54 protein-coding genes and 1 riboswitch (1 of these 55 running past the window's edge) are annotated in these 57,671 nt (G+C 39.5%); of the genes, 51 read left to right on the top strand and 3 right to left on the bottom strand.

Going from position 1 to position 57,671, the window contains the following annotated elements; translation table 11 throughout:
- Nucleotides 1-113, top strand: partial view of a methyl-accepting chemotaxis protein gene (locus PaeCFBP13512_RS10655; RefSeq protein ID WP_137222982.1) — the 3' end only. It extends 1,627 nt beyond the left edge of the window; 113 of the gene's 1,740 nt are visible here — the last part of the coding sequence; the start codon falls outside the window, past its left edge; it ends in the stop codon at nt 111-113.
- A gap of 93 nt (nt 114-206) precedes the next feature.
- Nucleotides 207-1,307 (top strand): redox-regulated ATPase YchF, encoded by a 1,101-nt coding sequence (gene ychF / locus PaeCFBP13512_RS10650; RefSeq protein ID WP_069328703.1) that lies wholly within the window; start codon nt 207-209, stop codon nt 1,305-1,307.
- 118 nt (nt 1,308-1,425) lie between these two features.
- On the opposite strand, the gene PaeCFBP13512_RS10645 is transcribed toward ychF, so the two are convergent.
- From PaeCFBP13512_RS10645 to PaeCFBP13512_RS10635, 3 genes are all read right to left on the bottom strand, one after another.
- Nucleotides 1,426-1,638, bottom strand: a complete 213-nt coding sequence (locus PaeCFBP13512_RS10645; protein ID WP_137222980.1) for a hypothetical protein — start codon at nt 1,636-1,638, stop codon at nt 1,426-1,428.
- Nucleotides 1,639-1,664: 26 nt separating this feature from the next.
- Nucleotides 1,665-2,387 (bottom strand): hypothetical protein, encoded by a 723-nt coding sequence (locus tag PaeCFBP13512_RS10640; RefSeq protein WP_137222978.1) that lies wholly within the window; start codon nt 2,385-2,387, stop codon nt 1,665-1,667.
- 188 nt (nt 2,388-2,575) lie between these two features.
- Nucleotides 2,576-3,562 carry an aldo/keto reductase gene (locus PaeCFBP13512_RS10635; protein WP_137222976.1) on the bottom strand — a complete coding sequence of 329 codons (987 nt, stop codon included), beginning with the start codon at nt 3,560-3,562 and terminating at the stop codon, nt 2,576-2,578.
- A 412-nt stretch (nt 3,563-3,974) separates the two neighbouring features.
- On the opposite strand from PaeCFBP13512_RS10635, the gene prfA reads away from it, so the two are divergent.
- The 49 genes from prfA to csrA all read left to right on the top strand — a co-directional run bounded on the left by prfA (nt 3,975) and on the right by csrA (nt 57,575).
- Nucleotides 3,975-5,042 carry a peptide chain release factor 1 gene (gene prfA / locus PaeCFBP13512_RS10630; protein ID WP_069328687.1) on the top strand — a complete coding sequence of 356 codons (1,068 nt, stop codon included), beginning with the start codon at nt 3,975-3,977 and terminating at the stop codon, nt 5,040-5,042.
- A gap of 31 nt (nt 5,043-5,073) precedes the next feature.
- Nucleotides 5,074-5,949, top strand: coding sequence for a peptide chain release factor N(5)-glutamine methyltransferase (gene prmC, locus PaeCFBP13512_RS10625; protein ID WP_069328694.1), 876 nt, complete (start codon nt 5,074-5,076; stop codon nt 5,947-5,949).
- Between the two features lie 25 nt (nt 5,950-5,974).
- Complete coding sequence (locus tag PaeCFBP13512_RS10620) at nt 5,975-7,156, top strand: FtsW/RodA/SpoVE family cell cycle protein (protein WP_069328686.1); 1,182 nt, start codon at nt 5,975-5,977, stop codon at nt 7,154-7,156.
- A 32-nt stretch (nt 7,157-7,188) separates the two neighbouring features.
- A complete protein-coding gene (locus PaeCFBP13512_RS10615; protein WP_241669347.1) occupies nt 7,189-8,289 on the top strand; it encodes an L-threonylcarbamoyladenylate synthase in 1,101 nt (366 codons plus the stop codon).
- A gap of 104 nt (nt 8,290-8,393) precedes the next feature.
- Entirely contained in the window at nt 8,394-8,981 is a 588-nt protein-coding gene (locus tag PaeCFBP13512_RS10610) for a low molecular weight protein arginine phosphatase (protein WP_069328684.1), read from the top strand.
- 68 nt (nt 8,982-9,049) lie between these two features.
- Nucleotides 9,050-9,133, top strand: a riboswitch (ZMP/ZTP riboswitch).
- Nucleotides 9,134-9,316: 183 nt separating this feature from the next.
- On the top strand, nt 9,317-9,892 hold the full coding sequence (locus PaeCFBP13512_RS10605) for a TIGR01440 family protein (RefSeq protein ID WP_137222972.1): 576 nt from the start codon (nt 9,317-9,319) through the stop codon (nt 9,890-9,892).
- Nucleotides 9,893-9,970: 78 nt separating this feature from the next.
- Nucleotides 9,971-11,221, top strand: a complete 1,251-nt coding sequence (gene glyA / locus PaeCFBP13512_RS10600) for a serine hydroxymethyltransferase (protein ID WP_069328682.1) — start codon at nt 9,971-9,973, stop codon at nt 11,219-11,221.
- A 480-nt stretch (nt 11,222-11,701) separates the two neighbouring features.
- Nucleotides 11,702-12,331, top strand: a complete 630-nt coding sequence (gene upp, locus PaeCFBP13512_RS10595) for a uracil phosphoribosyltransferase (protein ID WP_069328681.1) — start codon at nt 11,702-11,704, stop codon at nt 12,329-12,331.
- 20 nt (nt 12,332-12,351) lie between these two features.
- Entirely contained in the window at nt 12,352-13,524 is a 1,173-nt protein-coding gene (wecB, locus tag PaeCFBP13512_RS10590) for a non-hydrolyzing UDP-N-acetylglucosamine 2-epimerase (protein WP_069328680.1), read from the top strand.
- 167 nt (nt 13,525-13,691) lie between these two features.
- Nucleotides 13,692-13,937, top strand: coding sequence for an AtpZ/AtpI family protein (locus PaeCFBP13512_RS10585; protein WP_137222970.1), 246 nt, complete (start codon nt 13,692-13,694; stop codon nt 13,935-13,937).
- Nucleotides 13,930-14,343, top strand: a complete 414-nt coding sequence (locus tag PaeCFBP13512_RS10580) for an ATP synthase subunit I (protein ID WP_069328678.1) — start codon at nt 13,930-13,932, stop codon at nt 14,341-14,343. The genes PaeCFBP13512_RS10585 and PaeCFBP13512_RS10580 overlap by 8 nt, the downstream gene beginning before the upstream one ends.
- Entirely contained in the window at nt 14,336-15,130 is a 795-nt protein-coding gene (gene atpB / locus PaeCFBP13512_RS10575; protein WP_069328677.1) for a F0F1 ATP synthase subunit A, read from the top strand. The genes PaeCFBP13512_RS10580 and atpB overlap by 8 nt, the downstream gene beginning before the upstream one ends.
- Before the next feature lie 145 nt (nt 15,131-15,275).
- Complete coding sequence (atpE, locus tag PaeCFBP13512_RS10570; protein ID WP_069328676.1) at nt 15,276-15,500, top strand: F0F1 ATP synthase subunit C; 225 nt, start codon at nt 15,276-15,278, stop codon at nt 15,498-15,500.
- Between the two features lie 107 nt (nt 15,501-15,607).
- Nucleotides 15,608-16,093: a F0F1 ATP synthase subunit B gene (gene atpF, locus PaeCFBP13512_RS10565; protein ID WP_069328675.1), complete on the top strand. Its 486-nt coding sequence runs from the start codon at nt 15,608-15,610 to the stop codon at nt 16,091-16,093.
- Nucleotides 16,090-16,638, top strand: a complete 549-nt coding sequence (locus PaeCFBP13512_RS10560) for a F0F1 ATP synthase subunit delta (RefSeq protein ID WP_069328674.1) — start codon at nt 16,090-16,092, stop codon at nt 16,636-16,638. Before atpF ends, PaeCFBP13512_RS10560 begins: the two co-directional genes overlap by 4 nt.
- A gap of 15 nt (nt 16,639-16,653) precedes the next feature.
- Complete coding sequence (gene atpA, locus PaeCFBP13512_RS10555) at nt 16,654-18,168, top strand: F0F1 ATP synthase subunit alpha (protein WP_069328673.1); 1,515 nt, start codon at nt 16,654-16,656, stop codon at nt 18,166-18,168.
- 135 nt (nt 18,169-18,303) lie between these two features.
- A complete protein-coding gene (atpG, locus tag PaeCFBP13512_RS10550) occupies nt 18,304-19,173 on the top strand; it encodes an ATP synthase F1 subunit gamma (protein WP_069328672.1) in 870 nt (289 codons plus the stop codon).
- A 94-nt stretch (nt 19,174-19,267) separates the two neighbouring features.
- A complete protein-coding gene (gene atpD / locus PaeCFBP13512_RS10545) occupies nt 19,268-20,668 on the top strand; it encodes a F0F1 ATP synthase subunit beta (RefSeq protein ID WP_069328671.1) in 1,401 nt (466 codons plus the stop codon).
- Nucleotides 20,669-20,702: 34 nt separating this feature from the next.
- A complete protein-coding gene (locus tag PaeCFBP13512_RS10540) occupies nt 20,703-21,119 on the top strand; it encodes a F0F1 ATP synthase subunit epsilon (protein ID WP_069328670.1) in 417 nt (138 codons plus the stop codon).
- Between the two features lie 377 nt (nt 21,120-21,496).
- Nucleotides 21,497-21,745 carry a DUF1146 family protein gene (locus tag PaeCFBP13512_RS10535; RefSeq protein WP_069328669.1) on the top strand — a complete coding sequence of 83 codons (249 nt, stop codon included), beginning with the start codon at nt 21,497-21,499 and terminating at the stop codon, nt 21,743-21,745.
- A 247-nt stretch (nt 21,746-21,992) separates the two neighbouring features.
- Nucleotides 21,993-23,363 (top strand): UDP-N-acetylglucosamine 1-carboxyvinyltransferase, encoded by a 1,371-nt coding sequence (gene murA / locus PaeCFBP13512_RS10530; protein WP_137222968.1) that lies wholly within the window; start codon nt 21,993-21,995, stop codon nt 23,361-23,363.
- Nucleotides 23,364-23,735: 372 nt separating this feature from the next.
- Nucleotides 23,736-24,734, top strand: coding sequence for a rod shape-determining protein MreB (gene mreB, locus PaeCFBP13512_RS10525; RefSeq protein WP_069328667.1), 999 nt, complete (start codon nt 23,736-23,738; stop codon nt 24,732-24,734).
- A 99-nt stretch (nt 24,735-24,833) separates the two neighbouring features.
- Complete coding sequence (locus tag PaeCFBP13512_RS10520; protein WP_069328666.1) at nt 24,834-25,715, top strand: flagellar hook-basal body protein; 882 nt, start codon at nt 24,834-24,836, stop codon at nt 25,713-25,715.
- A 36-nt stretch (nt 25,716-25,751) separates the two neighbouring features.
- Complete coding sequence (locus tag PaeCFBP13512_RS10515; RefSeq protein ID WP_137222966.1) at nt 25,752-26,576, top strand: flagellar hook-basal body protein; 825 nt, start codon at nt 25,752-25,754, stop codon at nt 26,574-26,576.
- Nucleotides 26,569-26,868: a DNA-directed RNA polymerase subunit beta gene (locus PaeCFBP13512_RS23485; protein WP_083243576.1), complete on the top strand. Its 300-nt coding sequence runs from the start codon at nt 26,569-26,571 to the stop codon at nt 26,866-26,868. Before PaeCFBP13512_RS10515 ends, PaeCFBP13512_RS23485 begins: the two co-directional genes overlap by 8 nt.
- Before the next feature lie 219 nt (nt 26,869-27,087).
- Complete coding sequence (fabZ, locus tag PaeCFBP13512_RS10505; protein ID WP_069328692.1) at nt 27,088-27,525, top strand: 3-hydroxyacyl-ACP dehydratase FabZ; 438 nt, start codon at nt 27,088-27,090, stop codon at nt 27,523-27,525.
- Between the two features lie 61 nt (nt 27,526-27,586).
- The gene (locus PaeCFBP13512_RS10500) at nt 27,587-29,302 is read left to right on the top strand and encodes a phospho-sugar mutase (RefSeq protein ID WP_137223245.1); all 1,716 of its coding nucleotides are present in this window, start codon (nt 27,587-27,589) and stop codon (nt 29,300-29,302) included.
- A gap of 195 nt (nt 29,303-29,497) precedes the next feature.
- Nucleotides 29,498-31,525, top strand: coding sequence for a DUF5693 family protein (locus tag PaeCFBP13512_RS10495; RefSeq protein ID WP_137222964.1), 2,028 nt, complete (start codon nt 29,498-29,500; stop codon nt 31,523-31,525).
- Nucleotides 31,498-32,649: a polysaccharide pyruvyl transferase CsaB gene (gene csaB, locus PaeCFBP13512_RS10490; RefSeq protein ID WP_137223243.1), complete on the top strand. Its 1,152-nt coding sequence runs from the start codon at nt 31,498-31,500 to the stop codon at nt 32,647-32,649. Before PaeCFBP13512_RS10495 ends, csaB begins: the two co-directional genes overlap by 28 nt.
- A 6-nt stretch (nt 32,650-32,655) precedes the next feature.
- Nucleotides 32,656-33,414, top strand: coding sequence for a WecB/TagA/CpsF family glycosyltransferase (locus PaeCFBP13512_RS10485; protein WP_069328662.1), 759 nt, complete (start codon nt 32,656-32,658; stop codon nt 33,412-33,414).
- A 113-nt stretch (nt 33,415-33,527) separates the two neighbouring features.
- Nucleotides 33,528-34,655: an MraY family glycosyltransferase gene (locus PaeCFBP13512_RS10480; protein WP_069328661.1), complete on the top strand. Its 1,128-nt coding sequence runs from the start codon at nt 33,528-33,530 to the stop codon at nt 34,653-34,655.
- Between the two features lie 233 nt (nt 34,656-34,888).
- Entirely contained in the window at nt 34,889-38,932 is a 4,044-nt protein-coding gene (locus PaeCFBP13512_RS10475) for an S-layer homology domain-containing protein (protein ID WP_161594251.1), read from the top strand.
- A gap of 585 nt (nt 38,933-39,517) precedes the next feature.
- Nucleotides 39,518-41,818: a copper amine oxidase N-terminal domain-containing protein gene (locus PaeCFBP13512_RS10470; protein ID WP_342671978.1), complete on the top strand. Its 2,301-nt coding sequence runs from the start codon at nt 39,518-39,520 to the stop codon at nt 41,816-41,818.
- Nucleotides 41,819-41,937: 119 nt separating this feature from the next.
- Nucleotides 41,938-42,510 (top strand): hypothetical protein, encoded by a 573-nt coding sequence (locus PaeCFBP13512_RS10465; protein ID WP_137222959.1) that lies wholly within the window; start codon nt 41,938-41,940, stop codon nt 42,508-42,510.
- 337 nt (nt 42,511-42,847) lie between these two features.
- The gene (gene metK, locus PaeCFBP13512_RS10460; RefSeq protein WP_069328657.1) at nt 42,848-44,050 is read left to right on the top strand and encodes a methionine adenosyltransferase; all 1,203 of its coding nucleotides are present in this window, start codon (nt 42,848-42,850) and stop codon (nt 44,048-44,050) included.
- Between the two features lie 164 nt (nt 44,051-44,214).
- Nucleotides 44,215-44,406 (top strand): hypothetical protein, encoded by a 192-nt coding sequence (locus tag PaeCFBP13512_RS10455; RefSeq protein ID WP_137222957.1) that lies wholly within the window; start codon nt 44,215-44,217, stop codon nt 44,404-44,406.
- A gap of 3 nt (nt 44,407-44,409) precedes the next feature.
- Complete coding sequence (locus tag PaeCFBP13512_RS10450; protein WP_137222955.1) at nt 44,410-47,091, top strand: stalk domain-containing protein; 2,682 nt, start codon at nt 44,410-44,412, stop codon at nt 47,089-47,091.
- Between the two features lie 61 nt (nt 47,092-47,152).
- Nucleotides 47,153-48,304 carry a sensor histidine kinase gene (locus tag PaeCFBP13512_RS10445; protein WP_069328655.1) on the top strand — a complete coding sequence of 384 codons (1,152 nt, stop codon included), beginning with the start codon at nt 47,153-47,155 and terminating at the stop codon, nt 48,302-48,304.
- Between the two features lie 13 nt (nt 48,305-48,317).
- Entirely contained in the window at nt 48,318-49,043 is a 726-nt protein-coding gene (locus PaeCFBP13512_RS10440) for a response regulator (protein WP_069328654.1), read from the top strand.
- Nucleotides 49,044-49,143: 100 nt separating this feature from the next.
- Entirely contained in the window at nt 49,144-51,171 is a 2,028-nt protein-coding gene (locus tag PaeCFBP13512_RS10435; RefSeq protein ID WP_137222953.1) for a DEAD/DEAH box helicase, read from the top strand.
- A 17-nt stretch (nt 51,172-51,188) separates the two neighbouring features.
- Entirely contained in the window at nt 51,189-51,965 is a 777-nt protein-coding gene (locus tag PaeCFBP13512_RS10430; RefSeq protein ID WP_137222951.1) for a ComF family protein, read from the top strand.
- Between the two features lie 182 nt (nt 51,966-52,147).
- Nucleotides 52,148-52,561: a TIGR03826 family flagellar region protein gene (locus PaeCFBP13512_RS10425; RefSeq protein WP_069328652.1), complete on the top strand. Its 414-nt coding sequence runs from the start codon at nt 52,148-52,150 to the stop codon at nt 52,559-52,561.
- A gap of 306 nt (nt 52,562-52,867) precedes the next feature.
- A complete protein-coding gene (gene flgM, locus PaeCFBP13512_RS10420) occupies nt 52,868-53,155 on the top strand; it encodes a flagellar biosynthesis anti-sigma factor FlgM (protein ID WP_069328651.1) in 288 nt (95 codons plus the stop codon).
- A 3-nt stretch (nt 53,156-53,158) separates the two neighbouring features.
- On the top strand, nt 53,159-53,662 hold the full coding sequence (locus PaeCFBP13512_RS10415; RefSeq protein WP_137222949.1) for a flagellar protein FlgN: 504 nt from the start codon (nt 53,159-53,161) through the stop codon (nt 53,660-53,662).
- Between the two features lie 18 nt (nt 53,663-53,680).
- Entirely contained in the window at nt 53,681-55,240 is a 1,560-nt protein-coding gene (gene flgK / locus PaeCFBP13512_RS10410) for a flagellar hook-associated protein FlgK (protein WP_137222947.1), read from the top strand.
- Nucleotides 55,241-55,264: 24 nt separating this feature from the next.
- On the top strand, nt 55,265-56,188 hold the full coding sequence (gene flgL, locus PaeCFBP13512_RS10405) for a flagellar hook-associated protein FlgL (RefSeq protein WP_137222945.1): 924 nt from the start codon (nt 55,265-55,267) through the stop codon (nt 56,186-56,188).
- Between the two features lie 34 nt (nt 56,189-56,222).
- Complete coding sequence (locus tag PaeCFBP13512_RS10400; RefSeq protein ID WP_137222943.1) at nt 56,223-56,804, top strand: DUF6470 family protein; 582 nt, start codon at nt 56,223-56,225, stop codon at nt 56,802-56,804.
- Nucleotides 56,805-56,896: 92 nt separating this feature from the next.
- Nucleotides 56,897-57,331, top strand: coding sequence for a flagellar assembly protein FliW (locus tag PaeCFBP13512_RS10395; protein ID WP_137222941.1), 435 nt, complete (start codon nt 56,897-56,899; stop codon nt 57,329-57,331).
- Between the two features lies 1 nt (nt 57,332).
- Nucleotides 57,333-57,575 (top strand): carbon storage regulator CsrA, encoded by a 243-nt coding sequence (gene csrA, locus PaeCFBP13512_RS10390; RefSeq protein ID WP_137222939.1) that lies wholly within the window; start codon nt 57,333-57,335, stop codon nt 57,573-57,575.
- The last annotated feature ends 96 nt before the right edge of the window (nt 57,576-57,671 follow it).

Below are 57,671 nucleotides of genomic sequence, written 5' to 3'. Positions count from 1 at the left end.
CGGCTAGTGCGCAAGAACAAGAACAGTCGGTTACTGAATTATCGACCATCTCTCAAAATCTAACGACACTGTCGAGCCAACTTCAAACTTTGACGAATAAATTTATCGTATAGTTGTTTGCCACACCGAGGGTTCTCATATATAATGAGTGTGGAAATTCATGTTCGTTTATTTATAAATTCAGATCAATAGGAGTTGTCATATAAATGGCTTTGAAAGCAGGTATTGTCGGATTGCCGAACGTTGGTAAATCTACTCTTTTTAATGCAATTACACAAGCAGGTGCAGAATCTGCGAACTATCCGTTTTGTACAATTGATCCTAACGTAGGGATCGTAGAAGTTCCAGACGAGCGTTTAGACAAATTAACAGAATTGGTTGTACCTAAGAAAACGGTACCTACTGCTTTTGAATTTGTAGATATCGCAGGTTTGGTACGTGGAGCAAGTAAAGGCGAAGGCTTGGGTAACAAATTCTTAGCGCATATCCGTGAAGTGGATGCGATTGTACACGTAGTTCGTTGTTTTGAAGATGAGAATATTACGCATGTTGATGGCAAAATCGATCCAATCAGTGATATCCAGACGATTAATCTGGAATTAATTTTGGCTGATTTGGATAGTGTAGAGAAACGCATCGAGCGTTCACGCAAAAATGTTAAAGGCGGTAACAAACAAACCGCTCAAGAAGTCGAAGTATTAGAGCGTATCAAAGAATCGTTGTACAACGATATGCCTGCTCGTAGTATTGAGCTAAGCGAAGATGAGCGTCTACTTGTTCGTGATCTTCATTTGCTAACGATGAAGCCTGTATTGTATGCGGCTAATGTGAGTGAAGATGGCGTAACTGAAGCAGATACTAATCCTTTTGTATTAAAAGTAAAAGAATTTGCTGAAGCTGAAAATGCGGTTGTTGTGCCGATCAGTGCAAAAGTAGAAGCAGATATCTCTGAACTTGAAGATGAAGACAAAGCGATGTTCTTAGAAGAACTGGGTCTAGCAGAATCTGGTCTAAACCGTCTAATCAAAGCAGCTTACCAGTTGCTAGGTCTGTACACTTACTTTACAGCAGGTGTACAAGAAGTACGTGCTTGGACAATACGCAAAGGAACCAAAGCTCCTGGAGCAGCTGGCGTCATTCATACAGACTTTGAACGCGGATTTATTCGTGCAGAAGTCGTAGGATATGAAGATCTTGTGAATGCAGGTTCGATGAATGGTGCTAAAGAACGCGGACAATTGCGTTTGGAAGGTAAAGAATATTTGGTTAAAGATGGCGATGTTATGCATTTCCGCTTTAACGTGTAAGATTGATTTTTGAATTAAGACAATACTATATACGAATATCAGCATTTGAAGTTGATAATACAGAAAGAGTCCCGTTTTCCATTAAGGAAAGCGAGACTCTTTTTTGTTGCTTTTTAATTTATCGTAGAAAAGGCAGATAGGGCTCTGGATAAGAGGACAGATCCCCATGAAATTCATATTCCACAAAAGCAGGATGATCTCGATGCGGAATTCCATTAAACGTAGATTCTTTCCATGTCTCAGCATCTAGTGCATAGACCAAAGAGCCGAAAAAAGGCTGTAAGATACTACTTATACGATTTTTAGTATAATAGTTTAATTGACGATTCATTCCATAGCCAATAACAAATATAGAACCTAATATAACATTTTTTTATAATAACCACTATCAATTATCGCTAGTTTAGTGATTTCTTGTAACGGAATCGCTGTATAGAAAAAAGGAGTATTTAATCGTTGTACGCCTACAATCAACTCACAAGATGTGATGGCATAAAAGTAACCTTCCTGATTTCGATTCTCTTCTGTGAACAGTTGTAAAGTATCAGTAACATGTTCATTTACCGAAAATATATCGAAGTCACTTTCAATATCCAAAATTGATTCTTCTGGCAAAAATAGATGTTGTGCTCTCAAAGCTTCAATCAATTTACTCTTTTTTAATCGAATACGACTACTTTTTTTATCTTTAAATAATTGCAGAATCAAAATAATGATAGGAGTTGCGATCCAAAATGAGAAATCATTAAATCCAACTAGCAAAAACGAGATGAAAATCAGTCCAATCAAAATCTGAAACAAGGTCATTTTAAAGTTAATTTGCTTAGGTGTTCGGCGATAGTAACTAAATTTCTTTCCTTTTCGATAAGGGTTAGCGACAACCGTATGTAAATAGCTATCTCTAATCTGTACTACACCCCCAATTAACATCAATATAATAGGGATAAATTCTAATACTGAATATGATTCTGTATCTAGACTTGCCAGCACAAACAAGGCAAATACAATCATAATCATAATAAACCATTCTAGGGCATACTCTTTGATTCGACTCCAAAATAACTTCCTATACAAATCCACAATAATCCTCCTATCAAAGCTTAGTATGTATTCCACTTTGTATTATCGGTCAGTATAGGTTCAATCTAAAGGTAGCACTCAGCAAAAGTAAAAGAGTATAAAAAAAGAAGCACCTATTCTATAAGAATAAGCACTTCTCCAATACATATATGAGCTGCTTTGATAGACAAAGACTTTATTATAAAATCTTAACGATTTAACATTTTCATACTTTCAGGCGCATAACGCTCACCGACAGCAGAACCTTTAGGAGCGGCTTCATCAATCGTTTTTAATTCAGCATCGGTTAACTTCACTTGCGTTGCACCGATATTCTCAAGCAAATATTTGACACGTTTGGTTCCAGGAATCGGAGCGATATCTTCGCCTTGAGCCAGTAACCATGCTAATGCTAGTTGAGAAGGTGAACAATCTTTCGTTTTGGCAATTTCTTGAATACGTTGCACCAAATCCAGATTCTTCTGGAAATTCTCTCCTTGAAAACGTGGAGAATAACGACGGTAATCATCTTCTGCCAAATCTTCAAATGACGTAATCTGACCTGTCAAAAATCCACGTCCTAGAGGGCTATAAGGAACGAATCCGATTCCAAGCTCACGACAAGTGGGCAAAATCTCATCTTCTACATCACGACTCCATAGTGAATATTCCGTCTGCAAAGCAGAGATCGGATGAGTTTGATGTGCACGACGAATCGTTTCAGAGGATGCTTCAGATAGTCCAAGATAACGAACTTTACCAGCCTGTACAAGATCACTCATCGCCCCAACTGTTTCTTCGATCGGAACATCTGGATCGACACGATGCTGATAATAGAGATCGATCGTATCAAGACCAAGACGTTTAAGACTGTTATCGCAAGCTTCTTTCACATATTCAGGACGACCGCTAATCCCTACATAAGAACCATCTTCATTGCGGACATTACCGAACTTGGTGGCTAGAATCACTTGATCACGATTTTGCTGCATAAAAGGCCCGATTAATTTCTCATTCGCCCCTATGCCATACATATCTGCTGTATCAAAAAAGGTAACTCCATTATCCAATGCGACTTGTAAGGTGTGTAGTGCTTCTTTTTCATCGATCTCACCGTAAAATTCGGACATACCCATACAACCTAGACCCAGTGTCGAGACTTGTAACCCTTGTGAACCTAATTTCCGTTGATCCATGAATACAACTCCTCATCATCCAATAGAGTAGCTCCACCTATCGCTAGATACAGATAAAAGTGTGCTCTTTAATACATAACCCTTTGTACCCTGTGTTTGCTTCAATACAGATCAGAATAACCAGCTAAGCAAAGGTAAACTGTGTATGTTCTGACATATTACTTTCTTTATTATAGTCTTATTGATCTTACGTATTCAAATAAGCATCGTTACTCTAAAAAAAAGTACGCTACCACCGTAATTAAGGATATGAAATGGTTACTTCTTGTGCTATAATTAAGAGTCGTAACCACTAATATTTCCCAATATTATGTGTAGATCGATATGGAATGATGATGTTTGTTTTGATGATAGACTATGTAAAGTTAAACTGCGCATGCAGCAGATTGAATAAAAGAAGAGGTGGATTTCCGTGTTAGATCGTTTACAAGCATTAGCGGACCGCTATGATAAATTGAGCGAGTTATTGTGTGACCCTGACGTAGCAAGTGATTCCAAACGTTTAAGAGATTTATCCAAAGAGCAATCTGATCTACAACCTATGTATGAAGCGTATATCGAATACCGCAAAGTCACTGAAGAATTAGATGCTGCTAAAGTGATGCAAGGCGAGAAGTTAGATGATGAAATGCGTGAAATGGTCAAAATGGAGATCGATGAACTTTCCACTCGTAAAGACGAGTTAGAAGCTCAGATCCATATTTTATTGTTACCTAAAGATCCTAACGATGATAAAAATGTAATCGTTGAGATTCGCGGAGCAGCAGGTGGAGATGAAGCGGCTTTATTTGCAGCTGACCTTTACCGTATGTACACTCGTTATGCAGATACACAAGGCTGGCGTGTTGAAATGATGGATGCAAGTACCAGTGATCTAGGTGGATTTAAAGAAGTAACATTCTTGATCAATGGACGTGGAGCATACAGTAAGCTGAAATTCGAAAGTGGAGCACACCGTGTGCAACGTATTCCTACGACTGAATCAGGCGGACGTATTCATACTTCTACCTCTACAGTAGCTGTTATGCCCGAAGCAGAAGAGTTAGAAATCGAGATTCACGATCGTGATATCCGTGTGGATACATTCTGTTCAAGTGGAGCAGGCGGACAGTCTGTTAATACGACCAAATCTGCCGTACGTGTAACTCATATGCCTACAGGAATTATGGCGACTTGTCAGGATGGTAAGTCTCAGAACTCGAATAAAGATAAAGCATTACAAGTACTTCGTGCACGTATCTCCGACATGATGCGTCAAGAAGAAGAAGCCAAATATGCAGGCGAACGTAAAAGTAAAGTAGGTACAGGTGACCGTAGTGAACGTATCCGTACGTACAACTTTCCACAAAGCCGTGTAACTGATCACCGTATTGGTCTAACCATGCACCGTTTGGATCAAATCATGAATGGTGAGATCGAAGATATCGTATCTGCATTGACGTTAGCAGAACAAGCAGATTTGATGGAAAAAGAGGCATAATCTATTGGTACAACAGACAGAACAATTTACGATGAAGCCAGAACAAAGTATACGGGAAGCCTATGTTGAGGCTTCTTCTTTTTTAAGTGCTCATCAAGTGATGGAGCCTGAATCGAATAGTCGTCTTTTGCTCGAATGGGTGCTTGGAGTAGAAGGTTCTGCTTTTTATATGGCGATGTTTGAACCGTTTCCTTATGATAAACAGCAATTATGGCAAGAAGTTATTATGCGCAAAGTAGCAGGGGAACCTGCGCAATACATTATAGGTGAACAAGAATTCTATGGTGAGCGATTTATCGTCACTCCTGCGGTGCTGATTCCTCGCCCTGAGACAGAATTGTTGGTCGAAGCGGTAGTGAAGATCGGTCAACAACGGATGGTTGAACAAGCCGATCAATCGCCTTTTGTCTGTGCAGATATCGGAACAGGTAGCGGAGCGATAGCGTTAACGATTGCACGCATGTGTCCAACATGGCAAGTGTGGGCAAGTGATATTTCACCGGATGCGCTATCCGTCGCCAAGCAAAATAGTATCCAGCAGAACACACCAATTCACTGGCATGAAGGTAATTTGTTAGAACCTTTTGCCGGGCAGAATATTGATATTTTAGTATCCAATCCTCCTTATATTCCAGATGAAGATATTCTGGCATTACAGCCTGAAGTTAAAGATTATGAGCCGATGACTGCACTTGCAGGAGGACCGGATGGGTTAGGTCCTTATCGCATTATGATGGCCCAATTAACGTTACTACCTGCATTGCCCAAAGTGATCGGTTTTGAGCTTGGGATTGGACAAGCACAGGATGTAGCGGATATGGTTAGAAGTGTAGGTTATGAACGTATTGAGATTATCGCTGACCTTGCAGGTATCCAGCGGCACGTCATAGGTATAAAAGAAAGTTAAGGTTGAACCGGAAAAGGGGGCAGACATGATCGCCAAGCTTAAAAGAATAGATTGGAATTTATTTACCATTCTGCTAGTTATGATGGGAGTCAGTATAGCTGTTATTTACAGCGCTACTCATAGTACGCCCAAGTTTGCCAATTCGACAGAACGAATGATCATTTACTATATTGCAGGATTTGTTGTATTTTTCGTGATGTCGATGGTCAACTACCGGATCTGGCTCAAGTATTCTCTTTATATTTATGGCGCAGGGTTAGTGTTGTTATTACTCGTTATGGTTATTGGACAAACGCTGAATAATGCACAAGGTTGGCTTAGTATTGGTGGACTCAGTCTACAGCCTGCCGAGTTATTCAAAATGGTATTAATTTTATTTCTAGCAACATTACTTTCACGTAAAGAACAATTAAAACTCTTATTCTGGCGTGATGTGACTCCGCTGATTGCGATTACGTTTATTCCATTTGCTTTAGTTATGGCTCAAAATGATTTGGGTAACGCTTTGAGTTATCTGATTATTATGATGGCATTACTATGGATCGGTAATATTAAATATACGCAAGCGATTTTATTTACATCCTTAGCTATTGTGATGGTTATTGTCGGTATTCGCAGTTATGTTGCTTATCACGATAATATCAAAACTTATCTCGCAGATATCAAGCGTGATCACTGGATGGAACGGTTAGATCCATGGTTAATGCCTGATCAAGCTACAGAGAAAGCGATCTATCATACACGTAATGCGAAGCTTGCTATAGCCTCCGGTGGACTGAGTGGTGAAGGGTATATGAAAGGAACATCGGTTCAATCGGATCGTGTTCCATTAACCTACTCAGATTCTATTTTTGTTGTAGTGGCCGAAGAGTTTGGATTTATAGGCGCAGCTATTTTATTACTGCTCTATTTCACCTTAATTCATCGCTTAATTCTAGTGTCGTTAGAATGCCGGGAGCGAGCAGGACCTTACATTATTATAGGAATAGTTGCGATGTTGTTATATCAGATTTTTGAAAATATCGGTATGTTTATCGGCATTATGCCATTAACAGGGATTACGTTACCATTTATCAGCTTTGGCGGTACATCATTGGTAATGAATATGGCATGTATGGGACTCGTAATGAGTATACGAATTCATAATCAAGAAGATAACGATGAAGTTTCTGTGAATGTCACTCAACGTTATGCATTGAATAAATAAAGCCAAGGTCATCAGCAAGGAGGCATGACATGATGAACAACCAGACAGAGAATCACAGCGAACAGCCTCAAGCAGATTCTCTGTTCACTTGTTGGGATGTGCGTCATTCAGAGCATATAGAACAACAATTAAGCGAAGCCGGTCAGATTTTGGCAAATGGCGGTATTGTCGCTTTTCCCACAGAAACAGTATATGGACTTGGAGCAGATGCCCGCAATACACATGCGGTAGCATCTGTTTTTACTGCCAAAGGAAGACCTTCAGATAATCCATTAATTGTGCATATTTCAGATCGTGATCAGTTGAGCAGTTTGGTTTCTGAGGTTAGCGATTTAGAACAGATGTTAATCAATCATTTCTGGCCAGGACCGCTTACACTAGTGATGCCTGTACGTCCTGATACCGTATCTCCTCTGGTAACAGCTGGACTACAGACAGTAGCGATACGTATGCCCGATCATCCGGTAGCGTTAGCTTTGATTAGTGCTTCTGGATGTCCGCTAGCGGCTCCTAGCGCCAACCGTTCAGGTCGACCGAGTCCAACAACAGCTGCACATGTGATTGAAGATTTATCTGCTGTGATCGATGGAGTGGTCGATGGAGGAAGTGCAGGGATTGGTGTTGAATCAACAGTCATTCAGGTACAAGACAATAATACGATTATGATTCTTCGCCCGGGTGGTATTACGGAAGAGCAATTATCTTCTTTTGCTCCTGTCACTTGTGATCCTGCTCTGAATGATGCGGCTACAGCATTGGTTCCACGTTCACCGGGTATGAAATACACGCATTATGCACCCCAAGGATCAATGACAATTGTGATGGGATCGCAAGATAACGTCGTTAATCAATATATAGAACAACAGATTAGACAAGCTCAAGCACGTGGTGAGAAAACAGGTGTATTGGTTTTTGATGAAAATCCATTGCATCTAGCAGATACACTGGGTTTATCGCTAGGCAGTCGTGATCATCTTGAAGAAGCGGCGAACCGATTGTATGCGGCTTTGCGTACATTTGATCGTGAAGGTATTACTTTTATTATGTCGCAAGGCTGTGAGCAACAAGGTGTAGGTGTAGCTGTAATGAACCGTTTATCCAAAGCTGCGGGTGGTCAGATTATTCATTTGTAAAAATAGTGATTACATGCGCTAAATTTGGTATAATGATTGATACGGAAAGATTATATTTCCGGTCACCCAAGTCTCACATTATAATGATACGGGAGGTACAGAGAATGCATCACATATTGTTCGTATGTACCGGTAACACCTGTCGAAGTCCTATGGCGGAAGGTTTTATGCGTAAGCTTGCGAGCGAGCGCGGTGTCGATGTGGAGGTTCGTTCAGCCGGTGTAGCTGCTGTAGATGGAATGTCTGTATCCCGTCATGCCGAAGCGGTTCTCAAAGATCATAATATACATGAACAATTATTATCTTCCTCTTTGACTGGAGCAACTATTCATTGGGCAGATCTCATACTCACATTAACAGGGAGTCACAAGCAACATGTGATTCGTAATTTTCCAGAGTCGGCAGGCAAAGTGTACACGTTGAAGGAATATGCAGAAAATGATCACAAAGTGCTACGCGATCTCAAAGAGTTGGATAGCTTATACGCAACGATCGAAATGAATCGTTCTTTAGGCGAAGAAGTACATCCGACTGATCGTCAGCGGTTGATCGAAATTCAACAGCGTATTCCAAGCTTCGATATTGTAGATCCTTTTGGCGGTAGTCGGGATGATTATGAAGTCGCCGCAGCTGATATTCGTCTTGCATTAGAAAAGTTAATCGACAAGATTCAAGCCTATCGTACGCAATAAGCTAGAGGTTAATTTTAGAATAGATATTGATTTTACGAAAAACATGTCTTATGATGTAACTCATAAGAGAGATCCGATGTAACTGGCGACGAGAGTGGAGATGAACCACGATGGAGCATCGGAACATACGGCCGGTCGCCTGGGCAAAAGAGCAGACGTGCGATATTTTTCGCGCACGTTGTGCTCTTTTTTTGTTCTTTACATGTTGTAACTCCTTCTCTCATCTTGTTGTCGCCGTTAGCCCTATGCTTGCGCTATAATAAAAAACGAGTGCATTGCACACGTACCTTTTGCAGATAGTGAATGAGCTAAGAAAGCACAAGGAGGATTGAACGATGAGTGATCAGGAAAAAATACAACAAATTCGTTTAGATGCCGCAGCTATTGTACGCGAGTTAGCAGAAGAAGCTAAGCTAGATCGCCATAAGCTACTGGTGATCGGTGGAAGCACCAGTGAAATCGCAGGCAAACATATCGGAACAGCCGGAACGTTAGATGTTGCTGAAGCATTGGTGGAAGGGATTCGAGAAGTACAAGCTGAATACGGATTCCGGTTAGCTTTTCAATGTTGTGAGCATTTGAATCGAGCATTGGTGATGGAACGAGATACACTGGATCACTACAATTATAATGAAGTCGCCGCAGTACCGATTCCCAAAGCAGGCGGATCGATGGCAACCTATGCATATCAGACATTTGTTCATCCTTGTTTGGCAGAACAGATTGAAGCACATGCAGGTATCGATTTTGGAGAGACCTTGATCGGTATGCATTTGAAAAGAATAGCGGTCCCTTATCGACCTGCAATTCGTTTTGTAGGCGAAGCTAGAGTCAACGCAGCGCGTACACGTCCACCTTTGATTGGTGGCGAAAGAGCCGTCTACACACCGATGGTTCATGCAGATCGATAAGCTTAAATAGTTGATCTCTAAATTTAAAATAAGCAATCCAAAACAGGTATTCAACCGATCTCTAGGAGGAATTAAACAATGATGGAGCAATTACGAAAGAACGATCCGGCAGTACTAGAAGCAATGGGACTTGAACTTAAGCGTCAACGTGACAACATCGAATTAATCGCTTCTGAAAATATTGTAAGTGAAGCGGTTATCGAAGCTTTGGGTTCGGTATTAACGAACAAATATGCAGAAGGCTATCCAGGCAAACGCTACTATGGCGGTTGTGAACATGTAGATGTGGTTGAAGATATCGCTCGTGATCGTGCGAAGCAATTGTTTGGTGCAGAACATGTCAATGTACAGCCTCACTCAGGTGCACAAGCGAATATGGCGGTTTATCTTGCAGCGCTCAAACCAGGTGATACTGTTCTAGGGATGAACCTTGCTCATGGTGGACATTTAACACATGGTAGCCCTGTAAATGCTTCTGGGTTGTTGTATAACTTTGTGGCTTACGGTGTACAAGAAGATACATTCCTTATCGATTATGATGAAGTTCGCAAAGCAGCGTTCAAACATCGTCCTCGTATGATCGTAGCTGGTGCTAGTGCATATCCGCGTACGATTGATTTTGAAAAATTAGCTTCGATTGCAAATGATGTAGGTGCTTTATTTATGGTGGATATGGCGCATATCGCAGGATTGGTAGCAGCTGGAGAACATCCAAGTCCTGTACCTCATGCGCATTTTGTTACAACAACAACACACAAAACACTTCGTGGACCTCGCGGCGGTATGATTATGTGTACTAAAGCATGGGCACAAGCGATTGATAAAGCAGTATTCCCGGGTTCACAAGGTGGTCCATTGATGCATGTTATTGCTTCCAAAGCAGTTTCTTTCGGTGAAGCATTACAACCTTCTTTCAAAACTTATGCTCAAAATGTAGTCAAAAATGCAAAAGTGCTTGCTCAAACATTAGTAGACGAAGGATTGACCATCGTTTCAGGGGGTACAGACAATCACTTGATGCTTGTGGATACACGTAGCGTGAATATCACAGGTAAAGAAGCAGAGCATGTTCTGGATTCTGTAGGCATCACAACGAACAAAAATGCGATTCCTTTTGATCCAACAAGCCCGTTTATTACAAGTGGTATCCGTCTAGGAACACCAGCAGCGACTTCTCGTGGTATGGATGAAGCAGCAATGGTGAAGATCGGTCAAATTATTGCGATGACGCTTAAAGCACCTAAAGATGAAGCTGTTCTTGCCCAAGCAAGTGCGCAAGTTGCTGAATTAACAAGCCAATACCCTTTATATCAACAAATGAATTATTAATTTCAAAACCAAATAAAGAGCTCCTTAACACCGTTAACTTCTAGATAACCGGCAGAAATTCTTATTTCTGTCGGTTTTTAATTATTTTTTTTAAAAAAATTTGAAAGATTTACTGCCATTTAAGCCATTTACCATTATAATAGAAAAGACTGGGTGGAAATGCTGTAGAATTTGTTTTTATCTGGTAATTGTAAGCGTTATATTGATAGACTCAATATAGAAAATGGATTTTGCTATGCTAAAAATCATGTTTGATAAGAGCTATATTTACGCTCATCAAAGTATGAAGTATTAAAAAGAAATAATTCGACAGGATATCGGATGAAATTGCCCACAGGGAATGATATAATAGACGAGGTTTATGGGGTAAGAACGTATTCCCCTAATCCTTTTGCTTTGTGGAATGGCCACAAAACCTGATGTGATAGCAAATAGGATGTAGCTAATGTTTATTATTGAAAAGTACCGGAGGGAAAAACCATGGCAAAATTAGTAATATGCGATCATCCTTTAATTCAACACAAATTAACATTTATTCGTGATGTACAGACTAACACGAAAGATTTCCGCGAGCTTGTTGACGAAGTCGCAACATTAATGGCTTACGAAATCACACGTGATATTCCACTTGAATCAATTCCGGTAGAAACACCTGTAATCAAAACAGAAGGTAAAGTCATTTCTGGACGTATGTTAGGTCTGATTCCTATTTTGCGCGCAGGATTGGGTATGTTAGATGGCGTTCTTAAATTGTTGCCAGCAGCTAAAGTAGGACATGTGGGATTGTTCCGTGATCCAGAAACATTCCAACCGGTTGAATATTATGTGAAGCTTCCGACAGATGTACAAGAACGCGAATTGATCGTTATTGATCCAATGTTAGCAACAGGCGGTTCTGCTATTGCTGCGATCGATGTTCTTAAAAAGCGTGGATGTACTCAGATCAAAATGATGAATCTTATCGCTGCTCCTGAAGGGGTCAAAGCTGTTCAAGACGCTCACCCGGATGTAGATATTTATGTTGCTGCATTGGATGAGAAGTTGGATGAGCATGGATATATCGTACCTGGACTCGGCGATGCCGGAGACCGCTTGTACGGAACCAAGTAAAGCGAGGTAATCCCAGACTTATGAAAAAAATTAAAGTAATGACTATTTTCGGTGTACGTCCTGAAGCAATCAAAATGGCTCCATTGATTTTGGAATTGCAAAAACATCCTGAACATATTGAGTCAATCGTTTGCGTCACTGCGCAACATCGTCAAATGTTGGATCAGGTTCTTGAAGTTTTTAATATCACTCCAGACTATGATCTTGATGTAATGAAAGATCGTCAGACGCTAAACGAAATTTCGATGCGTGTACTTAGTGGCTTAGAGCCAGTATTGCAAGAAGTGAAGCCTGATATTGTTCTGGTTCATGGAGATACGTTGACTACGTTTCTTGCGAGCTATGCTTCATTTATGCAGCAGATTAATGTGGGTCATGTGGAAGCAGGACTACGTACGTGGAACAAGCTTTCACCTTATCCTGAAGAAATGAATCGCCAATTGACAGGTGTACTTGCAGATTTACACTTTGCACCAACAAGTTGGTCGGCAGGCAATTTGCTAAAAGAAAATAAATTGCCGTCAAGCGTGTATATCACAGGCAACACGGTTACAGATGTGTTTCAATATACTGTACAGCCTGATTATCACCATCCTGTTTTGGAATGGGCAGAAGGTAAACGTCTGATCTTGATGACTGCACATCGCCGTGAATCACAAGGCGAACCACATCGTAATATTTTCCGCGCGGTCAAGCGTATTGCTGACGAATTTGAAGATATTGCTATTGTGTATCCAGTGCATCCAAGTCCAGCTGTCAAAGAACCTGCTCATGAAATATTAGGCAACCATCCGCGCATTCAGTTGATCGATCCTCTGGATGTTGTCGATTTGCATAATTTTTATCCGCATACGCATCTGATCTTAACCGATTCAGGTGGTCTTCAAGAAGAAGCACCTTCATTTGGTGTTCCTGTGCTGGTGCTACGTGATACCACAGAGCGTCCAGAGGGAATAGAAGCAGGTACACTTGAAATGGTAGGTACAGATGAAGAGAAGATCTATGAGCGTGCACATGCACTGCTGAGCGATCCTGAACTGTATGCTTCGATGAGTGAAGCTTCTAATCCTTATGGTGATGGTCAGGCATCGCCACGGATTGTCAATGCTATTTTGCACCATTATGGTATTTTAGAGGATCGTCCTGAAGAGTTTCACACAACGTTCAAAAAAGGTCCCACAGTCGTATTGTGAAAAATGATTCCACAGTATACAGTGGTACTGTAGGGTTAGTGTGATGAAACGCTTCATATCAACGATGTTCTGTGAAAGTCTTGCGTTAATGCGCTAAAGGAAGATGGTTTGACAAAGGCTTAGCCGATTCAGTACAATGAACTGGGATTCCGAGGGTGGAGTGTAGAATGGCAGATGAACCCAAATCAAGCAATTCAAGTTCAAGCCCGTGGAAAGCGGTTGGACTTGTGAGTGTGATTGGAATAGATTTAGCTGTATGTACACTCGCCGGATTCTGGTTCGGTTCCTGGCTGGATAAAGTATGGAATAGTTCAGGAATAGGAACCGGACTCGGAGTACTTGCAGGTATGATTCTAGGTATTTTCGGTATTGTTCTTATCATTAAGAAAATAGTGGGGGAAACGAATGAATGAAATACCAAGTTACATTTATTGGCTGACCCGGACTACCTTTGTTTTTCTAGCTCTTTGCTTTGTAGCGGTTGCATTCCTGCCTCAATCTCGTCCGATCGCTTTTGGGATGATCATTGGTTCGGCAGTCAGTTATATCAACACCAAATATTTAGCTAAAAAAGTAAGTATGATGACTGAAGCAGCAGCAACAGGTAGAAGAGGACCGAAGGGTCTAGGGTTTGCACAACGTGCAGCAATTTCGATCGGAGCGGTAGTACTTGCTATTGAGTTCCCGCATTTGTTTGAAATTCATGCCCTAGCTGGCAGTTTGGTGTTCGCACCATTCGCGCTAATTGTTATCGGTTATTTCCTTTCTCGCCATGAGCGTGATAACTCCGATAATGAAAGGGGTGAGAAAAATGCATGAATCACCGATGATAAACGTCGGGGGCATCGATTTTGATTTATCTATCATTATTGCGTTGATTGTTAGTTGTGCTGTAGTGTTTATTCTAGTGAAACTAGCAACGCGTAATCTATCGGTAGAAAATCCAGGCAAGCTGCAAAACTTTATGGAATGGGTCGTAGAATTCGTTCAAGGACTGATTTCCAGTACAATGGACTACAAAAAAGGAAAGCCTTTTCTTTCTCTCGGTTTGACTTTGATTATGTTCATCTTTGTTAGCAATATGCTTGGGCTTCCATTTGGTTTAGTGTTCGATTATACAAGCGTAGAAAAAGCTACAGCTTTTGGTCAACCATTAACATCTGTAGTGGACGGACTGGCAAAAGGAAGTCATGGTGTGGAAGTCGCTTGGTGGAAATCACCTACAGCTGATGCTGGAGCAGCGATGGGTCTGGCACTAATCGTATTCATTCTTGTCCATTACCTAGGTATGGTCAGAAATACGAAGTCATACTTCAAACACTATTTCAAACCGTTCTTTTTCTTTTTCCCTATCAACTTGATCGAACAATTCTCCAAACTGTTGACACACGGTATGCGGCTATTCGGTAATATTTTTGCCGGCGAAGTTCTTATTGCGGTATTACTTAAAATGTCAGGCGTATGGTACGGAGCAATCGCTTCGGTTGTAGGTCTTATTGTATGGCAAGGATTCAGTATATTTGTTGGCTCTATCCAAGCCTTTGTCTTCACGATCCTGGCTATGGTATACATATCACAGTCACTAGAGACGGAAGAAGATCACTAAAATACTATCGGCACGTTTCGGCAACTTTTGAATAGTTGGTATCATCAGTCACTGTGTAAGGGTTCAAAGTTCGGAAGTAGGATAACCTTCATACCGGGCTCAATATAAATTTACTATCTCACATATCTTTAAGGAGGATTTTTAAATGGGAGCATTAGCATTTCTAGCAGCTGCTATCGCAGTAGGTTTGGGCGCATTGGGCGCAGGTATTGGTAACGGTCTAATCGTAAGTAAAACGGTTGAAGGTATCGCTCGTCAACCAGAAGCAAAAGCAACATTGCAAACAGTTATGTTTATCGGTGTAGGTTTGGTAGAAGCATTGCCAATCATCGGTGTAGTATTGGCGTTCATTTTCTACGCAGCAGCGTAAATCAAGCACACACATTGGCGGGGAAGGCCACAGCCATCCGCGCCTTCTTTTTAGCGTGCAGGGTACCTGAGAATTATTTAGATGTTTTGAGGAAGGAGTGAGCTGATTTGCATTTTGTATGGAGCAGTCTTGTAGTTACAATTATTGCTTTCTTGATTTTATATTGGTTATTAAGTCGTTATGCATTCGGTCCATTGTTCTCTGTCATGGAGAAAAGACGTGAGCTGGTTAAACAGCAAATGGATGAAGCTGCATTAACACGCAGTCAAGCAGCTCAATATGTCGAAGACCAAAAAGCTGCACTTCAACAAGCACGTAAGGACGCTCAAGATATTATTGAGCAATCCCGTCAGACAAGTAATCGTCAAGCTGAACAATTAATTACTCAAGCTAAAGAGGAAACGACGCGTCTTAAAGAAGAAGCGGCTCGTGAAATCGAAAGCGAGAAAAATAAAGCTGTTGCTGCACTTCGCAGTGAAATCGGCGCCGTCTCTGTACAGATCGCTTCTAAAGTACTGGAAAGAGAAGTGGATGCCAAAGCCCAAGATCAGTTGGTTGACAACTATCTGAAAGAAGTAGGGATTAGACAATGAGCCGGGATACAGTAGTATCTACGCGTTATGCCAAAGCCCTTTTCGAAGCTGCATCTGAAAATGGCGCTGTAGAAGAGACGGAACAAGAACTAAAAGCAATTGTTGAAGCTTTTGCACAAGATGCAGATCTTCGCAATTTTATAGCAACACCAAATGTATCTTTTGAAGATAAACGTCGTGTGATCGAAACTGCTTTTGCAGGCAAAGTATCACAACCGTTAATTCATACCATTACATTGTTGATCGAACGTGGAAGATATGGAATATTTGGCGAGTTGTTAAATAGTTACACTGAGATCGTAAGTAGAACTCTTAAAGTAGTCGATGCTTTTGTATATACACCTTATCCTTTAGATGAGCGTGAGCAAGCAGAAGTCATTGCTAGATTCGGACAACTATCAGGCAAACGAATTCGTGTGCAAAATATTGTAGACAAAACTCTTCTTGGCGGACTTAAAGTCGTCATCGGAGACATGCTGTACGATGGAAGTCTTTCAGGCAAGCTTAACCGTCTGGAAAAGTCTTTTCAAAGACAAGCACAGTAGATAGGGGGGACTGACTTGAGTATCAGACCTGAAGAAATCAGTACATTGATTAAAAGTCAAATCGAGCAATACAAAAACGATATTGAAGTCGTAGAAGTCGGAACGGTTATCCAAGTAAGTGATGGTATTGCCCGTGTATACGGTTTGCAAAATGCAATGTCAGGCGAACTTCTTGAGTTCTCTAACGGCGTAATGGGTATGGCTTTGAACTTGGAATCCAATAATGTCGGTGTTGTTATTCTTGGGGAATATTCACAAATTCGTGAAGGTGACCAAGTAAAACGCACAGGACGCATTATGCAAGTTCCTGTAGGGGAAGCTCTTCTAGGTCGCGTAGTCGATCCTTTGGGTCAACCTGTTGATGGTAAAGGACCTATTGCAGCAACAGAATTCCGTCCTGTTGAAGGCGGAGCACCTGGTGTTATTGATCGTAAATCGGTTCATGAACCTATGCAAACAGGGATCAAAGCTATCGATGCAATGGTTCCAATCGGTCGTGGACAACGTGAGTTGATCATCGGTGACCGTCAAACAGGTAAAACAGCGATTGCTATCGATGCAATCATTAACCAAAAAGGTCAAAACGTAAAATGTATTTATGTAGCGATTGGTCAAAAACAATCCACAGTTGCTCAAGTTGTAGAAACACTTCGTCGTCATGGCGCTTTGGAATACACCATCATCGTAACTGCTGCGGCTTCTGATCCTTCACCACTACTATACATCGCTCCATATGCAGGTTGTGCAATGGGTGAATACTTTATGTATAAAGGCGAACATGCATTGATTATTTATGATGATTTGTCCAAACAAGCGGCAGCTTATCGTGAATTATCCCTATTGCTTCGTCGTCCACCAGGTCGTGAAGCATTCCCAGGTGACGTGTTCTATCTTCACTCCCGTTTGCTAGAGCGTGCGGCTAAGCTTAGTGATGCAAAAGGTGGCGGTTCTTTAACAGCATTGCCATTTATTGAAACACAAGCATCTGACGTATCTGCTTATATTCCTACAAACGTAATCTCGATTACAGATGGACAGATTTTCTTGGAAGCTGACTTGTTCTATTCTGGTCAACGTCCAGCGATTAACGTTGGTATCTCAGTATCCCGTGTTGGTGGTTCCGCTCAGATTAAAGCGATGAAAAAGGTTGCAGGTACACTGCGTCTAGATCTAGCTCAATATCGTGAGCTTCAAGCGTTCTCTCAGTTCGGATCAGATCTTGATAAATCAACAATGTCCCGTCTAAACCGTGGTGCACGTATGATGGAAATTCTAAAACAAGGTGTTAACCAACCGTTGTTAGTAGAACAACAAGTGGTAAGCTTATACACTGCCGTTAAAGGTCATTTGGATGATATTCCGGTTGCTGATGTACGTCGCTTTGAGTCCGAGTTCCTTGCTTACATGGCAAGTAGCCAAGATGCGATTTTGCAATCGATTCGTGATACTAAAGATTTAACAGCTGATAATGAAAAAGCGTTGGTTGATGCAATCAATACCTTCAAAAAAGGTTTTGCTACCTCCAACTAAGTTCATTTGATCTAAAATAGATGTTCTGTAATGAAGTTGCTACAGCTCCGATAGCCAATCTGTCGGACTGTGGTCAACCATGATTCAGGAAACAACTTTGAACTTGTTTTCAGAGGGTTAAGGTGGTGAAATCATATGGCTAAAGGTATGCGCGAGATCAAACGTCAGATTAAAAGCGTAGAAAATACAAGACAAATCACTAAAGCAATGGAAATGGTTGCGGCTTCCAAACTTCGTAAAGCTCAAGAGAAGGCACAAGCAGCACGTCCATATTCCGATAAATTGCGTGAAGTGGTTGCGAGTATTGCTTCTGGAACAAGAGGTGTATATCATCCGATGTTGGAGAAGCGTCCAGTCAAACGGATCGCTTATCTCGTAGTGACTTCCGACCGTGGACTTGCGGGTGGTTATAATGCCAACATGCTCAAACATGTTAGTAATAAGATCAAGGAAAATCATACATCGACAGATCAGTACGAATTGTTCATCATTGGACGTAAAGGACGCGATTACTTCCGTCGTCGTAATCTTCCGATTACAGATGCTGTGACAGAATTGACAGACTTTCCGACCTATGCCGATATCAAATCCATAGCATACGATGCTGTTAAAGGATACGAAGAAGGCAGATACGATGAGCTTTACTTATGTTATAACCAGTTTATTAATGCACTAACACAAGTTCCGAACTCCACTCGTTTGTTACCAATGGAATCGGTAGAAGTGGCGCAAGAAGATAAACTTAAAGCAAGCTACGAATACGAACCTTCTGCAGAAGGCGTATTGGAAGTTCTTTTGCCAAAATATGCACAGACACTGATCTATAACGCTTTGCTCGAAGGTAAAGCAAGTGAGCAGGGTGCTAGAATGACAGCCATGGGTAGCGCAACGAAGAATGCATCTCAAATGATCAAAGATCTAAGACTTGTTTATAACCGTGCCCGTCAGGCATCGATTACACAAGAGATCACAGAGATTGTCGCTGGAGCGAATGCACAAGGCTAATAGAGCTTAACAATATCAATTATGTACAAGCAATTGCATAGCAGTGCTTGATGACATCGCTGCATACAGCAAGTCAGTAGGAGGGAAAACGATAATGAACAAAGGTCGCGTTGTAAGTGTAATGGGACCGGTTGTAGACGTGGAATTCGAACGTGGTCAACTTCCGGAAATCCTACACGCGCTCAAGGTCGAAACTACGCTAGATAATGGTAACAAAATCGACTTGACGCTTGAAGTATCGAATCATTTGGGCGATAATCTTGTCCGTTGTATCGCAATGTCTTCCACAGATGGTTTAGTACGTGGACTAGACGCTCTTGATCTAGGTGCTCCTATTTCGGTACCTGTAGGTAACGTAACGTTAGGTCGTGTATTTAACGTATTGGGTCAACCTATCGATGAAGCTGGCGAAGTTGTATCTGAAATTAAAAACCCTATTCACCGTCAAGCTCCTAAATTTGACGAATTGTCTACACAAGCTGAAATCCTTGAAACAGGAATCAAAGTTATCGATTTGCTAGCTCCTTATGCTAAAGGTGGTAAAATCGGTCTGTTTGGTGGTGCTGGTGTAGGTAAAACAGTAACAATTCAGGAATTGATCAACAATATTGCTCAAGAGCATGGCGGTATTTCTGTATTTGCTGGTGTTGGTGAACGTACTCGTGAAGGTAATGACCTTTATCACGAGATGAGAGAATCAGGCGTTATTAACAAAACAGCAATGGTATTTGGACAAATGAATGAACCTCCAGGTGCACGTCTTCGTGTAGCTTTGACAGGTTTGACAATGGCTGAATATTTCCGTGATGAAGAAGGCAAAGATGTATTGTTGTTCGTAGATAACATTTTCCGCTTTACACAAGCAGGTTCTGAAGTATCTGCATTGCTAGGACGTATGCCATCTGCGGTAGGTTACCAGCCAACATTGGCAACAGAGATGGGTCAATTGCAAGAGCGTATCACTTCTACTAAAAAAGGTTCAGTTACTTCGATTCAAGCGATCTATGTACCAGCGGATGATTATACCGATCCGGCTCCTGCAACGACATTTGCTCACTTGGATGCAACAACGAACTTGGAACGTAAAATCTCTGAAATGGGTATTTTCCCAGCGGTAGATCCACTTGCTTCCAGTTCACGTATCTTGAATCCTGAAATTGTAGGAGAAGAACATTACAATATCGCTCAAGGTGTTAAGCAAATCTTAGCACGTTACCGTGAGCTACAAGATATTATTGCAATTCTGGGTATGGATGAGTTGAGTGAAGAAGATAAGTTGACTGTATCGCGTGCGCGTAAAATTCAACGTTTCTTGTCTCAACCATTCCATGTTGCTGAACAGTTTACTGGAATCAAAGGACGTTATGTACCTGTTAAAGAAACAGTACGTAGCTTCAAAGAAATTCTAGACGGCAAACATGACGATCTTCCAGAAGCAGCATTCCTCTTCGTAGGCACGATTGAAGAAGCAGTGGAAAAAGCAAAAACACTGTAAATTATATGCCTGCAAAACGTGAGGAGGGATGAAAGTGAGCACGTTTCTATTGGAAATTGTAACACCTGAACGTCTGGTGTTTTCCGAACAGGTGGATCAATTAAGAGCCACAGGTGTAGAAGGTCAACTTGGGATTCTAGCAGGTCACATTCCGATGGTTACTCCACTACAAGTCGCTCCATTGGTGTACAAAGTCAATGGCAAAGAAACAGTGGTAGCTATTCAAAGTGGGTTTCTAGAAGTCCGTGCTGATAAAGTTGTTGTATTGGCAGACAGTGCAGAATTGCCAAACAATATTGATATTGAGCGTGCGAGAGCAGCAAAAGAACGTGCTGAGCGCCGTCTCAACAACAAATCGACTCAAGATCACATTGACTTCCGCCGGGCTGAACTTGCTTTACAACGAGCTATGAATCGTCTTAAAGTATCTTCATCAGGTGAGAACCGTTAAATGGATATAACCGGGCCGCTATTCTTGGGTCCGGTTTTTATTTTTAATTTGTCTATAAAAATGGCTTGTGCTATTATAGTTGAGTTCATTTTAATCATATAAGTTTGGACATTTATGTTAGAGATTATTGAATTTGAGAATTAGGTTAGGTCTTTAGGCGTACCCCACGCATTTCCTTTTCAGTAACTATTTATTTATTTGCTGAGAAAAATGCTTTAAGTATGCACTTATTTTCTGAAATAACACTAATATGACAAGAAAATGCTGATTTTTGTAAATTTGGGACTAGATTCTTTAACGCTTGGCAAGTATTATAGAATAGTCCGCATAAAAGGATGATTCATCAGTAAGCAATAAAGGAGGGAGCTATTTCAACAATGAGTACGGTAGATACAGTGTCCGCTGTCGGTGTGAACGGTTTACTATCCATATTCATATCGCTCCTTTGTATTGGTTTGTCCTGGTGGGCATTGCAAAATTTAAAACTCGATCTATTGATTCGTTATCCCAAAAGCGCAGCTGGTAAATTGCTTCATTTGTTATTTGCCATCGTGCTAGGACATTTCGTATCTAATTTCCTGCTGGATTATATCCGCTGGACACAGTCTATCCGATTTATGTTTTGAATGTGAACAGTGTGGTTATAAGTGTGTTAGACTATTTATTTGAAAACAAACGGTTGTATGATTCTCACCTACTACATTAAAAACTAAAATTTATGCAATAGGGTATTGTACAATCACACGAATCTAAGAAGATGAATGAGATAAGATAACAGACATCACTAGCGTCTGTATGCAACTATGTTCAGCTGGATTGGATTCGTCATTGTGTAATGCCGGATAAGCAAAATGACGCGCGGAGGGAACCCTAATGAGCAAATTTATCGTCCGCGGTGGCAAGCGATTAACAGGAAGTGTTAAAGTTAGCGGAGCTAAGAATTCTGTTCTTCCAATTATTGCTGCCTCACTACTTGGAGAAAATGGTGTAAGTACTATTCATGACGCACCTTCTCTTGACGATGTAATGACGATTAGTAAGGTATTAGAATCGCTAGGAGCGGTTGTTACATACCAAGACGAGACGATTCAGGTCAACGCAGAAGAATTAACTTCTTGTGAAGCACCGTACGAATGGGTAAGCAAAATGCGTGCCTCTTTCTTGGTTATGGGTCCATTGTTGACTCGCTTAGGTAAAACACGTATTTCTTTACCTGGTGGTTGTGCAATAGGCACACGACCAATTGATCAGCATCTTAAAGGCTTTGAAGCTATGGGTGCAGAGATTAATTTGGGGCAAGGCTACATCGAAGCAAAATGTGATGGTAGACTTCGCGGAGCGAAGATTTATCTTGACGTAGCTAGCGTAGGCGCTACAGAGAACATTATGATGGCTGCTACTCTTGCAGAAGGTACTACAACGATTGAGAATGCAGCTAAAGAACCTGAAATTGTAGATTTAGCTAACTACCTTAACAGTATGGGTGCTAAAGTTCGCGGAGCAGGTACAGGCGTGATTCGCATTGAAGGTGTAGAATCTCTTAACGGTACAGAACACACAGTTATACCTGATCGTATCGAAGCTGGTACATATATGGTTGCCGCTGCTATCACAGGTGGTAACGTGTACGTGGAAGGTGCTATTGCTGATCATTTGGGTCCTGTTATTTCTAAAATGGAAGAGATGGGTATTACAATCATTCCAGATGAGAACGGAGTACAGGTTATCGCTGATAAACCACTTCGTGCTGTCGATCTAAAAACATTACCTTATCCTGGTTTCCCTACAGATATGCAAGCGCAAATGATGGCTTTAATGCTTGCTTCTGAAGGAACAAGTATTATCAGTGAAACGGTATTTGAAAATCGCTTTATGCATGTCGATGAGTTCAACCTGATGAACGCGGGGATTCGTATTGAAGGTAGAACATCGATCGTAACAGGTGGAGCAAGTCTTGTTGGTGCGAAAGTATGCTCAACTGATTTGCGCGCAGGAGCTGCATTGATTTGTGCAGGTTTGATCTCGGAAGGAACAACTGAAGTAAGCGGAACACATCATATCGATCGTGGATATGTGCATTTGGCTGAAAAGTTGTCTGGATTGGGAGCAGATATTTGGCGCTTGGAAGAAGCAGAACCTTCTCAAGAACCAACACCTGCGGTAGAAGAACAAATGGCTGCTTTTTCTGACAAAACAGAAAAAGTAAACACAGCTGCTTTGAATGTTCAACCTACACTCGCATAAAACAGTATATGAATTTAATGTATCTATAGGCGAACATTAGATCGCTTTTGATAACGTAATTCACGTATATTGAAGAGTCAGACTGATTATAGTCTGGCTCTTTTGTTATATATGACATTTTCTTTTCCAAAAATGACGAACAATGGCGTTGAATACCCTTGGTAATTATGCTAATTTTAATAAGTCAGCCTTTTGCATTCATTTCATAGTGGGCACATATACATATTTTTCGCTGAACTGATCGTTGCCGGAGAACGTTTATTCGTTAACATTTCAAACATAACCAGTGAATAGGCTCTCAGATGATGTAAAAGCATAAAATAACGGACGGTGCTTTGTTACCGGAAATACGAACTTTTGGAGGCTCTTGATATGTTCAGCAAGGATATTGGAATTGATTTAGGTACAGCAAATGTTTTGATTCATGTAAAAGGAAAAGGTGTCGTTTTGGACGAGCCTTCGGTAGTCGCTATAGAAACAACAACTAAGCGTGTACTTGCTGTAGGTGAAGAAGCAAGACGCATGATCGGCCGTGCACCTGAAAATATTGTCGTTATCCGTCCACTTCGTGATGGAGTGATCGCTGATTTTGAAGTGACAGAAACGATGCTCAAACATTTTATTAATAAAGTAGGCGCTCGTAGCTGGTATAGTCATCCTCGTATTTTGATCTGTGCACCTACCAATATTACTTCAGTGGAGCAAAAATCGATTCGTGAAGCAGCAGAGCGTAGTGGTGCCAAAGAAGTATTTTTGGAAGCAGAGCCTAAAGCCGCCGCTATTGGAGCAGGTATGAATATTTTCGAACCAAGTGGTAATATGGTTATTGATATCGGTGGAGGTACAACAGATATCGCTGTATTGTCGATGGGGGATATCGTAACTTCATCATCACTGAAAGTTGCTGGAGATAAATTCGATGAATCTGTCATGAGACATATCAAAAATAAATATAAATTGCTGATCGGTGAACGTACAGCAGAAGATATCAAAATTAATATTGCAACAGTACGTCCGGGTGGCTTACAAAGAGAAATGGATATTCGCGGTCGCGATATCGTTAGTGGATTACCTAAAACAATTACGATCTCGTCGGGTGAAGTACAAGAAGCATTATCCGATACGATTTTGTCGATTGTAGCAGCAGCTAAAACGGTGCTCGAACAGACTCCTCCAGAATTATCAGCAGATATTATTGACCGTGGTGTTATTTTGACAGGCGGCGGAGCGATGTTGGACGGATTAGAAGAATTATTATCTCAAGAATTGCATGTTCCCGTACTGGTTGCAGAAGATCCAATGCACTGTGTTGTTAAAGGAACAGGAATTATGTTAAATAATTTGGACAAAGTCTCTAAAAAAAAGTTCTAGTCTAACCGATATAAGTAGTAGAATGTAATGACGAGACGGAAACTTGGATATAAACAATCAGAATCACCCCTATATTGAACACGAAAGGAGTGTCCGGTAATGCTAAGAGGTCTATATACGGCTGCTTCAGGTATGATTACTCAGCAACGTCGCCATGATACCGTGACGCAAAATATAGCAAACGTAAATACCCCTGGATACAAACAAGTAGAGAGTATTGAACGTTCTTTTCCAGAAATGTTGATCTCGTTAAATAATGGAGATCAAGGATCAAGCAACCGAAATATCGGTCGTTTGAATACCGGTGTACTGGCAGAAGAAAGTATCTCTATGAATGTACAAGGTGATATGCGTCAGACGAATTCAGCGGATGACTTTGCTTTGGTGTCAGAGATTAATCTGGCAGACCCGGCTACTCAGCAGAACATTCCTTTCGATGCTTCAGGTAAATATGTAGCAGAAGATGGTACAGTAACGTATCGTCCGCAAGCTTTTTTTACAGCAACCAGTAAGACCGGAGAAACAGGCTATACTCGTGACGGTAATTTTCAATTGAATGCAGCAGGACAATTATTAACATCAACCGGTAACCAAGTATTAGGTGCAACCGGTAATCCGATTACACTTCGTGGTTCGATTGATGATTATAATTTTGATTCAAGAGGAAATATTACAACCAAGATCAATGGTGCGACAGTTGGACGCTTAGGCATTTCTGTTGTCAATCTACCGGGTCAGATGACTCGTGCAGGTGATGGATTGTTCCGTGTAACAGATCCAGCTACAGCAGGTGTAAGACAATTACAAGCAGGCGACAATGTAGAAGTTCGCCAAGGGTACTTAGAAGGTTCTACAGTAGATGCAGCCGCTTCAATGGTTGATTTGACAGCAGCCCTTCGTGCATATGAAGCAAATCAGAAGATCGTACAATTTTATGATAAAAGCTTAGACAAAACAGTCAATGACGTAGGTCGTGTATAATATAGCAGTATAGATGGTTAGCAAAGGAGGAGAATAATGAATAATTCGATGATCAGTGCAATGGTAGCGATGAGCGGTATCCAGCAAAAACTGGGTATGGTCTCTGATAACATTGCGAATGCCGATACAGTAGGGTACAAAGGAAAACAAGCTACATTTGAAGATGTATTTACTGCGGTTAAACAACAACCAGGTGCAGCATCTGCTCTACCAGGTCGCGTAACAGGATCAGGATACAATCTAGGATTCGGTGCTCGTATGGGTGATGTAACGATGAATACCGCTCAAGGCGAAATGCAGACGACTAATAATCCTACTGATTTGGCTATTCAAGGTGATGGTATGTTTGCAGTGAGTGCAGATGGGAAGCAAGGTTGGACACGTGAAGGATCTTTCCACTTTGTACCTTCAGCCACAGACCCGACCAAAGCATTTATGGCAACCGATCAAGGCTATTTGTTAATGGGGAAAAATGCTAGAGGGGTATCTGCTCCTTTGGAAGTTCCAGCCAAAACCAGTATCCAGATCGATGACAAAGGTGTTGTTCGTTCTACGGATGGTGCAGGCAAAATTACAGTACTGCCACAATCGGTTCAAGTTGATCGTATAATTCATCCAGAAGGGCTTACGCAAATGGATGGAAACTTATTCATGTTACCTACCGGAGCGAACTTAAATGATGTTGTAGGCACGATGTCTGCAACGACTCAGATTCGTCAAGGCTTTTTGGAAGGGTCTAATGTCGATTTGAGTGCAGAAATGTCTGAATTGATTACAGTACAACGTGCATATCAGCTGGCAGCACGTACATTGTCTTCTAGTGATAACATGATGAGCATTACCAATAGTATTCGTGGCTAGTAGACGTGCAGCCGTACAAGAAGCGGCTAAAGCTCAAGGTAAAGCAACTCCTAATAAAAAAATTGTGAGAAAGCCTGCACCTGAGAGAAAACAGCCGGAGAAGAAGCCAGCTACTCCATCTGCTTCGGCTGGTGTCAAAACATTACGTGTCATATTAGTGATTGTTGGATTTGTAGTTGCTTTAATGGCAGGCTTAATGGTAGGTTATGCTATTTTGGGTAAACAAAATATATCGGATGTATTATATCCGGAAACATGGGCGCATATTTTTCAACTTGTTTTTGCACCATGACTTTTAAAGGCTCCTGCATATGCAGGAGTTTTATTTTTGTTGTCGAAACCGTTATAATGATGGGGACTGCTTAAAATAACTAAAAATTGCTTACATATTATATGGGACAATGCAGGTGAACGATTCGGATTCACATTGTTATGCATGCAATCTGAAGATGCGATAATGGATGAAAGAAAAAGTGAACCTATACTGTTGAAAATGAGAGGGGTTTTGGTTGTGTTAGATGTACAACAAATTCAGGAGATTATACCGCATCGTCCTCCCTTTTTACTGGTAGATCGCATACTGGAATTGGAAGTTGGTAAACGTGCTGTAGGTATTAAAAATGTAACGATTAATGAACCATTTTTTGTAGGGCATTTTCCAGGTTATCCTGTGATGCCTGGTGTATTGATTGTTGAAGCGTTAGCACAGGTAGGCGCAGTAGCTATTTTGCAAATGGAAGCAAATCGTAACAAACTAGCGATGTTTGCAGGAATTGATGGTGTTCGTTTCCGTGGACAGGTAGTACCTGGTGATACGCTTCAATTGGAAGTGGATATTACACGTATGAAAGCATCGATCGGTAAAGGACATGCTAGAGCAACCGTGGATGGTAAAGTTGTTGCTGAGGGTGAAATTATGTTCGCGCTAACAGAGCCGAATAAAGAGTAATCGACTGAATATGAAATGATTTGATGATTGATAACTTATAGATGGAGAAGGGATGGATATGATGACAACACTTAGTGAACAAGCTCAACGTAATTTAGATCAATGGTTAAATGACGAATCGATTGATGCAGCAACCAAAGAGGAATTGCAAGGACTCCAAGGACAAGATAAAGAACTGGAAGATCGCTTTTACCGTGATCTAGAATTCGGTACAGGTGGACTGCGTGGAGTGATTGGTGCAGGTAGTAACCGTATGAACTCTTACACTGTAGGTAGAGCCACTCAAGGTTTAGCAGAGTATATTGTATCTGCTCATACTGGAGAAGGTAAGCCATCTGTTGTAATCGCTCATGATTCCCGTCACTTTTCACCTGAATTTTCATTAGAAGCAGCTTTGGTACTTGCTGGAAATGGAATTGTAGCGAAATTGTTCCCTTCGCTTCGTTCTACACCGGAATTGTCTTTTGCTGTTCGTAATCTTAAAGCTACGGGTGGTATTGTGATTACAGCAAGTCATAATCCGCCTGAATATAATGGATATAAAGTGTATAACAACAGCGGTGGTCAATTGGTTCCTCATGAAGCCGAGCAAGTGATTAGCAATATCCGTGAAGTCTCTTCTTTTGCAGCGATTAAGCGTATTAGTCGTGAAGAAGCTGAGCAACAAGGATTGTTGGTATGGTTAGGCAAAGAAGAAGATGAAGACTTTATCCAAGCGGTCACAGCTATTAGCGTGAATCGTGAGTTGTTACAAGGTGAAGCAGGCAAAGCATTGAACATTGTCTATACGCCTTTACATGGAGCAGGTAATCTTCCTGTACGTGCAGGACTAGAGCGTCTTGGGTTTACTAACGTCTCAATCGTATCTGAGCAAGAAGCACCTGATGGTAACTTTACAACAGTGAAGTCACCTAACCCTGAAGAGCGTGAAGCTTTTACACTAGCCATTAAGCTAGGTGAAGAAGTAGACGCAGATATTTTAATCGGTACAGATCCGGATAGTGACCGTATGGGTGCTGTCGTTAAAGATCCAGCTGGTAAATATTTTGTTCTAACTGGTAATCAGTCGGGTGCGATTATGATTCATTATTATTTGAGTCAGCTTCAAGAGCAAGGCAAACTTCCTTCTAACGGCGCAGTAATCAAAACGATTGTAACAAGTGAAATGGGAGCAGCTATCGCTGAACATTATGGAGCAACCGTATTTAACACATTAACAGGGTTCAAATATATCGGTGAAAAAATGAATCAATTTGAACAAAGTGGCGAGCATACGTATTTGTTCGGTTACGAAGAAAGTTATGGTTATTTAGCAGGTAACTATGCACGTGATAAAGATGCAGTAGTTGCAGCACTATTAATCAGTGAAGCTGCTGCTTATTACAAACAACAAGGCAAAACGTTATATGATGTATTGCAAGAGTTGTATGAGCAATTTGGCCACTTCCAAGAAAGTTTGGAATCTCGTACGCTTAAAGGAAAAGATGGCGTTGCACAGATTCAAGGCATTATGGAATCATGGCGTACGGATAGCCCTGCTGAAATCGCTGGTGTTAAAGTGAGTGAAGCATTGGATTATTCCAAAGGGTTAGATGGCCTTCCTAAAGAAAACGTATTGAAATTCTTATTGGAAGATGGATCGTGGTTCTGCTTACGTCCTTCTGGAACAGAGCCCAAAATTAAAGTATACTTTGCGGTTCGTGGTGATTCAGGTGCAGATGCAACAGCTCGCATTCAACAACTAACAGCTGCTGTCATGCAACGTGTAGACGGATAAACAAAAAATATTTCGATAAAATGGCATTTTGTCATCAATTTTTAGTAGGATAGACACACTAGGCAGTATATAATAGATCAGATGAATGAAGGGTTCCGCTGTGAGGCTTAGTCTTAACAGCGGAACCATTCGTTATGTTCTTCTTTGGGCGACTCCCCAAAAGCGACATAACGAACTTACTAAGGAGGTACTTGAGTGGTTCAGAAATGGCAGCATTGGAATAATTCTTCTGTGAAATGGTTATGGATATTAGTGATTATTGGTTTGGTGGCATCATTACCGATTGCTTTTGATCGTACTAAAACCGAATCAACGTCCAAAAATGTAGAGTTTGTTTTTAATTATCGTAATCTGATCGATATTGCATCGTATCAGCCTCATCCCCAGGATTATATCAAGCAACAGCTTCAATTGCTGAAGGATGCAGGCATAGGTTCTGTCGCTGTATACCAAAGTAATTTAAGTGAATTGCAAAAATCGCAACGTCTAAATGTGTATAATTCTGTGGATGTGGCTAATCTTCAAAATCAGGTTATTCCGCAAAATGAAAATTTTACATATGTCCAGTTTACAAGTGAAGAAAATGCACAATTACTAGAGCCTGTTCTTCAGCGTGTATACAATTCATTGGGCATCCCTGTTGTACCTTGGAGCTTCAAAGGATTACCGGGTGTGGTTATTCAGACTTCTGCGGATGAAGCTGGACTGAAGCCACTTGATCCAGATCCAATCACTATGCGGATGCTTCACAACATGGGCTTCCAAATCGTACCCCGTTTAAACGATTCATTACCTTATGATCAAAATCGTATGAATGGATTGTTAAGTCAATTTGCTGAATATGGTGTTAAAACAATTCTTTTCGATGGTGAATCAGTTACAGGTTTCACTGACGATATCGAGAAGAAAAGTATTGCTAACTTTGCTACATTGTTGAATCAACATGGAATTGGTATAGCAGCTATCGAAAACTTGAAAAAACCACAAACTGGGTTTAGCAAATTAGCGTACCTGATGGATTATAATGTGGTTCGATTGTATTCATTGAGCGAATCCGATTCTAAGCTAGATCCTTATACAGTAGCTGATCGTTTTGCTTTGGCAGCCAAAGATCGCAATATTCGGATGATGTATATCAACTTGGCGGTATCTCGTGACACGACCAAAGCTCAAATGACTAACTCGATTGACAATGTCATTAAGAGTCTACAAACCGAAGGGCATGCGATTCAAAATATCGAAAGTCACGGTTTCAAAATTGGACCTGCTTCCGCTATGGATGTAAGTCATTCTGCTTTCAATAAATATTTCAAATTAATTGTACTGATTGGTGCGATTGCGTATATTGCTTTACTGGTTTCTTATTTTGTACGTCGCTTCACTTTGATCGTATTTGTACTTGGACTTGTTGGAAGTGCAGGAATGATCTTAATTCATCAAGCGCTTATTTTAGAACAAGGTATCGCTTTATTAGCGGCTATTAGTGCACCGACGATCGCAATGATCTATGCTGTACGCAAAGTAGATCGTTTATACGAAACAAGACATCAATTATCTTTAAGTCAGCGTGTGATTCAAGCTGTTATCTTGTTTATTCGTACATCGCTGTGGTCATTAACAGGAGCATTATTTATTATCGGACTTCTAAACGATATTACGTATCAACTGGTCATCAACCAATTCCGTGGTGTAAGTTTATTACACTTTGCGCCTATCGCTTTAATTGCGGTTTATATCGCTTTTTATCGTGGTAAACAAAGTTTTGGTATAGGTGGTATTCGCAAAGTACTAACGACTCCAATTACACTAACTTGGATTATTGTACTGGGTATCGTAGGAATTGTAGGCATGTATTATCTTTCACGTACCGGTAATGCAGGAACAGTAACACCGCTTGAAATGCATTTCCGTAATGCACTAGAAAGCTTATTAGGTGTTCGTCCACGTAATAAAGAATTCTTAATGGCTCATCCATTATTTATTTTAGGTGTATTTATTGCAGCGAAGTATCGTCATGCGATTTACATTATGATTATTGCTTGTATTGGTCAATTATCGATGGTTGATACATTTGCACATATTCATTCACCTGTTCATATTTCTCTGATTCGTGGTCTGCTAGGAATGGGACTTGGTTTGATTCTTGGACTGGTTGCTGTGATTGCATGGCAAATCCTTGAAAGGTGTTGGAAAAAATGGCTACCGCTTCTGCGAAAATCGTAATCTCTGGATACTATGGGTTCCGCAATAGTGGAGACGAAGCTGTATTGAAATCCATTTTGAATTCACTGGAAGATCAGGGTAAACAACAAGGTATTCAAATCGAGCCGATTGTATTGTCAGGTGATCCTGAATGGACTTCCAAAATGTATGGAGTACGCTCTGTAGGTCGGTTGAAGATTCGCGAAATTCGTCAATTGCTTAAAGAAAGTGATGGTCTGATCAGTGGTGGCGGTAGTTTACTTCAAGATTCTACAGGCATCATGACTATTCCTTACTATCTAGGCATTGTTCGTATCGCTCAATGGTTACGTAAGCCTGTGTTTATTTATGCTCAAGGTGTAGGACCTGTACAGAAGAAATTCTTCTTCTCATGGATTAAAAATAGTTTTAAACGAAGTGCTTATGTTTCTGTACGGGATCAGGAATCTGCTTTATTATTAGAAAAAATGGGGCTTTCTCGTTCTAAGATTGAAGTGGTTGCTGATCCTGTTATGGGATTACCGTTACCTACGACACGCAATCCTATCCAAGTTAAGTCTTTAACTCATATAGGAGAAGCGAATATGGATTCGCTTCCTGTTGTGGGTATATCGGTTCGCTTTTGGGATAAACAGCGTCGTGAATTAGATGGAATAGCGGATGGTTTGCGTTTATTAAGTCAAGAATTACCGGTTCATCTTCGCTTTTTACCTTTCCATTTGCCAGAAGATGAGCAAGCTTCTCAGTATGTTATTGATCGTATTGGGGATATCCGTGAGCATGGAAGTATGATAAGTAGCGCAGAACAAGTAACAGATCCACAACAAATGTTAGTGGAAGTTAGCCATTGTCATGCTATTATAGGTATGAGGCTTCACAGTCTTATCTATGCAGCATCTCAATCCGTACCTTTAATTGGCATATCGTATGATCCCAAAATCGATCAATTCTTGAATCGTTTACAGATTCAAGCCACAGGCACTAGTACAAAGGTGGATCCGCTTCAATTGGCAAAAGAAACGAAAGTATTGCTAGATGATCAAGAAGGATGGCGTGCCAGCAAAGCTTCTTTTATCGAATTACTCAAACAAGATGCTGCTAGCCCTGCTCGTTTTATTGCTCATTATTATTTAGCACAAAGGTGATATATAATGAAAGAATGGAATACCATACCGACGGTTCCGATTTACGGATTACAAGTATCCAAAATGAATATGGACGATACCGTTGAATATCTGGAACAAAGTATCAAAAAGGGTAAACCGCAGCAGATTATTACAGCGAATCCAATCATGATTATGACGGCTTTGGAACAACCTGCTTATATGCAAGTGATGAAAAATGCAGAATTACTTGTTCCTGATGGAGCAGGGTTAGTCTGGGCAGCTTCCACTTGTGGTCAACCTGTTGCTGAACGTGTAGCTGGATACGATCTATTACATCGTTTGATGGATAGAGGACAGGCGCTTCATTGGAAAGTATATTTACTAGGTTCAACCCCTGAAGTGATTCAGGCAACAGCTACCCGGTTAAAAAGTTTATATCCCCATACTTTAGTTGTGGGTTATCGAGATGGATTTTTTGGCCCAGATCAAGATGCACAAATTATTGCTGAAATTCGTAGCCTTGCACCTGATCTTCTTTTTGTTGCAAGAGGAGCAGATACGCAAGAACCTTGGATTGGTACATACAAGCAAGAATTGGGTGTTCCGATCATTATGGGTGTAGGTGGAAGCTTTGATGTGATCTCTGGCAAAACAAAGCGTGCACCAAAATTATTCCAAAAACTGCGTTTAGAGTGGTTTTATCGCTTGCTTAAAGAGCCTACACGATACAAAAGAATGCTTGCGCTTCCGAAATTCGCATTAAAAGTGCTAAAGGACAAGGAAAACGTAGTAAAAGTTCATTAAATAGATGAAATTTAGATGAATATCGCCTAAAACGTGCTTAAAAGAAGTTTGGTGTTTAATTTCGAACGGAGTATAATTGGCTCCGTGAGATAAATTGGGGGTCGAAAAGCAAAATGTTAATCATTTTTATTCTCGGATTTGTTCTGGCGCTGGCATTGGCACTGGTTCTAACGCCGCTCGTCAAAAAGTTTGCAATTCGAATCGGAGCCGTAGATGTTCCTAATGCCCGTAAAGTGCATACGAGAATCATGCCAAGGCTTGGCGGACTGGGGATTTATTTAGCATTTACGATTGCTTTTGTTGCTGTCCTTCCGTTTTTGCCATTTGATCTACCTGCACGCGACGCTAATTTTATGAAAGCATTTTTTACAGCCGGTTCAATTATTGTATTGATCGGTGTACTGGATGACCGTTTTGAATTATCAGCTCGTGTTAAATTGTTGGGTCAAATTATTGCTGCATGTACAGTAGTATTCGGATACGGAATCAAAGTGGATTTTGTAAATATTCCTTTTCAAGATTCGTATTCTTCACTTGAAAACTGGATTGCTATCCCGCTAACGATCTTCTGGATCGTAGGTGTAACGAACGCGATCAACTTGATTGATGGGTTGGATGGTTTGGCAGCAGGTGTATCTGCTATTGCGATCGGTAGTATTTTCACAATGTCATTGATTATGGGTAACTACCCTGTAGCGCTTTTATGTCTACTTCTTTTGGGAGCGATTGTTGGATTCCTTTACTTTAACTTTCATCCAGCTAAAATTTTTATGGGTGATACGGGATCATTGTTCCTCGGATTCAGTCTTGCGATGTTATCCTTACTTGGATTTAAACAAATCGCGGTTGTTTCTTTTATTACTCCGCTAATCATTATCGGTGTACCATTGTCTGATACCTTCTTCGCGATTATCCGTCGTTGGGTACATAAGAAGCCGATTTTTGCACCAGACAAAGGTCATTTGCATCATTGTCTACGCGAACTCGGATTAAGTCATCGTCAGACAGTATTATTGATTTATGGAATTGCAGCATTTTTCGGTGTTCTAGCTATTATTCAATCATCGGCTGCTATTAATGAAGCCAATTGGGTAACATTCCTAGTGATTTGTGTCATGATGTTTGTCCTTCAAATTGGAGCAGAGCTTATTGGTTTAGTTGGTAAAACAAGACGTCCACTTCTTGGATTGATTGCTCGCCTGCGAATCAAACCTGATCCAACTCGTGGAAGCAAACCTTAAATAACGTATTTTCTTCAAAATTAATAAAATAAATCATTTGTCGTAGATCGTTTGCTAGCAAAGGATCTCGGCGATATTGAAACCTCTCTTTCTATAGAAAGAGAGGTTTTTTTGTATTGTTTTCTCTGAACTTATTAAAATATACCTGTAGGATGCCGATAAAAAGGGTAGACAGGTTATGCCCGCCATTAGTGAGTTGGAGCAGCGACCGAAATCAAAGGAGGAACATCATTTTGAAGAAAATACTATCGATGCTTATGGCGGTAGTTCTTATTGTAAGTAGTCTACCCCCAGGTTTAGGTGCAAAGTCAGCTAATGCTGCAACCGGAAGCTTTTTTATTTTCCCTAATGAGCAGTATGATATTGGAACACCAAAAATTGCTAATAGTGACAAACTTACGGTAACGGGTAGCTATAGTAATATCAATGCGAACTCGATTAGTTATGATGTAGAACAAATTTCTAAAAATGGTACAGCTGTTACAGTGATTAAATCCAATAAAGGACTAACTGGAAATATTAATGCTAGTACTTCTGGTGGTTCAAGCTTAACAATCTCCGATATTCCTTTATATGCAGGCTTAAACCGTATTACTTTTAAAGCGACACAAGGTGTTGCTTCACAAGTAGCCGAATCTATTTATGTAGAATACCGTGACGGTCCAACCATCTATAATTTGAATGCTACATTGGACAACGATACAGTAGCATTAAAAGAAAATTCTTCTGTTGTGTTAACAGCTGCCAAAGGCGGAATCAATGATGCACAGCAAACAGCAAATATGTCTCTTAGTGGTTCTGCACCGAATGCAGCCAAAGTTACTGTTTTAGTAAATGGTGGTAACAGTAGAACTTCTCTTGTATCAAGTTCTAACAATTATCAATTTACAGTGGCTCCTATAGCATTGAAACTTGGTAAAAATATTTTGACAATTCAAGCGATCAATGGAACACAAGTACTCGAAACAACACGTGAAGTTACATTCTATAATGGACTAACTACGTTCTATGATACGTATGCTCAAAGTGGAAGTTTAACTTCTGCAGATCTTTCGACATTCCCGGATTTCACAGTTTCGGATAACAAATTTGCAGTGACAGGTAAAATCGTTGTTCCTTTGACTAACAACACACGTCCTGCCAATTTTACAGATTATATTTCATACACGTTTAGTGGTACAGCGATACCAAGTACAGTAACTTCAGGTCAATATACAGGTACAGTAACACCAACTGTTATTGAAGATGAAAGTACTTCTGCATATGTAACACTAGCCTATACGATTCCACAAGATAATAGTCGTACGTTTGATTATGATAAAGGAATTAACTTATCTGTTCTTGCTAAAGGCGACTCAAGCAAAGGACTTGGTTTAACTTTACGCAATAGTACAGCAGCATATATTTCTAAAGTAAACTATTTATCTGGATATACAGCTAATACAAGTGATGCTTCTGCTAAAGCAATGATCGGAACAGCATTAGATGGAGCAAATATCTTCTCTTTACCAACAGCTTTAGAAGTATTGGTAGTGAATGGAGATGCTAATACAACGCTTAGCATTAGTAAAATTGTAGACAGTAACGGTAAAGCAGCGACTGCAAGTGATGCGTCTTATACACTAATTGACTCTTCTCCTGTAAGTGGAAGTACTGTACCTACGCAAAGATTGCTCTACAAACTTACCAAACTTCCAATCAGTGGAACACAAACATTAACTTTTAAAGCAACTAAAGGTGGAGCAGATACACCAGAAGTATCAGCGAAAGTGAATGTACTGTTTGGACCGTATGCTAACTTCAATAAAGCATATGATGGTATAGTTATTCAAAATAGTCAGAATGTAGCTGGAGCTGCTACACGTATTATAGTCGATACCTTAGACAACTTCTCAGGTAAATTGCAAAATGTAACGAATCAATCAGATATTCGTTATGCAGATGATGGTACAAATAAACAAACCGTATTTTTCTATGTAAATAATACAATCATACCGCTTGTACCTAATCCTGATCCAAAAGAAACATTAAATATACACGATACAAAATTTAAAATTGATCCTAGTGCTTTAGATAAAGCATACGCAGCATTGTTCTCAGGAGAGAATACTATCAAAATTGTATTTAAAACTAATCAAACCTCTTATGAGAATGCTATTAAAATTAATTTAGTCCCTACAGATGTACCTGTTATTCCTGTAGATACTACATTAGGTATTTTCCCTTTTAAAAATAATACTGGTAGTGATGCTATTCCGACAGCTAAAGATGCTGACTTCACAATGAATGGAACAGCATATACAACTAAACAAAAACAGTTCAATATTTATGGTACGTTTGATTTTGTGGATTTAGGTACAACTAAGGCTGGCGTACAAAGTATACTTGATTCAGATCAATCACTTACTAAAGATAATTATATTTTGAAAGTTCAAAAATCAGATGGTACTACAGTAGGTTCATGGACACTTAATACTGCATTTACTTCAACCACTGGGGATGCTTTAAAACCTTCAAAAAATGGTAAAGAAGCTGACCCAGCATTAAGCGTGTTTTACGATTATAATAAACAATCATTCTCGTTTATCATTAGAAACCAGACAGTTGCAGAAGATGGAAGCCCAATTGTTTATAACTTTACTGTATACAATACAGGAACAGGCGGACCTAGCTCCTCTGCACGTATGGAAATCAGCAAACAAACAGATTCTTATCAAATTGTAAGACCACTAGAAGCAGAAAAATTGACAAATAGTAACTTTGTTGATGTAGTGGTTAACTCTAAAAATGCAACTTCTGTTGTGATCAATAAAGAGACTGCTGTTAAAGCTCCTTTCTTTACAGATCCTAATAGCACAACTAATCCGGAGTATCCAGATGCTTATCTTGTTACGGTTCGAGATTTGAAACCTAACAAAGATACTAAGATTCCGATTATTGTTACAATCAACGGCGAGCAAGTGAAAGCAGATATTACTGTTAAATATGTACCTACGAATATTCCAGGTGCAGAATTTATGCAAGATATGAAAACTTCTGCTAAAGTATTCGAAGGTGATTTGAATTTGAAATTTGCATCTGGAACAAACCTTATCCGTCGTGATATTGGTACAAGTGCTGATGACAAATTGAAAAATGAAGTCTTCTCCGGGCATAGCCTTCTATTTGGAATTGGTAATAGCCAGGATGGAGTTATCGATCGTTATAACTTTGAGTCTATTCCAACCAATATGGATGCTAAATTTAAAGTAGGACAACAAATTTTCGTAAGTCAGTTTAATAATCATTTCGTGAAAAGTAGTCCAGTGTATTGGATTGACCCAGGTTTAGCTGATGATATTACGACAAAAGATTATGATCCTACTAAATTAGGACAGAATCCTTATCAAGCTTCTAACTCTAAAATTCCAAGTTTCTATGAGCGTAATCCGCAAAATGAATTGGTTCCATCGAAACGTGGAACATTGACATTGTCTTATTCTGATAATGTCGCTGAAGACGCTGGTAAAGCTATCACTGTATTCTTCTTTGATCGTTCATTGGGTAACAGTACTGGACAATGGGAGAATCTTGGTGGTGTTGTAAACGCGAAGAGTCATACTGTAACTGTACCGTTTGACCGTTTTGGTTACTATGTGGTTGCCAAACTAAGTTATTCATATACAGATATTGTTCAACATGATTATGCAAGAGATTATATGGAAGCTTTATTTGCCAAAGGTATTATGAAAGCTATTGATCCAGATACTTCTTTCGGAGCAGATCAATATATTACACGTGGTGAATTTACTCGTGCTATCGTCAAAGCAAAACAAATGCCATTTGATTATCAAGGTACCAAACACTTTATTGATGTAAGTAGCAGCGATAGTAATATTGCAGAAAATGCACTATACGATTATCGTTATATAGAAACAGCTGCGCGCGCAGGCTTTGTACGTGGTACTCAGCCGCAAGTATTTAGTCCTGGAGATAGTATCAGTCGTCAGGATGCAGCAGTAATTATTGCCAAAGCACTCAATCTTAAAATGGACACAGATCAAACCAAAATTGATGCAGGTCTACAAAAAATCTTCAAAGATGCTACATCTGTCGATCGTTATGCTAGAGCAGCGGTATTAGCTGTAGCCAAAAAAGGCTTTATCAATGGTTCTGCTATTGATGGAGATTCTAAAAAAGGCTTCAACTATTCTCCAACTGCAAAAATGTTACGTTCAGATACAGCAGTTATTTTAGCGAAAGTCATGATCAACGATAAAAAACTTCCTAAAATGTAATTTGTTACTAGAGAGTGCTCTCCAAGAGCTCTCTCTTTTTTTATGCAAAAATAATTATGCAAAGAGTGGTTTAAAGAGGCCAATACGTGTTTACTACTAATATAGTTATAAAAAAGTATTGTAGACAAAAGTGGCACATCTTCCTAAAGTGTAGTATGATAATTAAGGCTCTGTTTTGCGATATAATATATGTCGCAAAAAAAACAGAAAACTTTTTTTGAAAAACCGCAACTTTTTGAAGAAACCTGCGTCTACATATATGAACCCGATAAAACAAGGCAACATAATTGCTGACAGGTTATTAAATTGAGATTAACTTTTGGAATGTTTAGTCGATCTCAATGTGAAAAAATGTCTTTACGGCATCATTGACGCAATGTATAATAACTTCTGTGCACTGCGGTTTTTCGATTGACAAATATTCCGGTTACGATTTTCTGTGATTTTGTCACAGATATCATCATACAAAAAGGGATTTGCTTTAAACTCGGAGAGGGGGTGTAACGACTGATGAGTGACAAAATCCACAACAAACAAAAAAACAAAAAAAATGTTTATGATATTCAAGGAGGAGAACAAAAGTTTATGAAAAAGTCTACTAAAAAAGTATTAAACGTAGCAGCAAGCGCTGCTATGCTAGCAGGTATCGCTCCAGTAGCAGGTATCGTTGCTCCAACAGCAGCACATGCATCTGGTAGTTTTGATGTTTATTCCGTACCAACTCTAGGAACAGGTTCTTCAGAATCACTTGCTTTGGGACGTGTTAAAGTAAACGTTGACAAACGTACTTTAGCTGGCGGAAATAATACATTAACTTTTACTTTACCACAGGGTTTTGAGTTTCCGACTACTACAACAGGTCAAAATACAACTTTAGATCCTATTACTTTCCAAGACGGAACTACAACAGCTACTGGCAATACTTATGAGTATGTTGCTCTTGGAGGAACTGCTCCAGGTTCAGTGGCAGTAAACGTTGTAAGCAAAAAATCAGCACAAATTATTTTTAATGGTTCTGTTAATAATGCAGATGATTTTGAATTGCTATTGAATCTTAGAGATATCGTTTCTACAGGTCCTAGTACAGGTGATGTAAATTTAACTTTCTCTGCTTCTAGTGAAAGTGGCTTGCCAACTGGGAATGTTAAAGTAGCTACAGTTGTATCTTCAGGTCAAGTAGCTCTTGAAGCTAATGATACTGAATCTAGTAGTGACAGCTTTGGATTCACTTTTAAACTAACTGAATCTGTAGCAGGTTCTTTAAAATCAGGTAATGCAGTTAAACTTAAATTACCATCAGGTTTTGAGTGGGAGTCACGTGGTGAATTCACTAAATTGTTTGGTGATAATAACTTTGACATTAATGATTTGTCAGTTACAGGTTTTGGTACAGATACTTTGACTGTAGCAGCTGTAAATGATAGTGCAATTTCTTCTACTGCTGCTTCTTTTAACATGGTCTTGAATTTCCGTGTTGAAGATGAAGATAAAGCTAAAGAAGGAGATGTTACAGCTACAGTTAGTGGTAACTCTTCCTCAAATATTTCTTCGTTAGTAGTTGGTTCTTATGGTGAATATGGTGGCGGAGTAACAGTAACTTCTCCTACAACTGTAATTTCTGGTCAAGACGAGCAACAATTAGGTGATATTGTTGTTAAAGAATCTGTAGCAGGTTCATTTATTAATGATCGTACAGTAACTTTACAACTACCAGAGGGAGCACGTTGGCAGTCTGTTTATGAAGACGGTGAAACTGCAACTGGTACTACAGGTTCTGTTGATACTGCTAATGGTTTAACAGCTCCACGTATTACTTATACTGGTACTGACGGACGTACTATGCGTTTGACTTTCCCAAATCAAAATACGTCTAATAAAGCTGGTTCTATCACATTGAAAGATATTGAAGTAGCAGTACAACCTGGATTCAGTGGTGACTTGAATGTTGCTGTAGCTGGTAGTCAAGGTTTGACGGGTACAGTTAAAGTAGCAACAGCTACTCCATCTCTAACATTGTCTGCTTCTGATGCAACTTACAGTGCTGCAATCGGTTCTGATAGTGCAAACATCGGTAACTTGACACTTAAAGAAGGCGCAGCAGGCGCATTGACTGATGATGACAATGGTTTGGTAGAAGTTCTTCTTCCAGCTGGGGTAACTTTCGGTTCAGTACCTACTGTATCTGTAACTTCTGGTGATTTGACTATCCGTAACGTGTCTATCGACACTTACAACAACAGTGCTACTCAAGGCGTATTGCGTTTCTACGTAGACAGCGAAAGTACTACTGCTAGTACAATTGCTATCAACGGCGTAAACTTGCGTATTGACCGTACTGTACCACAAGGTAACATTGTTGCTAAAGTACAAGGTGATGGCGCTGCTAACACTGCTTACCACGGTTTCGGTGATGTAACTCAAACTTGGAAAGATAGCTACCGTTATGCTGCACAAGGAACTATCGCAACTATCGGAACACAAGCTCCAGGTATGGAATCTAATGCTGTAACAGCTATCTACACAATCGGAAGCACTGCTTACAAAGTTAACGGGGAAACTCGTACTGCTGAAGTTGCTCCTTATGTAGAAAATGGTCGCACTTACTTGCCAGTTCGTTACGTAGCTGAAGCATTGGGTGTAACTCCTGCAAACATCTTGTTTGATAAAGCAACTTCTATGGTTACTTTGATCAAAGGAGACCGCGTAGTTCAATTGAAACTTAAAACTAACCAATTGACTATCAACGGTTCTACAATCAACATGGATGTTAAAGCAGTAACTAAAGCTAACCGTACTGTATTGCCTATCGCTTGGGTTGGTAAAGCTCTTGACGCTACAGTAATGTACGATGCAGCTGCTAAAACTGTAACTGTAAACAGCAAGTAATATCTTCTGATATGAACACTGTCATATAGAAAGTATAACTACTTTCGCTTAGATACCTCAGAGCGGGCAACTGCTCCGGGGTATTTTTGTTTTATATGTTTATTTAAGGAGGACATAGTATGAAAAAGTATGCAACATGGCTAATGGCTACAGCTACGATTGGTATTGGTATTTGGGTAGGTAGTTCTTTTATGACTACTAGTAATGCTAGTAGTGAGCTTGGCTCTGCGGATGATCCAGTAGTTACCAAAAGTTATGTAGATCAACAAATTCAAAAAGCATTGGGTGGGGGTACTAGTGGTTCTGTAGGTAGTACTACTACCAATAGTGGTACTAAAAACAATACACCTACTACACCTGTTTCTCCTCCTGCTACAACTCCAGCGAGTGTAACGCCTTCTCCTGTAGTAACGCCTACATTGACTACAAAAGTTGTAGAAATACGTCCAGGCAAAAAGTTGATAGCAGCAGCTGGCACAGAAGTCATTGTGCGTACCGGTAAAGCTGTAGTGTACAGTTCTGATAAAAATGGAATTTTAGATTTGACAGCTGGAAGTGAAATGGGCGGGTCCCAAGCAATTCCTAATAATCATCTGCTTTTATTTCCAAGAGATGGACGCGGGGTAGAAGTGGCTATGACTCAAGGATATAATGCGACTGTTTTAGTGATCGGTGACTACAAAATTCAGTAAGATCATATTTCTATAAGAAAAATCTCAAGCTCAACTAGATAGATATTCTCTATCTGAAATAGAATAAAACAAAATAGTTAAATCTATGTTATGTTCTGAGTCATCCAGCTTATTTACAATTGACTATTAAATCTTTTACGTATAGAAAATATATACTTTAGTGTATAATGATTAGCGTTTGACACCTGGTATTAAATACGTTAATATGACTGTTGAGGCTTGTATAGCAACCTTTTCCTTATGGAAAGGGTTCATTTTTTGTGGAGTGGCTTTGGCAATATCAAAGATTTCTACACAATGCTGACACCTTAATATCCATATGGGAGGTTGAAAACTCTTGTCTACTCTTAAGAGACATTTATTTACATCAGAGTCTGTAACAGAAGGACATCCAGATAAAATCTGTGACCAAATTTCTGATGCTGTACTGGATGCTTTTTTAGCTAATGATCCCAATGCTCGTGTAGCTTGTGAAGTAGCAGTGGCTACAGGTTTGGTGTTAGTTATCGGGGAAGTAAGTACCAATTCGGAGTATGTTGATATTCCATCTATCGTAAGAAATACAATCAAGGAAATTGGTTATACACGTGCCAAGTATGGCTTTGATTATAATACATGTGCTGTACTTACTTCATTAAACGAACAATCTGCTGATATCGCTCAAGGTGTTAACTCTGCACTAGAAACACGTGATACAGCTTTAATGGAGAAAGAAACAGAAAATATTGGTGCTGGTGACCAAGGTTTGATGTTCGGTTTTGCTACAAATGAAACACCAGAATTAATGCCTTTACCAATCGCATTGTCTCACCGTATCGCGCGCCGTTTGGCTGAAGTACGTAAAGATGGTACGCTAAATTATTTGCGTCCTGATGGTAAAACTCAAGTAACTGTAGAGTATGAAGATGGTAAGCCTGTTCGTATTGATGCTATCGTGGTATCTACTCAACATGCTGAAGAAACTACATTAGAGCAAATCCAAGCAGATATTCGGGAACACGTTATTCTTCCAGTAGTTCCGGCTGAATTGCTTGATGCAGATACTAAATACTTTATTAACCCAACAGGACGCTTTGTTATTGGTGGACCTCAAGGGGATGCTGGATTAACAGGCCGTAAAATCATCGTAGATACATATGGCGGCTATGCACGTCATGGTGGCGGTGCATTCTCAGGAAAAGATCCAACTAAAGTAGACCGTTCTGCGGCGTATGCAGCTCGTTATGTTGCTAAAAACTTAGTTGCTGCTGGTTTGGCAGATAAATGTGAAATCCAATTGGCTTATGCTATTGGTGTAGCTAATCCTGTATCAATCAGTGTCGATACGTATGGAACTGGTAAAGTAAGCGAAGAAAAAATGGTAGAATTGGTTCGTAATAATTTTGACTTGCGTCCTACTGGTATTATTCGCATGCTTGATCTTCGTCGTCCTTTGTATCGTCAAACGGCTGCTTATGGTCACTTTGGTCGTACAGATGTTGAACTTCCTTGGGAACAAGTCGATAAAGCAGAATTATTGAAATCTCAAGCTGGACTATAATACATTGGTTCAACCACTATAGTTAGATAAAAGAAGGTGACTCGATTTTTTTTCGAGAAGCCTTCTTTTTTATGCTCAAAACCAATACCATTATTCGGAACTGGAACTATCATTCTATGTACCTTATATAGTGTAGATCAGCTAGCAAACAGTTAACATTTTTCATGAGATTACAGAAAAATGATTGGTTTACCGTAACTTTTTGCTTCTATTGTAGTCTATATTCTTATGAGGTGTACTGTGTCGAAGTGGCATCTGTACTTAAACAACGTTATGATAAACAAGGCGAACATTATCATAACTCTAAACACCAATCAAATGATCGACTGAATTTTCAACGAATAGGAGCGTTTTAACATATGACAGGCACAACAAAAACAGCACGCAAATGGATGATTTTAACTATTGCAGGCTCGTTATGGATTCAACCCGCATTACAAATTGGTTTTACTCAAGTACCTTGGTTACCCACACACATTGCTAGTGCAGCTGAAACGACTCAATTGAATGAAAGCTACATAACTTCTGGAGCAAAGCTTTTGGAGTATCGTTATAAAACAGCTCGTTCTGGAAAAACGGTCTCTGTTTTGGCGGATGTTGTTAAAGTTGATTTGAAAAACCCGTATGTGAATTTAGATGTAATGACCGGTAAAGGCAATCAATTTACAACGAAACAATCGGTTGAAGGTATGGCACAGGAAACAAAGGCAGTTGCTGGTGTTAATGGTGACTACTTTAATACAGCTAGTGAAGGCGTACCGATGGGAGCACAAGCTTCTGAAGGGGTATTAATGTCCAGTCCTTCTGAATTAAAAGGAATGTATGCTTTTGGTGTGACTAAAGACGGAACACCTATGATTGATCAATTCACGTTTCAAGGTAAAGTTACCGCAGAAGATGGTTCTACGTTTGACCTGGCGGGAATTAATCAGGCTTCTTATATGACAGAACCGAATGGTACATTTAGCCATTCGAATACCATGTATATCTATACAGATGCTTGGAAAGCCATCGAGCGTCCTGCTAACAGTTCAACAACACCTACAGAAGTGCTTGTTCAAGGTGGAGTCATTACACAAATTTCTGTTAATGCTACGATTCAAAAAGTGGTTCCAAAAGGTGCTTATATTTTGCGTACCCATGGTAAAGCAGCTCAATTTGTACAACAACACATGAAAGTTGGACAAAAAGTAACAACAGACTATAGCCTACAAGCTAAATCTACAGGTAAAACGATTGATCCAACTACTTTGCAAATGATGATCGGTGGTCATACGATTCTGGTGGATCAAGGGAAACCAAGTTCCTTCTCTCGTAGTACAACAGCTATTGGTGGAAATCGTGCACGTACAGCTGTAGGTTATTCACAAGATGGTCGATACGCTTATATTGTAACTGTACAAGATAATGATAATAGTGCAGGTATGTCTTTATATGAATTGCAGTCATTTATGTCTTCTATCGGTGTATGGAAAGGTATTAACTTAGATGGCGGTGGGTCAACGACTTTAGTTACACGTCCTTTAGGCGAGACACAAGCGGATCTGACGTTCCCAACAGAATATGGCGGTAACACTCAACGCAGTGTCGTAAACGGTCTAGGAGTCTATACAACAGCTCCACAAGGTAAAGTACAAGGCTTTAGTATTAATGGTCCTAAGCAATTATTGATAGGACAAACAGCTAAATATGAAGCTAATGGTTATGATACGTATTATAATCCGATCAGTACCGCTGGAATTAATCCATCCTGGAAAGCAGGAAGTAGCAATATTAAATGGACAGGTAGCGAGTTCAAAGCAACCAAAAATGGAACAGCTAAAATTATTGCTTCAAGCGGTGGCGTAAGTACAAGTATGAATGTCAATGTCGTAGGAGCTGAAGCTATTCAAAGTTTAGCTACAGCAAGTTCTACAGCTACATTGCAAGCAGGCACTACCATTGCCGTACCGGTAACAGCTACATTAAAAGATGGATCTAACTTAACGATTTCTCCAGAAACATTAAAATGGGAATTTGTTGGATTCAAAGGTAGTGTGAAAGACGGACAATTAAGTATTTCTTCAGTAGATAGTAGTACTACAGTGGGATACGCTATTGCTCGCTATGATGGTTTTAGTACAATGATGGTATTGACTGCGGGCGGCGGAGCAACAAGTACATGGGAAGACTTTGAAAATCCGAATTATAGTGTTAGTTTCTTAGGAAATCCAAGTACAGTTAAAGGAACAGCTCAGGTCACACAAGGAACAGGCGATCATGCGAATTCTAAAGTGTTACAATTAACCTATGATATGACAGCAGGAACAAGTAAAAAATATGCGTATGCTCAATTTGGTGGCACAGCAGGTAAAGCACTTACAGCAGGGACAACAGGTGTAACTGTTGATGTATACGGAGATAAGAGTTACAACTGGTTACGTGGTGAAGTAACTGATGCAAGTGGCAAAACCGTCTATATTGATTTTGCGAAAAGTATCAATTGGAGCGGTTGGAAAACATTAAATATTGATCTTTCTGGTTCAGGCATCGCTTATCCGGCTAAATTAAAACGTGTATATGTGGTAAATGTAGCTGAAGGACAAGATGAACGTGCAGCTACAGGAATGATCGCTATGGACAATATTCGTTTAACCGGTGCAGCTCAGGCAGCAACATATACGATGCCAAAAGGTACATTATCAATGACAGTGGGTAAAAAGACTTCAACACTAGATGGCAAAGCACAATCGATCGATGTTTCTCCAATGCTCAAAAATAATGCGACTTATGTGCCAGTCAAATATATAATGGATGCATTTGGTGGACAAGCGACATGGAATCAAAGTAGTCAAAGAGTGACGATTTTACGTGCAGGGCAATTACTGGATTTAACTGTAAATAATAAAGCTTATGTAGCTAATGGTAAGCTGAAAAGTTCTACAGTTGCTCCTTTAGTCGTATCAGGAAGGACTTTAGTCCCGTTAAGATTGGTGTCAGAACAGCTTGGATTGACTGTAAAATGGGATCAGAAAACCAAGACGGTAAGCATCCAATCGTGATAAGTTATGATATGATAATACATGCATCATACAATTGACTTACAGAAATGGAGAAGATCGAGTGGAGTTCCACGCTGATGCAATAGATCACGTCATTAAGAATGCAACAAGTGTTATGGAAAATAGCAAATATCAAATCTTCGAGATTTTGGATACTTCGCGGAGTGAATTGCTCTCGTTAAATACAGAACTTGAATTGGTACTTCGTGAAACCACTGAAACGATTGAAAAAGTAGATCAGCTTGAAGTCAGTTATCGTAGTTCTCGGATTCGACTGACTGAAGTCAGCAGAGACTTTGTGCGGTATAATGAAGAAGACATCAAGCAAGCGTATGAACGTGCAACACAACTGCAATTGGATTTGATGATTTATCGTGAGAAAGAAATGTATTTAAAAGCAAGACGGGATGATTTACAAAAACGGGTGAAAAATGTAGAAAGTTCGATTGAGCGAGCTGAAACGATCGGCTCGCAGATGGGGGTTGTACTAGAATACCTGTCTGGCGAACTTAATCAAGTCACTCGTATTTTGGAATCTGCTAAAAACCGTCAACTCATTGGACTAAAAATCATTCTTGCACAAGAAGAGGAACGTAAGCGAATTTCCCGGGAAATTCACGATGGTCCTGCTCAATTGCTCGCAAATCTAGTTCTTCGGACCGAAATTGTAGAAAGAATGATTACAAAGCAGGAATATAAGATGGTCCAGGACGAAATAGTAGATTTGAAGGGACAAGTGCGCTCTAGTTTAGAAGAAATGAGAAAAGTAATTTTTAATTTAAGACCGATGGCCCTCGACGATTTGGGTCTCATTCCAACTTTAAGGAAATATGTGCAAGATTTTGAGAATAAAACTCGAATCCGCACGATTTTCGAAACAAGAGGCAAGGAATATCGACTCACTTCTGCTATGGAAGCTGCGATTTACCGACTAGTTCAAGAAGCACTCACTAACGCGTCTAAACATGCTTATCCTACTTATGTAACGGTTATCATTACTTTCCAGTCACAAATGGTGAAGTTGATTGTAGAAGATAACGGACGCGGTTTTAAGTTGGATATGATAGAGCAAAAGACCAAAGATCATACTCATTTTGGATTAATTGGTATGCGGGAACGAGTAGAATTGCTTGAAGGAAGAATGGAAATCGAATCTGCCGAAAATCAGGGTACGAAAATCGTAATCCATATTCCGACGAACGTGGAAAAGTGAAAGGAGTAACAGAATGGAAAACCATGATTACGGCACTAAAAAGATTAAGATATTGCTAGCCGACGATCATCAGCTTTTTCGTGAAGGTCTAAAGCGTATTCTGAATATGGAGGATGACCTTGAAGTTATAGGTGAATGTGGAGACGGAATTCAAGTTTTAGAATTCTGTAATCATAATCCTCCAGAAGTTGTATTAATGGATATTAATATGCCGATCGAAAATGGAGTAGTCGCTACTGAGAAATTGCGTGAACTATTCCCTGATATTAAGGTTATTATTCTGTCTATTCATGATGATGAAAGTTATGTATTTGAAACATTGCGTAAAGGGGCTTCAGGATATCTGTTAAAAGATATGGAAGCTGAGTCTTTGGTCAATGCTATTCGTTCTGTTATGGAAGGACATGCTTATATCCATCCAAAAGTAACAGGCAAGTTGATTCAACAACTACGCCGCATGACATATACAAATGAATCTGGTGTTTTAACAGATAATAATAGCTCTGGCGATACAGGTGTTAAATTTGTAGCCGGTGACGATAATCCTCTTACACGCCGTGAAGCCGAAGTATTGCGTTTGATGGCAGAAGGTAAGAGTAACAAGATGATTGGTGAATATCTATTCATCAGTGAAAAAACAGTAAAAAATCATGTAAGTAGCATCTTGCAAAAGATGGAAGTTGATGATCGCACACAAGCAGTAATCAATGCGATCAAACATGGTTGGGTTACTCTTTAATTTGTAAGATAAACACACGTAAAAGTGAAGCACACTTTTCCTAGGAATAGGGAAGGTGTGCTTTTTTTGTTTTTATTTCTATATAGAAGGGAGAACAGGCATGCATATTGTTTTATATGCTATTAGAAAATCTAAAGGATGGCTTTTTGAAATATCACTGGATCTTTGTATCGATCTCATCTGGTGGACTTCAGAGAAACGACGGGATGAACGTGCTCAGCAAATGATCTGTATTTCTTCTGTGATACCTTTAGGTTGGGCCATACAATGCCAACAATATTTAGAACTTGATCATCGTGCAGATTGTTGGAGTCCTACAGAATGGAAACAATACATAGAGAAATGGCTGTATAACCGTATACGAAATTATAATCATTCCCATATTCAATATAGTGAGATCCAGTCTGTTATTCCGATAGAGCAAATTCAGCTTTTGTGGGATGACAAGCTGGGTAAAACAGAGGATATTCCTTTTTTACTATCTACTATAGAAGAAAAGCAAAATGAAGGGACTCAATATCCTTTATCCTCGACTTGGAAAAAACAAGTCATGCTCGGAGCGATAACACTAGCAAAAATGATGACAGGCCGTTCTTTACTGGCTACTGAATACATCATGATGATGACAGATCAGCAAGTAGATAACATACAGGAGTGGAAAACATACACCCAGCTCGCTTATCTCACTCAATCACTGCGATTACTAACAGGTGTTCATATAGATCCTATTTTAGGTTATCAGTGTCAACGTTGTGGTAGCCACACTATGAATCATACACCCTGCGCCAGCTGTGGCAGTTCTGCATGTGCCTATTGTGAAACATGCCTAAATCTAGGTAGAAGCCGTGAATGTACATTATTAATTCAATCGGTATATGTAGCTTCATCACGTACGACCCCTTTTTCTACTATAGATATTCCTATCCATACAGAACATATACAAACAAAGTGGGGACTAAGTGATGCACAGACAGAAGCCACGACGAGTGCACTGCATTTTTTGATCGGTTCAGCAAATAGATTAAACCCAAAAGCTATGTTAAGTAAGTATCTATTCGCTACATCGTTCCTATCTCGTATTAATAACAAAAAGCAGATTCCTAGGACTTCCTATTTTACACATAAACGTTTCCTACTTTGGGCAGTGACTGGTGCAGGCAAAACAGAAATGACGTTTCCTTTAATTGATAGCGTGTTGAAAAATGCAGGAAAAGTATTAGTAGCGACACCAAGACGAGATGTAGTTCTAGAATTAGCTCCCCGAATGGCGAAAGCTTTTTCTACCACAACGATGGCTGTACTCTATGGTGGAAGTGAAGATCGCTGGCAAGAAGCAGATCTAACGATCGCTACAACGCATCAATTACTCCGTTTTTCGCAAGCTTTTGATCTGGTTATTTTGGATGAGCTGGATGCTTTCCCTTTTCACAATGATCCTATGCTGGCTTATGCGGCTAACCGTTGTTGCAAATCGGATGGTGCTTTTGTGTATCTATCAGCCACTCCACCTACAGCTTTGCAAAAAGAGATTAAAAGAGGCACTCTTGCTCATGCTAAAGTGCCTGCTCGCTTTCATGGTCATCCTTTACCTGTGCCTAAGTATATTTCGATGCCGACAGTAAATAATGCTTTAAAAAAGAAGCAGTTAGCACATACGTTATTAAAACAATTGCGTTACTCGGTAACACGTCAAGCACAGATCTTTGTATTTGTATCACGAATCGCTTTGATAGAATCTCTGGTTGAACTTTTACAATCCTATTTTCCACAGCTTTCTATAGCAGGTACTTCTTCTCAAGATGTTGAACGAGCGAATAAGGTTTTACTTTTTCGTGAGCAACAGATACGAATATTGGTAACGACAACTATTTTGGAACGAGGAGTGACGATTCCGTATAGCGATGTTTATATTTTAGATGCTGACAGTGGTTTATTTGATGCAGCTTCTTTAGTACAAATGGCAGGACGAGCGGGAAGATCCAAAGAAGATCCGAAAGGCCTTGTTATTTTTGCATCCAAGCAATGGACGATTGAGCAGAAAAAAGCAGTAGCTCAAATCAAACTTATGAATCGTATAGCTAAGCGTAAAGGCTATCTACATCTATCGAAATCAACAGATATTCGTTAACAAAGGAGGTATTAGCAATGTTAAAGCAAAATCGTTGGCAGACATGGTTATCTTATCTGCACCCGCAATATACTGCGTGTATGACTTGTCATAAAAAAGCACCTCTTATGAAAAGGTATCCTCAAATATGCGAGAAATGTGCTTTATCTATTCCGTGGATTACACAACAACAATGTAAAGTGTGTGGACGAGGAGAATACTGCCCTGATTGTCAGCGTAAATCTGCTTCTCAGCGCTATTTTATGTTTAACCGTAGTGCTGTCTATTACAATGATACGATGAGACAGTGGATAGCCGATTATAAATATCATGGTCAGGAGCGCTATGCCCCACTACTAGGTAAGATGATGATTGAAGCTTACCAGCTAATGAAACGAGAAATGATAGAGTTTTATCAAAAAAGGTGGAATATCGATATAGTCACCGGGGTTCCTGTAAGTTCTACACGATTAATACAGAGAGGTTTCGATCAGGCAGCTGTGCTGGCAGAATATTTAGCAACTTATGAGCATTTATCCTATATCCCTCTTCTAGTAAGGCAGCGAGATACGTTAAAGCAAAGTTCACAAGGTCGTCAGGCACGTCTGTTGAATATGCAAGAAGCATTCAGTTATGCGCCCCATACACCACAATGGTTGGCGACCTATCAGTCTCCAACATTAAACATACTATTAGTTGATGATATTTATACCACCGGTAGTACCATTAATAATTGTGCCAAAGCATTAATTGAAGCAGGAAAATGTCATCATATAGATATACAAGTGTTTAGCTTAACATGGGCTCGCTCTTAAAAATGATTCTATTATGATTTTAGAATCACTCTAGTCTATTTTGAGAACAGTTTAAAAGAATCTATTAAATAAATCGTTAATTTGAGGTTTATTATTAATAAATGGAGCTCTATTGTACGATATAATATAAATAAGAGCTTAAATGATAAAGATACAGTGTAATGATTAGGAGGCGGTACGGGATGAACTTAGCTAATTGCCCACGTTGTGGTAAATTGCATGTTATGAACCTCAGAGGAATCTGTGGTAATTGTATAAAAGAAATTGAATTCCAATATGAAGATTGCATCAAGTACTTACGTGAACATAAAGGAACAACCATCACTGAATTATCTGAAGCAGTGGAAGTGCCTGTGAAGCAAATCACACAGTTTATTAGAGAAGGACGTATTTCTATCGCACATGCGCCTAATATGTCTTATGCGTGCGAAGTATGTGGTAGTCCTATTCGTGATAGTAATATGTGCGATTCTTGCCGTTCACGTCTTAACAAAGATATCCAACATGCTTATGAAGATGATACAGTAGCTAAAAAAGAAGAAGCACAAAAAACCCAAGGTACCTATCGGGCAGTCGACAAATTCCGAAATATGTAAAGGAATTTCCATATACAAGTCAAATAACGACAATATTTAGTGCTATATGAGTGATTCAAGTTGCATACCTGTGCAGGATTAGGACTTAAGCAATGAGAAATGTCGCTTTATAATTAACCACTTTATAACTATAAAAATTACTTCGAAAATGTCCGATAATCTTAGTAAATACTAAATCGGTTGTCTATATGATATCAGGAAAACAACCTTTTGCTTATCACCCAAGATTCCTGATATCAAAAAAAGAACGTCCTATACCAAATAGGAAGTTCTTCTCAACTAAAATTACTAAGGAGCGTGTCAACCATGAAAATTAACGAAACTAACCGCGTAAGTGCAATTAACCCATACCAAAGAGCAGCAGAAGCAAAATCGGTAACTAATGATAAAAAAGCAAATCGTAAAGATGAAGTGTCAATCTCGCCGGAGGCAATGGAAATGTTACAAGCAAACAGCACACAAGCTTCTGCTAATGCAGAACGTGCTCAAAAAATTCAAAGTCTGAAAGAACAAGTATCTTCGGGTACGTATAATGTGGATGCAGGCGCGCTTGCAGATAAGCTGTTGCCTTTCCTAAAAGGAACGGGGAATTAATCAATGTCATTAAATAGACTTGTCAGTGTTTTGGATCAATTGGATCTATATCATCACCAAATGCTTGATCTAGGCCAAGTCAAAAAGACAAGTATTATAAGTAATGATGTTGATACATTGATTCGTATACTCAACCAAGAATCTAAATTAATCAAATCAATCGAACAAGCCGATGAAGAACGTATACAAGCTTCGTATTCATTTTTAAACGAACGCGGAATAAAATCTCAACTTAATTTAACGGTAAGTGAATTAGCTCGTCTTATTTTTGATATCGAAGAAAAACAAATGTTGTTGGATACACAATCACGTTTGAAATCTACATTAGATCAATTAAAGCAAGTCAATATTTTAAATCAACAATTACTTGAACAGTCATTAGAATTTATTGAGTTCTCGTTAGATGTTATGCTTGATAAACCAAATCAAGATATAACTTATCAGCATCCAGCAGCTCATCAGAGTTATGGAACGAGACAAAAAGGACTTTTTGATAGACGTGGATAAGTATTAGGAGGTTAATCAATGACATCTACATTTCACTCGATTGAGACAGCAAAACGCAGTATTATCACTCAATCCACTGCACTGAATACAACAGGAAATAATATAGCGAATGCTAATACAGAAGGATATTCTCGCCAAGTTGTTAAAATGTCAGCTACTCGTCCTATTGAAGCACCGGGATTCTCTCATTCGACATCAGCCGGTCAGATTGGTACAGGTGTAGAAGCTACTCAAGTTACTCGAGTGAGAGAATTGTTTTTAGATAGTCAATATCGTCAAGAAAATGCTATTAAAGGAAGCTGGACTACACGTGCAGACTCTTTAAGCAAGTTAGAACAAATTTTCCAAGAGCCTTCTGAAACAGGCTTCAGTGCAGTACTAAAAAACTTTTGGGATTCGTGGTCTGATCTTAGTAAAGATCCAGAGAGCCTAACTGCCCGTAGTGTAGTGAAAGAAAATGCGCTAGCACTTACAGATTCGATGAATCAAATTAACAAGCAATTAACTGACTTCTCAGCTGATCTTACGACTAACATCGCTACAAAAGCCTCCGAAATTCAAGGATATACCAACTCTATTGCAACTCTTAATCAATCCATTGTAAAAGTAGAAGCATTGGGCGATGATGCCAATGATCTGCGTGATCAACGTGATCTTTTTGTTGATAAATTATCTGCTATTGTAAATGTAAATGTAACAGAAGATGCACAAGGATATAACGTTAGCATTGGAGGACAAGCATTAGTAGCAGGGTACACTCCGACTACAGTAGATTCGGCTTTTTTAAACACTGCTTATCAAGGTGGCACTTTAACTGGCGGTGAAGTACATGGAATGATAGCATCTCGTGATTCATATGTAGCTAGTTACAAGAATCAGTTAGATCAATTAGCGAATACGATTGCAAATGGTGATGTCACAGTTACTCTTCCTAAAGGATCAGTAATTCCTGAAGGTACAGTATTAAATGGAGTGCCTTATACAGGAACTACAGAGTCTCGTACGTTAAAAGAAGATACTTCAACTGTTGTAAAAGGTATTAATGGTTTGCAACAATTAGGATATTCTTTAGATACTGATGCTACAGGCGCGGCTAAGACAGGTGTACCTTTCTTTGTTTCTTCTGATGGCGGTGCGATTACTGCTGGTAATTTTACACTTAACCCGGATATTCAAAATAATGTCAACGCTATTGCTACATCTATGCGTGTATCAGGGACACCTGCTACAGTGATTAAAGGAAATAATAGTATGGCATTAATTATTTCTGAATTGAGTGGTAAAAAATTCAGTTCTGCAGATGGTTCTCAATCTTCAACAATTAACTCTTTTTATAGTACAATGATTGGTCAAATTGGTATACAAGCTCAGGAGGCTAATCGTCAAACAGACAATGCAACATCTATTGTGACTCAGATCGATAGCCGTAGACAATCTGTAAGTGGCGTATCTGTTGATGAAGAAATGAGTGATTTACTTAAATTTCAACATGCTTATACTGCTGCTGCTCGTTTTATGACTACTTATGATGAGCTTCTTGATAAATTAATTAATTCTACAGGCGTAGTTGGAAGATAATAAGAAAGTAAGGGGATTCTGCTAATGCTTAGAGTAACAAATAATATGAAAAGTAACCAGTTGCTACTAAACTTGAATCGTAATGCACGTCAAATGCAGAATACGCAAGAACAGATGTCTACAGGAATGAAAATTAATCGTCCTTCAGATGATCCTGTAGGAATGACTTATTCTTTGCGTTATCGTGCCGATGTTGCCGCCAACCAGCAATATCAAAAAAACGTGGATAGTTCAATCTCTTGGTTAGAATATAATGATACTACTTTAACTCAAACGAATGATGTTTTACAAAGATTAAGGGAATTGACTGTACAAGCATCAACAGGAACTAACCCTCAATCTGCTTTCGATAGTATTAATAGCGAAATTTCTCAACTTAAAGAGCAATTTATTGATATTTCTAATAGTCAGTTGAATGGGAAATACATTTTTAACGGTCAGAATTATGATCAAAAACCTTATGACTTTTCTATAGGTGCAGATGGAACTCACGATATTACCAATGGAGCAAATGTACAAACAGATACAGGATCGATTAATTATATGATAGGGGATAATGTCAAATTGCCTCTTAATGTTACAGGTAATCAAGTATTTGGTACATCTACAGAAACGGATAATATTTTTAATTTACTAAATAATGTTTCTGCTGCTCTAAAAAATGGTGATGTTAAAGAGTTATCGAATCAATTAACTAATATTGATACGAGAGTAGAAAAAGTGCTTACTGCTCAATCCGAAGTAGGAGCCAAAACCAATCGAGTTGAATTAATGAAATCCAGATTAGGCGATATGGAAGTTAATTTGACAGCACTTCAATCTAAAGTAGAAGATTCTAATTACGCTGAATTATTAGTTAAATCTCAAATTCAAGAAAATATTTATACAGCTTCTCTTTCTGCAGGGGCTAAAATTATTTCTACATCTTTGGTAGACTTTTTAAGATAAGTATATAAATGAAGAAGAACGAGGGGGCGAAACTATGAGCTCCATACCTATAGTACAGATTCGACAAACACCAGGTAAAATTGGAATTGAGACTACACAAGGGTCATTCTCGATAAGACAACCTAAAGCTGATCTTGAAATTACTACAACTCCAGCTGAGTTAGAGATCCATCAAGCAAAAACCGAACTTACAGTGGATCAAAGTCGAGCTTTTGCTGCTTACACCGGTGGTAGTCATCTTGAGATGAGCAAACGTTTATATTCTAATATTCAACAAGTTTTTCTTCAAGGGCTCTCAAAGCGAGTGGAAATGGGAGAACGGATGCGAGAATTTTATAAACCCGGTAATAGTTTAGGGGATATTATGCGCTCTCGATCTTTAGACAAGCCTCCGTTTATAGAATATAGAGGTCCAGCTTCGTCTGCTAATGTAGATATTAATATTAGTTTTACTCCTGCGACCTTAGATGTACGATTGGGTGGAGTTGACATACAGACAAGAATCAATGCACCAGAGATCGAATATAATAAAGGCAACGTCAATATTTATATGCAACAGTATCCATCCGTTCAATTTACACCGCCAGCGCCGCCAACGTTGGATACTACTATGTAAAGTCGTTTATAGCGGTATTCGCTATCTGCGGCTTTTTGGGTTATATTAACAATAAAATGACGGCTATTTAAGCTGGAAAAGGGGAAAATACAGTGATCTTAAAAACAACGTCATGGGGAGATATTACTATTGCAGATGAACAAATCTATCAATTTACTAAAGGACTTCCGGGTTTTGAAGAGGAAAAGTCTTTTGCTTGGATTGATGTAGAAAATAGTCCATTTAGTTATCTTCAATCTTTGCAAGAACCTTCTTTATCTTTTTTACTAGTTGATCCCTTTGTTGTTTATCCAGATTATGAATTTGAAATTGAAGATCAGGAATATCCTGAATTGGTCTCTGAAAAAAGTTTGCGTATTGCTTGCATGGTAACATTACATGATCAAATGGAAAAATCAACTTTGAATTTGTTAGCACCTATTGTATGCAATGAAGAGACTTCCAAAGCAGAACAAATAATATTGCATCAATCATCCTATCATACTAAGCATCTTCTACAACCATCAGATCAGAAAGAGGGTGCTTAATATGTTGGTTTTGGGACGAAAAAAAGGTGAAAAAATTATTATTCAGAATGATATTGAAGTCACTGTACTAAGCGTAGACGGTGATACCGTAAAGTTAGGTATCTCTGCCCCAGCTCATATTGATATTTATCGTGAAGAAATTTATGTGGCTATTCAGCAATCTAATCAAGCTTCTGCTACACCGCAAGTAGAGCAGGTTAATGCATTAGTAAATCTTTTTAATCAAAATAAAAATAAATCTTAAAAACCTATTCACAAACTTTGAATATTGCCGATATATATAGTAGCAGCCAAGAAGAACGTGATCACGATCAACTTGACAGCAAACCAATTCAATAAG

Source organism: Paenibacillus sp. CFBP13512, assembly GCF_005233705.1.
GTDB classification, from domain to species: Bacteria; Bacillota; Bacilli; order Paenibacillales; family Paenibacillaceae; genus Saccharibacillus; species Saccharibacillus nuruki.
Note: the sequence above shows the minus strand (reverse complement) of the source record. Positions and strands in the feature narration are given on the sequence as shown.

Excerpts from the sequence above, each read along its gene's own strand:
- PaeCFBP13512_RS10615 (WP_241669347.1), top strand. The coding sequence starts at position 7,189 with ATGAACAACCAGACAGAGAATCACAGCGAACAGCCTCAAGCAGATTCT.
- PaeCFBP13512_RS10535 (WP_069328669.1), top strand. The coding sequence starts at position 21,497 with ATGAGTACGGTAGATACAGTGTCCGCTGTCGGTGTGAACGGTTTACTA.
- atpD (WP_069328671.1), top strand. The coding sequence starts at position 19,268 with ATGAACAAAGGTCGCGTTGTAAGTGTAATGGGACCGGTTGTAGACGTG.
- PaeCFBP13512_RS10620 (WP_069328686.1), top strand. The coding sequence starts at position 5,975 with ATGATCGCCAAGCTTAAAAGAATAGATTGGAATTTATTTACCATTCTG.
- PaeCFBP13512_RS10610 (WP_069328684.1), top strand. The coding sequence starts at position 8,394 with ATGCATCACATATTGTTCGTATGTACCGGTAACACCTGTCGAAGTCCT.
- csrA (WP_137222939.1), top strand. The coding sequence starts at position 57,333 with ATGTTGGTTTTGGGACGAAAAAAAGGTGAAAAAATTATTATTCAGAAT.
- PaeCFBP13512_RS10430 (WP_137222951.1), top strand. The coding sequence starts at position 51,189 with ATGTTAAAGCAAAATCGTTGGCAGACATGGTTATCTTATCTGCACCCG.
- PaeCFBP13512_RS10560 (WP_069328674.1), top strand. The coding sequence starts at position 16,090 with ATGAGCCGGGATACAGTAGTATCTACGCGTTATGCCAAAGCCCTTTTC.
- prmC (WP_069328694.1), top strand. The coding sequence starts at position 5,074 with ATGAAGCCAGAACAAAGTATACGGGAAGCCTATGTTGAGGCTTCTTCT.
- flgM (WP_069328651.1), top strand. The coding sequence starts at position 52,868 with ATGAAAATTAACGAAACTAACCGCGTAAGTGCAATTAACCCATACCAA.
- PaeCFBP13512_RS10440 (WP_069328654.1), top strand. The coding sequence starts at position 48,318 with ATGGAAAACCATGATTACGGCACTAAAAAGATTAAGATATTGCTAGCC.
- PaeCFBP13512_RS10605 (WP_137222972.1), top strand. The coding sequence starts at position 9,317 with ATGAGTGATCAGGAAAAAATACAACAAATTCGTTTAGATGCCGCAGCT.
- upp (WP_069328681.1), top strand. The coding sequence starts at position 11,702 with ATGGCAAAATTAGTAATATGCGATCATCCTTTAATTCAACACAAATTA.
- ychF (WP_069328703.1), top strand. The coding sequence starts at position 207 with ATGGCTTTGAAAGCAGGTATTGTCGGATTGCCGAACGTTGGTAAATCT.
- PaeCFBP13512_RS10585 (WP_137222970.1), top strand. The coding sequence starts at position 13,692 with ATGGCAGATGAACCCAAATCAAGCAATTCAAGTTCAAGCCCGTGGAAA.
- PaeCFBP13512_RS10415 (WP_137222949.1), top strand. The coding sequence starts at position 53,159 with ATGTCATTAAATAGACTTGTCAGTGTTTTGGATCAATTGGATCTATAT.
- PaeCFBP13512_RS10580 (WP_069328678.1), top strand. The coding sequence starts at position 13,930 with ATGAATGAAATACCAAGTTACATTTATTGGCTGACCCGGACTACCTTT.
- PaeCFBP13512_RS10500 (WP_137223245.1), top strand. The coding sequence starts at position 27,587 with ATGACAACACTTAGTGAACAAGCTCAACGTAATTTAGATCAATGGTTA.
- PaeCFBP13512_RS10425 (WP_069328652.1), top strand. The coding sequence starts at position 52,148 with ATGAACTTAGCTAATTGCCCACGTTGTGGTAAATTGCATGTTATGAAC.
- atpG (WP_069328672.1), top strand. The coding sequence starts at position 18,304 with ATGGCTAAAGGTATGCGCGAGATCAAACGTCAGATTAAAAGCGTAGAA.
- PaeCFBP13512_RS10635 (WP_137222976.1), bottom strand. The coding sequence starts at position 3,562 with ATGGATCAACGGAAATTAGGTTCACAAGGGTTACAAGTCTCGACACTG.
- atpE (WP_069328676.1), top strand. The coding sequence starts at position 15,276 with ATGGGAGCATTAGCATTTCTAGCAGCTGCTATCGCAGTAGGTTTGGGC.
- PaeCFBP13512_RS10520 (WP_069328666.1), top strand. The coding sequence starts at position 24,834 with ATGCTAAGAGGTCTATATACGGCTGCTTCAGGTATGATTACTCAGCAA.
- PaeCFBP13512_RS10485 (WP_069328662.1), top strand. The coding sequence starts at position 32,656 with ATGAAAGAATGGAATACCATACCGACGGTTCCGATTTACGGATTACAA.
- PaeCFBP13512_RS10515 (WP_137222966.1), top strand. The coding sequence starts at position 25,752 with ATGAATAATTCGATGATCAGTGCAATGGTAGCGATGAGCGGTATCCAG.
- PaeCFBP13512_RS10435 (WP_137222953.1), top strand. The coding sequence starts at position 49,144 with ATGCATATTGTTTTATATGCTATTAGAAAATCTAAAGGATGGCTTTTT.
- flgK (WP_137222947.1), top strand. The coding sequence starts at position 53,681 with ATGACATCTACATTTCACTCGATTGAGACAGCAAAACGCAGTATTATC.
- PaeCFBP13512_RS10450 (WP_137222955.1), top strand. The coding sequence starts at position 44,410 with ATGACAGGCACAACAAAAACAGCACGCAAATGGATGATTTTAACTATT.
- PaeCFBP13512_RS10465 (WP_137222959.1), top strand. The coding sequence starts at position 41,938 with ATGAAAAAGTATGCAACATGGCTAATGGCTACAGCTACGATTGGTATT.
- mreB (WP_069328667.1), top strand. The coding sequence starts at position 23,736 with ATGTTCAGCAAGGATATTGGAATTGATTTAGGTACAGCAAATGTTTTG.
- PaeCFBP13512_RS10480 (WP_069328661.1), top strand. The coding sequence starts at position 33,528 with ATGTTAATCATTTTTATTCTCGGATTTGTTCTGGCGCTGGCATTGGCA.
- glyA (WP_069328682.1), top strand. The coding sequence starts at position 9,971 with ATGATGGAGCAATTACGAAAGAACGATCCGGCAGTACTAGAAGCAATG.
- PaeCFBP13512_RS10470 (WP_342671978.1), top strand. The coding sequence starts at position 39,518 with ATGAAAAAGTCTACTAAAAAAGTATTAAACGTAGCAGCAAGCGCTGCT.
- PaeCFBP13512_RS10645 (WP_137222980.1), bottom strand. The coding sequence starts at position 1,638 with ATGAATCGTCAATTAAACTATTATACTAAAAATCGTATAAGTAGTATC.
- wecB (WP_069328680.1), top strand. The coding sequence starts at position 12,352 with ATGAAAAAAATTAAAGTAATGACTATTTTCGGTGTACGTCCTGAAGCA.
- PaeCFBP13512_RS10400 (WP_137222943.1), top strand. The coding sequence starts at position 56,223 with ATGAGCTCCATACCTATAGTACAGATTCGACAAACACCAGGTAAAATT.
- PaeCFBP13512_RS10455 (WP_137222957.1), top strand. The coding sequence starts at position 44,215 with ATGAGATTACAGAAAAATGATTGGTTTACCGTAACTTTTTGCTTCTAT.
- csaB (WP_137223243.1), top strand. The coding sequence starts at position 31,498 with ATGGCTACCGCTTCTGCGAAAATCGTAATCTCTGGATACTATGGGTTC.
- murA (WP_137222968.1), top strand. The coding sequence starts at position 21,993 with ATGAGCAAATTTATCGTCCGCGGTGGCAAGCGATTAACAGGAAGTGTT.
- flgL (WP_137222945.1), top strand. The coding sequence starts at position 55,265 with ATGCTTAGAGTAACAAATAATATGAAAAGTAACCAGTTGCTACTAAAC.
- atpB (WP_069328677.1), top strand. The coding sequence starts at position 14,336 with ATGCATGAATCACCGATGATAAACGTCGGGGGCATCGATTTTGATTTA.